Origin of the sequence: Emticicia sp. TH156 (genome assembly GCF_002855535.1) — a bacterium.
GTDB classification, from domain to species: Bacteria; Bacteroidota; Bacteroidia; order Cytophagales; family Spirosomataceae; genus Emticicia; species Emticicia fluvialis.
Map to the genome: position 1 here is coordinate 1 of NZ_PKRS01000011.1, position 57,671 is coordinate 57,671.

The 57,671-nt window shown below is 41.3% G+C and carries 38 protein-coding genes (1 of these 38 running past the window's edge); 13 read left to right on the plus strand and 25 right to left on the minus strand.

The window, feature by feature from the left end:
* Positions 1–182: 182 nt before the first annotated feature.
* Entirely contained in the window at positions 183–2,282 is a 2,100-nt protein-coding gene (locus C0V77_RS19055; RefSeq protein ID WP_101727973.1) for a BatA domain-containing protein, read from the minus strand.
* 249 nt (positions 2,283–2,531) lie between these two features.
* Here C0V77_RS19055 and C0V77_RS19060 point away from each other — a divergent pair, with 249 nt between their 5' ends.
* Positions 2,532–4,883: a prolyl oligopeptidase family serine peptidase gene (locus C0V77_RS19060; RefSeq protein WP_101727974.1), complete on the plus strand. Its 2,352-nt coding sequence runs from the start codon at positions 2,532–2,534 to the stop codon at positions 4,881–4,883.
* A gap of 31 nt (positions 4,884–4,914) precedes the next feature.
* On the opposite strand, the gene pnuC is transcribed toward C0V77_RS19060, so the two are convergent.
* From pnuC to C0V77_RS19075, 3 genes are all read right to left on the minus strand, one after another.
* Positions 4,915–5,568 carry a nicotinamide riboside transporter PnuC gene (gene pnuC, locus C0V77_RS19065; RefSeq protein WP_101727975.1) on the minus strand — a complete coding sequence of 218 codons (654 nt, stop codon included), beginning with the start codon at positions 5,566–5,568 and terminating at the stop codon, positions 4,915–4,917.
* Positions 5,569–5,644: 76 nt separating this feature from the next.
* The gene (locus tag C0V77_RS19070) at positions 5,645–9,346 is read right to left on the minus strand and encodes a HAMP domain-containing sensor histidine kinase (protein WP_101727976.1); all 3,702 of its coding nucleotides are present in this window, start codon (positions 9,344–9,346) and stop codon (positions 5,645–5,647) included.
* 53 nt (positions 9,347–9,399) lie between these two features.
* Complete coding sequence (locus C0V77_RS19075) at positions 9,400–9,678, minus strand: iron-sulfur cluster assembly accessory protein (RefSeq protein ID WP_101728139.1); 279 nt, start codon at positions 9,676–9,678, stop codon at positions 9,400–9,402.
* Positions 9,679–9,787: 109 nt separating this feature from the next.
* Here C0V77_RS19075 and C0V77_RS19080 point away from each other — a divergent pair, with 109 nt between their 5' ends.
* On the plus strand, positions 9,788–10,312 hold the full coding sequence (locus C0V77_RS19080) for a hypothetical protein (protein ID WP_101727977.1): 525 nt from the start codon (positions 9,788–9,790) through the stop codon (positions 10,310–10,312).
* Here the strand turns inward: C0V77_RS19080 and C0V77_RS19085 are convergent.
* Positions 10,305–10,820 (minus strand): DUF421 domain-containing protein, encoded by a 516-nt coding sequence (locus C0V77_RS19085; RefSeq protein ID WP_101727978.1) that lies wholly within the window; start codon positions 10,818–10,820, stop codon positions 10,305–10,307. The genes C0V77_RS19080 and C0V77_RS19085 overlap by 8 nt on opposite strands.
* Before the next feature lie 197 nt (positions 10,821–11,017).
* On the opposite strand from C0V77_RS19085, the gene C0V77_RS19090 reads away from it, so the two are divergent.
* From C0V77_RS19090 to C0V77_RS19100, 3 genes are read left to right on the plus strand one after another with little or no spacing between them, the layout of a single operon-like run.
* Complete coding sequence (locus C0V77_RS19090; RefSeq protein WP_101727979.1) at positions 11,018–11,596, plus strand: RNA polymerase sigma factor; 579 nt, start codon at positions 11,018–11,020, stop codon at positions 11,594–11,596.
* A 34-nt stretch (positions 11,597–11,630) separates the two neighbouring features.
* Complete coding sequence (locus C0V77_RS19095) at positions 11,631–13,127, plus strand: hypothetical protein (protein ID WP_101727980.1); 1,497 nt, start codon at positions 11,631–11,633, stop codon at positions 13,125–13,127.
* A 45-nt stretch (positions 13,128–13,172) separates the two neighbouring features.
* Positions 13,173–13,721, plus strand: a complete 549-nt coding sequence (locus tag C0V77_RS19100; protein WP_101727981.1) for a DUF255 domain-containing protein — start codon at positions 13,173–13,175, stop codon at positions 13,719–13,721.
* Between the two features lie 282 nt (positions 13,722–14,003).
* On the opposite strand, the gene C0V77_RS19105 is transcribed toward C0V77_RS19100, so the two are convergent.
* Together C0V77_RS19105 and C0V77_RS19110 are read right to left on the minus strand one after the other, a co-directional pair.
* Positions 14,004–15,263: an MFS transporter gene (locus tag C0V77_RS19105; protein WP_101727982.1), complete on the minus strand. Its 1,260-nt coding sequence runs from the start codon at positions 15,261–15,263 to the stop codon at positions 14,004–14,006.
* Positions 15,264–15,446: 183 nt separating this feature from the next.
* Positions 15,447–16,055 (minus strand): DUF1080 domain-containing protein, encoded by a 609-nt coding sequence (locus tag C0V77_RS19110; protein ID WP_101727983.1) that lies wholly within the window; start codon positions 16,053–16,055, stop codon positions 15,447–15,449.
* 199 nt (positions 16,056–16,254) lie between these two features.
* Here C0V77_RS19110 and C0V77_RS19115 point away from each other — a divergent pair, with 199 nt between their 5' ends.
* Positions 16,255–16,872: a hypothetical protein gene (locus tag C0V77_RS19115; RefSeq protein ID WP_143706133.1), complete on the plus strand. Its 618-nt coding sequence runs from the start codon at positions 16,255–16,257 to the stop codon at positions 16,870–16,872.
* 177 nt (positions 16,873–17,049) lie between these two features.
* On the opposite strand, the gene C0V77_RS19120 is transcribed toward C0V77_RS19115, so the two are convergent.
* The 3 genes from C0V77_RS19120 to C0V77_RS19130 all read right to left on the minus strand — a co-directional run bounded on the left by C0V77_RS19120 (position 17,050) and on the right by C0V77_RS19130 (position 18,959).
* Positions 17,050–17,703, minus strand: a complete 654-nt coding sequence (locus C0V77_RS19120; protein WP_101727985.1) for a hypothetical protein — start codon at positions 17,701–17,703, stop codon at positions 17,050–17,052.
* A 221-nt stretch (positions 17,704–17,924) separates the two neighbouring features.
* Complete coding sequence (locus C0V77_RS19125; protein ID WP_101727986.1) at positions 17,925–18,398, minus strand: hypothetical protein; 474 nt, start codon at positions 18,396–18,398, stop codon at positions 17,925–17,927.
* 111 nt (positions 18,399–18,509) lie between these two features.
* Positions 18,510–18,959, minus strand: coding sequence for a hypothetical protein (locus C0V77_RS19130; RefSeq protein ID WP_101727987.1), 450 nt, complete (start codon positions 18,957–18,959; stop codon positions 18,510–18,512).
* Between the two features lie 359 nt (positions 18,960–19,318).
* Between C0V77_RS19130 and C0V77_RS19140 the strand changes: the two genes are divergently transcribed.
* Positions 19,319–20,098 (plus strand): response regulator transcription factor, encoded by a 780-nt coding sequence (locus C0V77_RS19140; protein WP_101727989.1) that lies wholly within the window; start codon positions 19,319–19,321, stop codon positions 20,096–20,098.
* 333 nt (positions 20,099–20,431) lie between these two features.
* Entirely contained in the window at positions 20,432–20,884 is a 453-nt protein-coding gene (locus tag C0V77_RS19145) for a nuclear transport factor 2 family protein (RefSeq protein WP_101727990.1), read from the plus strand.
* Positions 20,885–20,972: 88 nt separating this feature from the next.
* On the opposite strand, the gene C0V77_RS19150 is transcribed toward C0V77_RS19145, so the two are convergent.
* Positions 20,973–21,497: an NADPH-dependent FMN reductase gene (locus C0V77_RS19150; RefSeq protein WP_101728140.1), complete on the minus strand. Its 525-nt coding sequence runs from the start codon at positions 21,495–21,497 to the stop codon at positions 20,973–20,975.
* A 102-nt stretch (positions 21,498–21,599) separates the two neighbouring features.
* On the opposite strand from C0V77_RS19150, the gene C0V77_RS19155 reads away from it, so the two are divergent.
* Positions 21,600–22,313, plus strand: coding sequence for a DNA alkylation repair protein (locus C0V77_RS19155; RefSeq protein WP_101727991.1), 714 nt, complete (start codon positions 21,600–21,602; stop codon positions 22,311–22,313).
* A gap of 29 nt (positions 22,314–22,342) precedes the next feature.
* Positions 22,343–23,605: an aminotransferase class V-fold PLP-dependent enzyme gene (locus C0V77_RS19160; RefSeq protein WP_101727992.1), complete on the plus strand. Its 1,263-nt coding sequence runs from the start codon at positions 22,343–22,345 to the stop codon at positions 23,603–23,605.
* A 56-nt stretch (positions 23,606–23,661) separates the two neighbouring features.
* On the opposite strand, the gene C0V77_RS19165 is transcribed toward C0V77_RS19160, so the two are convergent.
* Complete coding sequence (locus C0V77_RS19165; RefSeq protein ID WP_101727993.1) at positions 23,662–24,864, minus strand: DUF937 domain-containing protein; 1,203 nt, start codon at positions 24,862–24,864, stop codon at positions 23,662–23,664.
* 330 nt (positions 24,865–25,194) lie between these two features.
* Here C0V77_RS19165 and C0V77_RS19170 point away from each other — a divergent pair, with 330 nt between their 5' ends.
* Complete coding sequence (locus C0V77_RS19170; protein ID WP_101727994.1) at positions 25,195–25,500, plus strand: isoamylase early set domain-containing protein; 306 nt, start codon at positions 25,195–25,197, stop codon at positions 25,498–25,500.
* A gap of 63 nt (positions 25,501–25,563) precedes the next feature.
* Here C0V77_RS19170 and C0V77_RS19175 read toward each other — a convergent pair whose 3' ends face one another.
* Positions 25,564–25,854 carry a Dabb family protein gene (locus C0V77_RS19175; protein WP_101727995.1) on the minus strand — a complete coding sequence of 97 codons (291 nt, stop codon included), beginning with the start codon at positions 25,852–25,854 and terminating at the stop codon, positions 25,564–25,566.
* Positions 25,855–25,891: 37 nt separating this feature from the next.
* Positions 25,892–29,332, minus strand: coding sequence for a ThuA domain-containing protein (locus C0V77_RS19180; protein ID WP_101727996.1), 3,441 nt, complete (start codon positions 29,330–29,332; stop codon positions 25,892–25,894).
* A gap of 176 nt (positions 29,333–29,508) precedes the next feature.
* On the opposite strand from C0V77_RS19180, the gene C0V77_RS19185 reads away from it, so the two are divergent.
* Positions 29,509–29,874 (plus strand): DUF1801 domain-containing protein, encoded by a 366-nt coding sequence (locus tag C0V77_RS19185; protein WP_101727997.1) that lies wholly within the window; start codon positions 29,509–29,511, stop codon positions 29,872–29,874.
* A 30-nt stretch (positions 29,875–29,904) separates the two neighbouring features.
* Here the strand turns inward: C0V77_RS19185 and C0V77_RS19190 are convergent, their stop codons facing one another.
* From C0V77_RS19190 to C0V77_RS19215, 6 genes are all read right to left on the minus strand, one after another.
* Positions 29,905–32,337, minus strand: coding sequence for an ABC transporter permease (locus C0V77_RS19190; protein WP_101727998.1), 2,433 nt, complete (start codon positions 32,335–32,337; stop codon positions 29,905–29,907).
* Positions 32,338–32,427: 90 nt separating this feature from the next.
* Positions 32,428–34,866 (minus strand): ABC transporter permease, encoded by a 2,439-nt coding sequence (locus C0V77_RS19195; protein WP_101727999.1) that lies wholly within the window; start codon positions 34,864–34,866, stop codon positions 32,428–32,430.
* Positions 34,867–34,975: 109 nt separating this feature from the next.
* The gene (locus tag C0V77_RS19200; RefSeq protein ID WP_310587051.1) at positions 34,976–37,363 is read right to left on the minus strand and encodes an ABC transporter permease; all 2,388 of its coding nucleotides are present in this window, start codon (positions 37,361–37,363) and stop codon (positions 34,976–34,978) included.
* 132 nt (positions 37,364–37,495) lie between these two features.
* The gene (locus tag C0V77_RS19205) at positions 37,496–39,886 is read right to left on the minus strand and encodes an ABC transporter permease (protein WP_101728001.1); all 2,391 of its coding nucleotides are present in this window, start codon (positions 39,884–39,886) and stop codon (positions 37,496–37,498) included.
* Positions 39,887–39,972: 86 nt separating this feature from the next.
* Complete coding sequence (locus C0V77_RS19210; protein ID WP_101728002.1) at positions 39,973–42,402, minus strand: ABC transporter permease; 2,430 nt, start codon at positions 42,400–42,402, stop codon at positions 39,973–39,975.
* Positions 42,403–42,489: 87 nt separating this feature from the next.
* Positions 42,490–44,883: an ABC transporter permease gene (locus C0V77_RS19215; protein ID WP_101728141.1), complete on the minus strand. Its 2,394-nt coding sequence runs from the start codon at positions 44,881–44,883 to the stop codon at positions 42,490–42,492.
* Between the two features lie 354 nt (positions 44,884–45,237).
* Here C0V77_RS19215 and C0V77_RS19220 point away from each other — a divergent pair, with 354 nt between their 5' ends.
* The gene (locus tag C0V77_RS19220) at positions 45,238–45,747 is read left to right on the plus strand and encodes an META domain-containing protein (protein ID WP_101728003.1); all 510 of its coding nucleotides are present in this window, start codon (positions 45,238–45,240) and stop codon (positions 45,745–45,747) included.
* Positions 45,748–45,814: 67 nt separating this feature from the next.
* Here C0V77_RS19220 and C0V77_RS19225 read toward each other — a convergent pair whose 3' ends face one another.
* The 5 genes from C0V77_RS19225 to C0V77_RS19245 form a co-directional block, all read right to left on the minus strand.
* Complete coding sequence (locus C0V77_RS19225) at positions 45,815–48,208, minus strand: ABC transporter permease (protein WP_101728004.1); 2,394 nt, start codon at positions 48,206–48,208, stop codon at positions 45,815–45,817.
* A gap of 81 nt (positions 48,209–48,289) precedes the next feature.
* Positions 48,290–50,713, minus strand: a complete 2,424-nt coding sequence (locus C0V77_RS19230; protein WP_101728005.1) for an ABC transporter permease — start codon at positions 50,711–50,713, stop codon at positions 48,290–48,292.
* A 139-nt stretch (positions 50,714–50,852) separates the two neighbouring features.
* Positions 50,853–53,267 (minus strand): ABC transporter permease, encoded by a 2,415-nt coding sequence (locus C0V77_RS19235; protein ID WP_101728006.1) that lies wholly within the window; start codon positions 53,265–53,267, stop codon positions 50,853–50,855.
* Between the two features lie 84 nt (positions 53,268–53,351).
* A complete protein-coding gene (locus C0V77_RS19240; RefSeq protein ID WP_101728007.1) occupies positions 53,352–55,718 on the minus strand; it encodes an ABC transporter permease in 2,367 nt (788 codons plus the stop codon).
* A gap of 98 nt (positions 55,719–55,816) precedes the next feature.
* Positions 55,817–57,671, minus strand: partial view of an ABC transporter permease gene (locus C0V77_RS19245; protein WP_229236329.1) — the 3' portion only. 512 nt of this gene lie beyond the right edge of the window; the window shows 1,855 of its 2,367 coding nt (coding positions 513–2,367); its start codon lies beyond the right edge, outside the window; its stop codon occupies positions 55,817–55,819.

Below are 57,671 nucleotides of genomic sequence, written 5' to 3' on the forward strand. Positions count from 1 at the left end.
CAAAGACTACGATACCTGAAAATAGAAAATCCAATCTTTTACAGACTGGATTTCCTAAGCATCTCATCTTTTTGATGCAATTATCAAGGATGGCCTATTTAATGCCGTTAAATGACAGACTTTATATAAGAAAAGCCTTTTGGAGTGCGTCTCCAAAAGGCTTTTCTTGTTACTGAAAGGCTTCAACCTTTCATAAAACGTATCAACAGAATCTCGGCCAGTAAAAAAGCCAGGGCAAGCATTATGCAGTATTTCCAGAGTGGTGTACCTACATTATTCTCACGAAAAGTTTTCACAAAATCGCCATCCAGCAGATTATCAAAAACAGTTACATTTCTTTGCCCTGCAAAGAAGTTTTTCAGTTCTTCAGGCGTATAAAACTCCATTTTAGATTCCTCATTGTCATGGTTCAAAGCCAGCATTTTTTCTGTTTTACCATCCAGCTGCAACTCATAATACCCTGACTCCAGCAATTGGTTGTCTGTCAGTTGGCTCGACTTTGGCAATTCAAGCGTTAATTCATTGCCATTAATCCGCTGTACCGGAATAATCTCGATGCTATTGGTTCTCCCTTCGGTGGCTATGCTCTTCAGTTTATAAGTGGCATTTTTCTTTCCATCGGGCACATCAATCGTGATGCTGCCTTCACTAAAATTATACGCTGCCCTTTCACGCCTTACGCTCATAGAGGCTATCTTAAACATAGTAGGCACAAAAAAAGCGTGTTCGGCAAAGTTACCGTAGTTTCTTTCAAGCGGGGATGCAGACAAATATACCCGGCCCGATGCCGCATTAGTAGCCGTAATAAAATTTTGCTGGTTTTTGAAAGTCAATATTTTCTCTCCAATGCCAGACCACCTCAGCACCGGTTGCATTACCGGCGAATTGGTTACACCCTGCAAAGTAGTTCGTTCAAATACGTCAGCAAAAAACGGATTCTGTCTATCCGGCTCTGCCACAGGCAACTGGCTTTGAGTTAACGGCGGCTGCCTGACAACAGTAATGCTGTTGATTCCGAAACCACTCAGCAATTGACCGTACTCCTCAGCATCCGGGTTTGCCGGTGGGAAAATCATCAGACTACCACCGCGGCGCACAAACTCTTCCAGACTTGCCCTGAAACTGCCGTTAATATGCTCTACCCCTTCTACCACAATCAGATTTGCATTTTTAAACTGGCCTACATCAACATTATTAGCACTGTAGGCTTTGTAAGAAAAGAGGCTGTCGTTTTCAAAAACTTTTTCAATGTAATCGGCGGCGCTGCGTTGTTCATACAAATGCAAAACCTGGATAACCGGCGACGCATCCAACACAAAATAGTAATCGTTATCAAAAGTAACAGGCTGGTCATCAAAAGACACCCTACCCTTATGAAAACCCTTGCTTTTTACAGTAAAGTTAAAAGTTGCTGTAGCCGAGCTGTTAGAGGCAATGTCAACCGAGGCCGTTGAGGCCTGCGTATCATCTATAAAGAGCTTCACAGGCAGTTTTTCTACCTCATTATCGCCCGAATTAAATACTTTCACAGACAAAACATTGTTTTGCATTTCTCTGATAAACGGAGAGGCCAGCCAGACTGAATCGACGAACACATTCTGAGATGCCTTACCCCGTACAGGCACCAGAAACAGCTTATCGAGCGAATCGGTTTTAATGTTTTTCAGGTTTCCTGCCGTACTCTTCTGAAAATCAGAAAACCAGAAAAACTGGTTACCAGCGCTGGCATTGTGCTTTTGCGCCAGGCTTCGCTGGCGTTTATACACATTTTCTAAAGTACGCGGGTTAGGCGATAAGCCCACAGACGTGAGCCTGTCTTTTATTTTGGTTGTATTGGTTACGGTCTGGTCGTCGCCGGAGAAATCGTTAGTCACTAATTGCACATTGGGCGACTGACTGAAAAGTGTCAGTAACTCGTCTATTTTTGTAATGGCCAAGTCAAGATACCTTTTGTTTTCTGTCGTATTCTGCATACTCAAAGAGTTATCAAGATACAAACTGGTTACCCCCAAACCAGCTGAGCTATTGGCAGCGGCATTTTTAGCAGGCAGAAAAGGCTGGGCAAAGGCCAGAGCCAGAAAAACCAAAAACAACACCCTTGCAGCCAGTATGAGCCATTGCTTCAATCGCCTGAAAGAGCTTGTCTCAGATTCAACCACTTTCAGAAAAGCCACATTGGTAAAAAACACCTTTTTTGTGCGCCTGAAGTTAAATAGATGAATAATGATTGGTATCGAGATAGCCAATAAACCCCACAAAAAAGACGGAAAGAGAAACTGCATATAATCAAGCCCTGAGGGTATATCTTTTTAATTTTAATTATTAAACGTAAAAGTGCTAAAATCCTTTCAATGTTTTTACTGATATTTTAGTTGCTTTTCAGCTCATGTCTTATTTGCACCGGAATAGGTGCCTCAGGGCAGATTATGCGTTGTTCAATTTAGGTAAATCTGCTTTTCAAATATCCAATCGCATTAGCAAACTTAACAAAATCAACTAATTTTGTCAAAACTTATTACACCCTGATACACATGAAAAAACACTTCATCCTGTTAGTAGTTTTATTTTGTTCTTTAACTACAAAAGCGCAGCTCACTGTCGAAAAAATTATGCAGGAACCCTATAAATGGATAGGTACCTCGCCGGGCAATATCTTCTGGTCAGAAGATTCAAAAACTATCTATTTTTCGTGGAACCCCGATAAAAACAAGAGTGATTCTTTATACAAAATAGTGCTTCCAGACAAAACACCTGTAAAAGTTACCCCAAAAGAAAGAAGAAGCCTGCCGTCTCAACAAGGCACTTATAACAAAGACTATTCATTAAAGGTGTATGAAAAACAGGGAGAACTATACCTTTTGTACGCAAAAACCCAGAAAATAAAACAATTAACCAATACCATTGAGCGTGAGGCAGGCCCCTATTTCAGTGGCGATGAAACCAAAATCATATTCACCAAAAGTGGGAATGTTTTCAGTCTGAATCTGGCCGACGGCATGATTTCTCAACTATCAAATTTTATTGTTGGCAATAAAAAAGCAGAAGCCAGGCTTAACGAAGAAGAAAAATGGTTAAAGAACGACCAGATTGCCTTGTTTGAGATTCTGAAAGAAAGAAAAGAAAAGAAAGACCTAACCGAAAAAAATGCAAAAGCAGATTTGGCCAAAAGACCAAAAGAGATTTATCTGGAGGGTAAAAATCTGGAAACCCCACTGGTAAGTCCAGACTTACGGTTCATAACTTATCGGCTTTCAACTCCGGCAGTTGGTGCCAAAAACACTATTGTGCCAAGCTATGTAACTGAATCCGGCTTTACTGAGGATATCCCTGCCCGCACCAAAGTGGGCAGCCCCATGAGCAGCTATGAAAGCTACATTTATGACACTAAAAAAGATACGGTGTATCAGATAAGCACAAAAGACCTGGCAGGCATAACGCAACAGCCTGAGTTTTTGAAAGATTATCCTAAAAAAGACACAACCAGAAAAAAACAGGCCGACCGCAAGGTGATTGTAGTTGGGCCGAGGTGGTCAGACAACGGAACTCAGGCTGTGGTAGTGGTTCGGTCGTTCGACAACAAAGACCGTTGGATAATGCTTCTGAATGCCGAAACCGGCAAATTGAAGTTACTAGACCGCCAGCACGATGAAGCATGGATTGGCGGCCCCGGCGTCGGATTCACGCTAAGTGTCGGAAATCTGGATTGGATTGACGACCAGACCATCTATTTCCAGTCTGAGGCTGATGGTTACTCGCATCTATATACCATTAATGTAATTACAGGTGAGAAAAAACAACTGACCTCGGGTAAATTTGAGATTCAGCAGGCACAGCTTTCTAAAGATAAACAATGGTTTTACCTTACTACAAATGAGGTGCATCCGGGTGAAACCCACTTTTACAAAATGGCTGTTGCAGGTGGAGAGCGCATCAGAATAACCAGCCTGACTGGTGGTAATGAAGTTACGCTTTCGCCCGATGAAAAAACCATAGCCCTGCGGTATTCTTACATGAATAAGCCCTGGGAATTATATGTGCAGGATAACGCTCCGGCAGCCAAAGCTGAGCAGGTAACGCATTCGCTTACCGATGAGTTTAAAGCTTATGCCTGGAAAGAGCCCCAAATAATTACCTTTAAAGCCCGCGACGGCATTGATATTTATGCCCGTATATATGAGCCTGCCAAAAAGCTGAAAAACAAAAAGGCGGTGATATTTGTACACGGCGCGGGGTATCTGCAAAATGTACATAAATGGTGGAGCCAGTATTTCCGTGAGTATATGTTCCATAACCTTTTGGTTGATAAAGGTTATACTGTATTAGACATTGACTACCGTGCCAGTGCCGGATACGGACGTGACGTACGGACGGGTATTTATCGTTTTATGGGGGGTAAAGACTTGACAGACCATGTTGATGGCGCCAAACTTCTGACAGAAAAATATGGCATTGACCCTAAGAAAATTGGTATCTACGGCGGGTCTTATGGTGGGTTTATTACCCTGATGGCCATGTTTACTACGCCTGATGTTTTTGCCGCAGGTGCCGCCCTGAGACCAGTAACCGACTGGGCCGCGTATAATCATGGCTATACGGCTAACATTCTGAACGAGCCACAGACAGACAGCCTGGCGTATCGTAAAAGCTCGCCTATCTACCATGCCGCAGGCCTGAAAGGCCATTTACTTATTTGCCACGGAATGGTTGACGTGAACGTTCACATACAGGATTCTTACCGGCTTGTACAGAGATTAATAGAACTGAAAAAGGAAAACTGGGAGATGGCAAGCTACCCGATGGAAGACCACGGTTTTGTAGAACCCACCAGCTGGATGGATGAGTACAAAAGAATACTGAAACTGTTTGAAGAACGACTAAAATAATGAGTTTGAGGGTGTCGGAAATGGCACCCTTTTATTTTACCTTTCTGAATTCTTTTGTCCAGCTCATGGCGCCCAAAAGCGCAATCACACAGAAAACAGCATATAACAAAGAATACAACTTTACATCCTTCACAAAATACATATAGGTGCTTATAATATCTACCCCTAACCACACCCACCATGACTCCACTTTTTTACGTATTAAAAGAAATGTGGCAAAAATGCTCATAATGGTTGTAAAGGAGTCCATATATGGAAAAGCGCTGGGCATGCTGAAAACCATCGGTAACCACTCATGCAGTTTGCTGGCAAATGTACCCAGTAACAAGGTTCCTGCAAGGCCTATCATAGATAACAACCCAAATTGCTGAATTGATAACTGGCTGATTCTCAATTCGTTTTTCCGGTTAGCCTCTTCCTGCCTGGGGTATTTCCATTGCCAGAAACCTATCAGGTTGGTAATGAAAAAAAACACCTGCAAAAACATATCGGGGTATAGCTGAATCTGATAAAACATAATAAATGCCAACACCACGTTAGCCAACCCCACCACCCAGCTCCAGACGTTTTCGCGCGCTGATAGAATTACGGCCACCAAACCGGTAACTGTTGCGTAAAACTCAAGATAGCTCATTTTTACGCCCAGAAGCTCAAAGAAGATATTGTTGATATCAAAAAAATCCATTAGTACCTTTTTTTAGGCAAGATAAGCCTCCAACCTGAAAAACGAATCACACCGGGGCTATTTTCTGTAAATTTGGCTACAAAGACGGCGCCAGCGGTAAGTCAATAAAAAATGTAGTGCCACGGTTGTTTTCGGTTTCAAACCAGATATTGCCCCCGGCGTGTTCTACGCCTCTGCGCGCCATGGCCAATCCAAAGCCAGACCCTCCCACTTTGGTTGTAAAATTAGGCCTGAACACCTTTTCGTGGTGTTTTTCGGCTATGCCTGCCCCGTTGTCCTGAATCTCAATTATTACTTTATGGTCTTCAGTTTTATATAATCTCAGATTAATTATCGGCCTTTTACCAAAAGGAACCGACTGAATACCATTAATAATTAAATTGGTGATTACCCTGCTCATAAACTGCCGGTCGCCAATTACCAGAGCTTCGCTTTCTCTTATATAGGCATTGAGCGCTATTTTCTCATCCTCAGCGTATAAATCAGCCGATTTCTGAAGTAGCGAAACGAGGTCGAAAATTTCACTGCGAGGCACAGGCATCTTGGCAAATTCTGAAAAAGAATTAGCAATTTCGCTGATGTTATCAATCTGCTCGGTAAGCGAATCCAGGGTTCTTTCAATACGCTCCCTTGCTCTCGGACTATCAATCACGAGTGTGCGCTGTAGCTGCTGGATGGATAATTTCATGGGTGTCAGCGGATTTTTTATCTCATGTGCCACCTGCTTGGCCATTTCTCGCCAGGCAGTTTGTTTCTGGCTTAAAGAGAGCGCCGTCTTGTTGTCTTCCAGTTTTTTAATTACCTTATTGTATTCTCTTACCACCAGCCCTATTTCGTCATCAGAGCTCCACTCCAGCCGCTTAACAGACTTTCCGGCATTACTTACTTTTAATTTATCAACCACTATTTTGAGCGGCTTCATTAACAGGCCAGAAACCAGGTATGAAATCAATAACAGCAAAAAAAGCAATATGGTTGCTACTATCAGAATAGAACCAACCACCTTTTGTACCTGTTGGCTTAATACAGAATCGGCATCAAAAAAAGGCACGCCAATAATTCCCAGGGTGTGGCCATCCTGCTCTTTTACAATTGCATAGGCAGTTTTGTAATTACGGTTGCTCAAACGCTCGGGCAATACAATACCATTTTCTTTATCATTAAGGATGTTTCTGTAAGCTATGGGATTGATGTAATCAGAAACAAAGCCTTCTTCATAGATTAAAGGCAGGGTGCTGAAACCCAGCCTGCCATCAGGATTATATAGATTAATATCCAGTTGGGCATCATGCGCCAGTTTGCTTATCTCCTGTTTCAGGGTTGCCTTGCTACCGTCTTCCTGTGCCAGACTTTTCAGTCTTGACTCAATGATAGAAGAAATATTGATAGTACTGTCAAGAAAAGCTTTTTCCTGATTAATCTCTGAATTTTCTTCAAGAATAATTACAGTAGTTATAACCAGCAAGGCCAGGGGCAACAGAAATACTACGTTAAGGTATAACTGCATTTTGGCCGAAAACCCAGCCTTGTATTTGCGTATGCTGTATTTTAAGGCATAGATTATCATTACAATAACCGTACACCAGACAGAAAGCAGAAACAAAAAAGAAAAATTAGTAAGCAGGTGATTCCAGACATGGTAGTCTGACGATATAACGACCTTGTAGCCGCTCTTACCACTTTTGCCTACGTGCTTGTAATTATTGATTATAATGCCTTTTTCATAAAGGCGATTCATGTTCAGCAGCGAGCCTGGCAAACTGATGCTGTAATTAAAATCGCCTGAATTATAAATGAGTTTATTCTGTCTGTCAAAAATAGCGTAGCTGTAGTTTTTAGCTTCGGCTATACTGGCAAACCTTTCGTCAACCATCCAATCAGGGTAAGCTCCCTGCTCAAAATCGTCTTTGGGTATCAATTCAAGCACTACCACGCCAGACAAAGAGGCCGTTTTGCCAATAGATATAAAAACTACATAATGCGGCACATCATTGCTTGCGGTCTTATCAATAAAGAAAACATAGGGATTCTGGGTTTTAAACTGCGCTTTGGCAAATTTTTCCTTATAAAAATCAAGGACAGGAGCGGTTTTGTCTGGCCCTAACGGATTCCCCCTGCTATCAAAAATCAAAACATCGGCTTCGTAGCGGTTAAGGTATTCGTTCCAGTAACGGTCTTCTAAAACCTTTTGCACCCCAAATGCCGGATTGGTACTTTTCATTAATTGCTCAATGGCCGAATCCCGGTTCAGAGCCGTAACCAGGTCTGTCAACACATGCGCACCCAACACATTGTTATCAGTAAGATACCGCTGTGCAATTTTCTGCTTTACAAAAAAATCTTTGTCTTGCTCGCAATCAAAAACCACAAACATAGCAATGGCCGCCGATACAAAAGCCCCGGTACCAAAATAAAGGTTTGTTCTGAACGTGAACTTATAAAAAAACCTTGGCAGGCGAACCGCATAAACAAATATGAAATAAACCCCGCCCAATAGATAAACCCAATGGAATTCATCTAAAAAAGAGATTATCAACAAGCCTGTCAGCACACCAAACACCCATTTGATAGCACCTTGCAAGAAATCTTTATTGAGCCTGAGAAAAATACTGATAAGCAAATGATTGATTAAGAAAAAAACAATTGAAGAGGCCAGATACAGTACTAATGCCGCTATTTTAAAAGAAGAAAAGCTGGCTGCAAGCGTTAAATCAATCGTAAACATCGATTTTTCATAGATGCTGCACAGGTTACGGTAAAACAAGAAAGTTGAAAGTACCGATGCACCAGCCACTGCTACTGAAAATACATGCTTAACAAAAGCCGGAGCCTTTGTAAGCCTGTAGTAGTTTTCTGACCTGTAAAAAAACATGGTCAGGTAACCGGCCAATAGAAAACATACAAGGGTATCCAGCAGGGCATTACCCATTGAGGGCACCCAGGCACTGATGGTAAGATATTTAGGATTAAAATACTCTGTTTCATAAACGGCATACAAAACTCCGTTTGAAAGCATGGCCAGCCTTATAAAAATCAAGTAGGCCGCAAGTAATAAAAATGCCCGCCCGTATTGGCGATTACTGTGAAAATCATGAATAAACAAAATTACCAACAAACCCAATAGTGCTAAACTGGCTATAACCATTAAAACAGTATTACCAGATATAAACGGAATACCATCATGACTGGCCAATGCCGGTGCAATAGAAAATAAAAAATGGCCGTTGCCGTCTCGGATGTTCAGATACAATACCGATGAAGGCAAATCAGATAACTTTGCAGGTCTGTTAGCAAAAATCCGGCTGTTGTAATTAATGCTTTGGTTGGGGCTTTTCTGATATAAATTAATGAGCGAGAAAATCTCAATGTTTTTGCCGTTATCATCAAACCTGTAAGTGTTTACTATAAATTTATGATTTCTGCAATTCAGAAGCGAATTAGCCGCGTTTCTGTCTAACCGTTGGTAGTCTGGCACAAAATCCTGGTCTGACCAGTAAACCAGTTTGCCGTTGCTGAAAATATAATACGGATAAGTGGTTTCGCCGGGCGACTGGAACTTACCCATTGGTTTTTGCCGGTAATTGATACTTACCCGCTGCAACTCCTCATCAGATATTTGTATTTGCGCCTTCAGATTTTCTCTTACCCCATTTGCATAGTATTCCTGCGCAAGGCGCGTCGGGTCGGTTTCCACAAACAAAGAATTAAACGCCGCAGCCAAAGCAAATACTATAGAAAGAATAAGTAAAAAAGGTTTCTTAAACAACTTCCAATCCATGATGAAGGTTAAGTTCTGACTTCAAACTCTCTCGAAAACCATGCCAAAAACAATCATTCTTTCATAATTACAAATCCGGCGCCAGCATCTGTTTGGGTGTAATCTATTTTTGTTCCAATTACATACATCAGGTGCCGGCGGTCAATTACTACTACTACACCCTCAATTTCATACACTTCGTCATGAACAGAGGCCTTGTCTAACCCGAGCAGATAACTACCTGAGCAAGCGCCGCCTTTCATTCCTACACGAAGCGCATAACCATCAGGTATACCGGGCGAACTGAACGTTCTCAATATCTCCTTTTTTGCTTCAGGTGTAAATACTATCATTTCTTTTGCCTCGTTATCTACATGCACTGGCAAAAATAATCACTACATTGTGATATTCTCTCAATGAGTAATTTATAATTTTGCATTTTTACAACTCACAAAAGCAATAATGGCTTTAATTACTGAATTACTGAAAATTCTTATCCCGGCAGCGGCTGTTCTTTATGGTATGTACCTTACAGCACAGGCGTTTCTGCAAAAACAATTTGAACAAAAACAAATAGAGATAAAACAAAGAAACACAGAGATTGTAACGCCCCTGCGATTACAGGCCTACGAGCGCATGACGTTGTTTCTGGAGCGAATAACACCCAATAATCTACTGGTAAGGCTTGGCAACAATGGCTTACATGTGCTGGATTTCCAACAGTTACTTTTAAAGGAAATAAGAGAAGAGTTTAACCATAACCTGGCTCAACAGGTTTATATATCTCATGAAGCCTGGGAGAAAATCAGACAGGCCATGAACGATGTAATTGCTCTGATTAATACTTCGGCGTCTGGCCTGGCAACAGATGCCCCTGCCATTGATTTATCGAAGAAGATTTTTGAGCGGGTCATTACAGAAAATAAACAGCCCACTACCGACGCCCTCAGATTTCTGAAAGAAGAAATCCAATCGGTCTTTATGTAGTGGCATTGGGGTTTTGTAAAGTTTTGTGGATACGCTTTCTGCGAGACCTCGTTTTGAAATCATCAGTCAGCACACTTACGTTGCCGTCTACCTCCAATACCGCCAGGTCAACCTGTTCAATTTCCTCAATGCCATGTTCTCTGATAGCGGCCTCGAGCTCAGCCATTGTAAACCCTGCTTTGGCCAGATTCTTTTCTTTAACCTTGCCATTATAAATAAGCATTATCGGTTCTCCCTGTATCAGTTTTCCTACTTTTTGGTATCTGCCAATTAATTTCTTGAGCGCAAAATTGGTAACAAATAATACGCCAGCCGCTACCAGACCACCAGCAAGAGAGTTATCAGGCCCAACCATGGCGTTCTGCACGGCATTACTGATAAGCAATATAAAAACCAGGTCGATAACAGACAACTGTGCCAGTTCTCTTTTGCCAAAGAGCCTGATGGCCAAAATCATGAAAAGATAAACCGATAGTGCCCTTAGCCCTATGTCGAGATATGAGGTCATAAAAAGAAAAAATTAGAAATCCCGATAGCCTGAGCCAAAAGTAATGAAACTTTTAATGATAAAAACGCCCCCATACAGGTAAAATTTACTCCTGTGGTCGTGAAGTAGTTGCTTTTTGTCGCTTTTTTTATTAATGTTGATGAGCAGTTGCCTACGCACGCAACCAAGAACCAAATTATAGCGTACTGGTATTAACTATGGTGAACCAATTGCCTGAAAGACCTGAAGAATTACTTATTGCAAGCTTGAAAGGCGACCGGCAGAGTCAGGAGAAACTCTACAGGCAGTTTTATGGCTTTGCCATGAGTGTGTGTTTGCGGTATAACCATAACCGGGAAGAAGCCTTGGAAATTGTAAATGACAGTTTTCTGAAAGTATTTACCAAAGGCGAACAGTACGACGCCTCCGGAAGACATTCGTCGTTTCCGTTTAAGGCGTGGTTCAGACGTATCATAGTTAACACTGCATTAGATTACTACAGAAGCCAGCAAAAACACTACTTCCACGAAAATCTCGACGAGGCATACGATGTTTCTTCAACCGAAAGCAATGCAATAAGCCAGCTAAACCATGAAGCGTTAATGGAACTTGTTCAGAAACTGCCTTCAGGCTACAAGGTGGTTTTTAACCTGTATGTGATAGACGGATATTCGCATGAAGAAATAGCACAAAAATTACAGATTTCTGTAGGCACATCGAAATCTAATCTATCAAGAGCCAGAGAGACCCTGCGCAAAATGATAATGAAAATAGATGGAGCGCTAACCGACAACTAAAACACAGGCTTTTATAATAAGTCTAATAAATAAAATGAGCAAAAAGATACATGATTTATCAGATGATGAGTTCGATGAACTTTTCAGGCAGTCAGCCGAAAAGACCGACATCGACTTTGACCCTGAGGCATGGAACCAAATGAGCCTTAAACTTGACGCAGCCGGTACGGGTGCGCCGGTTAAACCTAAAGGTGGCAAAACCCTCGGCAAATGGGGGCTTCCACTTGCCATTCTGCTGTTGCTTATACTTACGGGGGTGTACTTTTTTATTAACCCAAGTACCCGAGATAAGGTAAATCAAGTAACAACGGGGTCAATTAAAACACTGAATAAAGAAGCTGAGCCAAGCGCCAGCAAACCTAATACATCAGAAACTGAACCCCAAAACGCAGTTGACGAGAACACGAAAGAAAACAATGAAAGCTTGAAGCCGAAGACAACAGCCCAAGCAGCGGCGGAAAAACCACCCAAACTTAACAACACAGCAATTAAAGACCCCAAACAGCCTGATGCATCAGCAGATAAGCTGCCAAAAAAAACAAAAGTATCAAAAACCCCAACTCATGACCTGCCCGTAACAGTGGCGGAAAGTATTGGAACGAGGCAAACGCCAACCAAAACAGAAAAAACGGATGCCATTCGCCGCGGTTATTCTGCAAGCCACCGAGGGGTAATGAAAAAATCATTGTTTTCTACAAAAAACAAACCTTTCACTGCGAACATAAAAACAGAAAACTATGGTAGTGAAAACATTAAGGCTGCCAACGAAAATTACAAGGCAAACAATGCCATTGCCACTCCGGCCGAACGCCTTCAGTGGGCTGCACTGCATTCTTTAACGCCTCATAAACGTACGAAATCGGTAAAATATGCACTCCCTGAAATTGACTATTTGCCAATTGCTTCATTTAAATTTGCCGTATCGAACCCCAATACCGCTTTCAGACGCGGTTTAAATATCAGGCTGGCGTTATCGCCAGACCTTAGCTTTGTTGCCTCTAACCATATTGGTAAAATTGGCACCAACTGGGCTGCATTGCTTGAATATCGATTTAATCAACGGCTGAGCGTGCAGACAGGCGTAATCCGTTCTATGAAGCGTTATCATGCGTATCCGTATCAGTACGAGTGGGCCAGTTATCTTTCGTTGCAATCACCGCTAAAAGATATTGATGCCACTTGCAAAATGCTTGATGTACCAATTAATTTGAGATACGACATAACCACCCAGCCCAATAGCCGTTGGTTTGCAAGTGCCGGATTTACAAGCTACATTATGCTGAATGAAACATATAAATATAATTATGAAAACCCCGCCGACCCGAATATTAAACGCCGTGGATGGCAGGGAGAAACTGGCACTTACCCTTTCAGCGTACTTAATTTATCGGCTGGTTATGAACACAGGCTTTTCAGAGGTCTTACAATTCAGGCTGAACCCATCTTTAAAGCACCTTTAGGTAAAGTAGGCTATGGTAAAGTCAGGCTGGCTACTGCCGGTATATTTTTCTCGGTTAAATACCCATTATGAACCGGTATGGCAAAAAAAAGCGTTTTCAAGTAAAAATACTTTTGTATGCTCAAGATACTTTCAATGCTGGTGTTTCTGATGGTGGCTTTCGGCACCAATGCACAGCCCAATACAGGCACAAAAAAACAGATAGAGTGGATAAGCCTGCAGGAGGCCTACAATCGCACGCAAAAAGAACCCCGTAAAACAATTATTGATGTATATACTGACTGGTGCGGCTGGTGCAAGGTAATGGATAAAAAAACGTATGGTAATCCTGTAATTATTGATTACCTGAACAAAAATTTTTATATGGTAAAACTGGATGCCGAAAGCAGGAATGACATATCAGTTGGTGGAATAAAATACAGTTTTGATGCGCAGAAAAATGCTAATCAGGCGGCTATTATGCTTTTACAGGGCAATCTGAGCTACCCAACCACTGTTTTTCTTGACTCAGACTTTAACATGATACAGCCCATACCGGGTTATTTGGAAGCACAGGAGTTTCATCAGATAATAACCTTTATAGGCGGAGACAATCACAAAAAAGAACCCTTTACCCAATACAAAGAAAACACCTACAAAGAGGTGTTTCGGGATCTTAAATTTTAGCAGCAGCAAGTGTTCCGGGTTAATCAGGGTGGCCAAAGTGAGCAAGCTCATTTTTATTGGTCTCTTAATTATATATGCAAAGGTAGCCCGTTGCTGTACATACTCATAGCGTAAAAATACGCAATCCGTAAAGGGTTTTTACGCGTTTTTCAGCTTTCATTGCATACATTTGATACCGCACAATAACATTATTTAGCAAATCGGAGCATTTATTAGCCAAAAATCCCGGAAAATCGCCTATTATGGTATTCTCCGGGATTTTTGAATTTTAACTCCAGATGTCTATTCTTCCAGAAAATCCAGGTCTTTTCCGTGTGTTTCCTGGATGGTAAGTGTAGAATAAAACCCGATAGCAAAACAAAGTGCACCTACTATGGCACCGGCTATAATTACCCCCTGGTCGGGTTTAAAAAACTTGTATATGATGGTCATAATTACCACTGTACCACGCACCATATTGGGTATGGTTGTGGCAGCAGTTGCCCTCAGATTAGTTCCAAACTGCTCGGCTCCTACGGTTACAAACATGGCCCAATAGCCGGTTCCCAAGCCCAGCCAGCAACACATGGCGTATAATAAATCGGGGCTTTTAATACTTCCTGAAAACAAGAATACCAGCACACCAACAAAAGCAAAGGCCATCATGGCTGCAATGGCCTTTTTACGCGAATGAAACAAATGGCTGATAAACCCACTGAAAAAATCACCGACTGAAATACCCACATACGCCCACATAATAGCCAACCCCGGATCTACTTTTTCTGTTATGCCCATGGCCTCACCAAACTCGTTACTGAAATAGGTTAAAATACCTATACAAAACCAGGTTGGCAGACCAATGCCTATACATTTCAGATATTTTATAAGCCGCTCGGCATCAGTAAAAAAGGCGAAAAAATTACCTTTCTGTACGTGCGACTTCTTCTCTATGTCTTTATAAATACCAGATTCTATTACCCCTACCCTAAGCAGCAGAAGGGCAATACCCAGGCCACCACCTATCAGATAGGCGATGGTCCAGTCGCCAGATAATTTTACCGTAAACGTTGCTACAACCGCTCCACAAAGCCCGATACCCGCTACCAGCGATGTACCTATGGCACGCAAATTTTTAGGTAAAACCTCTGAAACCAGCGTAATACCAGCACCCAGCTCGCCCGCAAGCCCTATACCGGCAATAAATCGCAGCCATTTGTAAGCCTCTACCTTATCTATAAAATTGATATGCGGTATAAATCCACAGGCAATATTGGCCAGCGAATAAGTAATAATTGAACCAAACAATACAGACAACCGGCCCTTTTTATCACCTAAAACACCCCATAAGATACCCCCAATCAATAAACCTATCATCTGAAAATTGATGATGGTTGTACCCACTGACGATATTTCTTCTTTGGATGTCAGGCCGAGGCTTTCAAGGCTCTGAACACGCACAATGCCAAACAACTGGAGGTCGTATATATCAACAAAATAACCAAGGGCAGCAACAATTACAGGCAGGCTAAACAAATGCTGTAATGTGGTTTTTTCTTGCTTCATAAAGTTTAGGTTTTTAATATTTCTGGGGTTGGGTGTCTGTTTTAACCAATGCTTCTAAGGTAAATCGGGCCTTGTTTTTTGTCTTTCAGATTAAAACACATCGCATCAGGCTAAAAAAGACCCTCTCCTTAGAATAAAGAGAGGGGAAGTCCATAATTTCGTTTCAAAGTACCAGGCTTGCAATTACAATTCCTTTACAACAATGTTTTTCCATCTTACCTTTATGCCTCCGCCGCTATGAATCTGCAAGGCGAGTATGCCCTCTCTTTCGCCTATTTTCGGGTCATCAAGTTTAATCATTTCTGTGCCATTCAGGATAGTGGTAACCACGTTGTCAACCACTCTCACGGTCATTGTATTCCATTCGCCCATTTTCAATGCCTTGTCTTTAGCTGGGTCAGGTTTAATTAACCATCCACGGCCATGAGATTCATAAATACCGCCGGTTGAATGACCCGGAGGCGCTACCTCTGCCTGCCAGCCTGTTATGGTAGTGCCGGTAATAGACGAATGAAAAAACACGCCACTATTACCGTCAGCCTCTTGTTTAAAATCAAGTGTCAGTTCAAAATTTTTGAATTTCTTTTCTGTGCCCAGGTATCCATATTGCTTGTCGGGCCCGCTTTCACATACCAGAATACCGTCTTCTACATACCATTTTTCAGTACCGTAAACCACCCATCCCTTCAGGTCTTTACCATTAAAAAGTTTTTGTCCTTTGCTCTTTTGTGCAAAGCTTAAAGCAGAAATCAACAGAAATGTAAAAGTTAGGAAACTTAGTTTTGTCTTCATTTTGAATAGAGTTTATTTACTGTTACAAAGAAAAGATAAATTTCTTATCTTGCATCACCAAGCAAAAACTATTTCTATGCCAAAGCGGATAATCTGTAGTTTTCTTTTGTCATTTTCCTTTTTGGGTACATTTTGTTTTGCTCAAAACTCATTATCGAAAGAAACTTTTGATGGGCAAATCAATAAAGCCCCAGTGCTGATGACCCTCACTTTTGACGACAACCTCATCTACGGCACACTGGTTTATAAACGCGTGGGGCAGGCCATTAAGGTAATAGGCTCGCTTGAAAACGGACAGGTTTTATTATATGAATTTGACCCAAAAGCAGAGGTTACCGGCGTATTTTTCGGCACTAAAAAAGGTAATGAAATAACCGGTACGTGGTCTAAACCAAGTATCAATAAAGAGCTGTTGTTTACATTAAAGAAAACCTCTGAAATAAAAACGCAAACATACCCCGTAAGTGTTACTGGCACTTATGCTTATAATTTTGGCAAAGAGGGTGGTGCGGGTATGTTTTCGGTAAGCCAGACTGGCCGAGAACGCATAGTGGTTGAAATGCAGGCATACAGAGGCGCCCCCAGCTACAATCAGGCTACTATTGAAAAAACCACTTTGAAACTTGCAGGGAATCAGGCCATCTATGAAAGTAACGAGTTTGGCAAATGCAAACTGAAACTCTTGTTCTTTGAAGGCGGTGCAGCCATTATTTATCAGGACGAAGCCTTTGAATGCGGTTTCGGCAATGGAGCTACCGTTACGGGCAACTATCTGAAAACCGACAACAAACCCACAAAATTTGAAAAACAGGATTAAGTAAATCACCAGGATTTCTCATCTACTCTCTGCCTTTCTGAATATTCATACAATGGAGCCAAACTGAGCCTCAAATACAGACCAATTTAAAATTAGCATCAAGAAAGCTACATAAAATTACTAACACCGATTCCAGAACTTCTCCGCATATAACTATTCGAATACTTAAGTATTCTATTAATCTCCAAATAAATCCTTCCCTTTTGATATTTTCTTTAAATGCTCTAAAGCTTTTTTTATTCTGTTGAAATTATCGGGATCTGATTGAAGGAATGGGAATTCTACATAGCTTTCTGAGGTAGTTACATCGTTTTCGTCCGAATAAACAGAACACTCACCATCTTTATCTAACTTTACTGTACTTCTAGTGTACGTGAAAGTAGCCACTTTATCAATTAGATAAATTTTGATTACACCAACAGGATCGCCAGGTTTCGAAGAAAATTCAATACTCTTTATAAGAGCAGGATTAAATTTATAATTTCTTAAAACTCTCAAATAATCACAGTCAAATATCTCTTTCCAATACTTGAATCGCCCTTGCGCATCACGAACCTCTTCATTTGTATATAGTCGCACCGGATAATTACTAAAAGCATATTGTATCGTAAAAGATTTCGCGTCATAACCACTAATTGAAAGGTAGCCTGGATAATACATTTTAAAAGGGCTACCATCACTATATACATCGTTCCTAAAGTGAGATTTTACTTCTTCTATTTTCTCATTCAAATACGATATTGTTTCGGAAAAACTTGGACCTTCCTTTTCTTGAGCAAATGAACTTAAATAATAAATTGTCGACAGGGAAGTCAATAATATCTTCTTCATTTGTAAGGCATTTATTTCGTTTAAACTGAGAATTTTAAGACATTAAAAAAAATAGCTTCTTAGATATGAAAAACGTAGTTTTTTTTAATTGTTCGCTGCTTTATATTCCTTTTAGATAAAATACATTTCCGTACTCTTTTGAATTACTATTGACAGAAACGTACATCAATCAATTTATGTGCTTATCAGAGTCATATACATCTTTTAGACAATGTTATTGGTTACCGACTGCATCCGTCAATATCATAGCTTATACCTGTTTCAAACTCCTCGCTCAAACTCATTACAGATTTAAGCGAAGTTTCCAACCTCCTTTTCGCCCCAGATATGCTAGCATTTTGGCAGCTTTCAGTGGCATTGATAAACCGGGTTCTGCCACTTTTAAGGTCTTTTACTTTTACTGAGGCCGCACCACCATACATTTTACCATCACCATCAACACAACGGTCAACGGTGTAATATATCTGACTGCTAAACTCCTCGCGAGAACCCATGATGTATCTGAGTGAGGTTTCCAACTTGCTTTGGACTTGAGAATAACTACTATTATTGCAGGTTTCAGTAGCATTAAGAACACGTGTTATACCTTTGTCGTTCTTTACAAAAACAAAAGCACTACCTCCATACATCTGTTGTGCTTGTGTCTTGCTTGCTATTATCCCTAATAAAAACAACGTTATTAACATTTTTTTCATTTTGGTTTGGTTTTAAGTTATTTAATCAAATTTTAAAAGTTCCTATTCTACGGCACTGGTAGTATATAGAATCAGAAATTACTATTACCCCTATGATTAGCAGATAATATGCTAATGCACCCAGGTTTCTTGCCAATACTCATTACCGGAGTAATATAAACGCATTTCTTTTTTTGCAGCATTCAGGGCTTCTCCGACAGTGTTTCCAAACCCTACAGCATAAGCCGATTTTAAACAATTATAGCCACTTATTGGCTTTTTATAACGAAGAATCACCGCACCCTTTTTTGAAGTAGATGAAAATATCATAACATTAGATGAGGAAACATTATACTGACTAGATAATAGGTCAGAAACTACTTTTGTTATATCTTTAAGTTTTCCGCCATTAATTTTGGAAGCATAGCCCACAGCTTCATTAAATTGCTTGCAACTGCCTGACATAGGCTTATAAGCAATACCTATTGCAATTTGAGCTTGTGAAACCGGAATTCCAAATGAAGTAAAAAACAGTAAAGTTAGTTGTATTACTATTATTGATTGTTTTCTTAATGGATTCATAAGATTTAAAATTTAAAGTCACGATGTTACAGACTTGAAAATACAATACCGTACTCTAAACAACAGGACACAACAAATAACCTAAGAGAAAAGCTATAAATGCGGAAAAACCATTCCATTCAATATTGTTTAATAGGATCTTGTCCCAAAAGCCAATCAACTTAGGACCCTGCACTGCTGAATCTCTTATTGGGAGCAATACTGCCTGAAAATTCACACTTTTTTCTCTTGGCATGGATGTTTATTTGTTCTGCAAAATTGTATATTTGATGATTCATGCACAATACCTCTTTTGGGGTATTTTTATTGAATGTCTATCACGTATTTACCTATTTATTTAGCAATGGCTGTTGTAAAGCATGCAAAAGAAAAGTAGTATTACCTATCTTCAGTACCTTGAAAAAATCAAGAGCCGGGACACAGGAAATCATGATTTTATTCAGCATATTGATGAAGTTGTTTCAGTCAGTAGGTTTTTAAAAAACTTTTCAGCGACTGTGTTTGTGGCCGATTTTCAAAATGGCACTTATCCTTATATAGGCGAAGGTATTGAAGATATTGTAGGCCACTCAACAGAGTCCATTATGGAAGGGGGGTTAATGTTTATTGCCCATATGATGCGTGTACCGGACTATATTGATAAGAAATGTATGATGGAGCAAGCGAAATTATACAATAATCTGAACGATAAAAAACTATCTGACCTTCGTTTTAAAAGTATCTTCCCCATACTTGATAAACAAAAGAAAAAGAGATTTTATTACCAGCAATATAAACTCATTTTACAGGGTTATGAAGAGATACCGATTGGTTTCTATGGTTTTCTTTCTAAAGTACCGCTTGCAGGGGAAGAAAAAATAATCCAGCAGATAGAGGTATTAAATACTGAAAAAAATGAGTGGGAAGATTGCAGTAGTCTGGAGTTTTACCTTAATGTAGATGAGAATAAACTACTGAGCAAAAGAGAAATTGAGATATTGAAGTGGATTTCAGAAGGATTAAATAGTGTAGAGATTGCGGCTAAACTTTATATAAGCGTACATACAGTAAAGACCCATAGAAAAAATATGCTCAAAAGAACCAACTCTGCAAATGCTTCTGATTTAGTTTGTTATGGAGTGGAGCATCATTTATTATAACAGCAGTTAAAATCATGGTAATCCAACTGATTCTATTTGTATAAATACTTAAAAGAATCAATCCTTTATTGTGCTAGATTATAAATATAAAGATAAAACCCAATACTTTAGATAAAGTTAATTTATAATAATCAAATATTGGCAAAGGTGAACTAATGGTATTTTCTTTGCCCTCATACTAACAAACTTTGCCGCATACTTTACTCTATCGATGGATATTTTTCACATAGTTATTCATTTAATGGCTGTATGTACGAAAGTTATATTAGAAGTGTAAAATACATTATATCAGCATAGAAATAATTAAGAGCTTGTTTAAAAAACTTATATCAAATGAAAAAACTATTTACAATCCTATTCCTTTCTATCACCACCATTGCCCTTGCCCAAACCGACCACGAGCAAATCAAAACTACCATCAATCAGGTGTTTGATGGCATGAGAAAAAACGACACAACGCTTATTCGTCAGGTACTTTACCCTTCCTGCTTTCTCAAATCAATAATTAAAGATAAAAACGGAGAAGTAAAGCTTCAGGAAGACCCGATCAGCGGCTGGCTGAAGTCTGTAGGAACCAAACGCGAGGGAGTAGTTTTAGACGAAAGACTGACAGCCTACGATATTAAAATTGATGGAGAAATGGCCATAGCCTGGACCCCCTATGAGTTTTATATCAACGATAAGTTCAACCATTGCGGTGTTGATGTATTTACTTTGATAAAAACCGACAAGGGCTGGAAAATTGCAGGCATTGTAGACACCCGTAGAAAAGAAAATTGTAAATAGATAAAGCCCGCGCACCAATGAAGATTGGTGCCGCATGAGAATAAGTATTTAAAGAACAGACCGCCGTCGCCGATGGATAGTCTGTTCTTTAAAATGCAATGAGTTGCTTAGCCTGGCGTTCCAGAAAATTACGATATACTTCAAACGTAAAATCATCGCCATCAAAATGGCTTCTGATACTGCCCAGTTTCATTCTCAGCCCCAGCACATCGGTACCCATATAGCTCAGTATATCATTCAGATGCCCTAAACCTACTGAATTGCCCTGCACGCCTGACGATATACCCACCAAAGCGGCCTTTTTATGATTGAAACTGTCAGGATACCGTAGCCCGTCCAGAAAAGTCTTTAATACACCCGGAAAAGAGCCGTTATATTCAGGAACAATGAAAACAAATTTCGGGGTTGTATCTACAATAGTCTGAAATTCATTGAAAGAATCGTTACGACCGGAGTTATGATAAAGCGCCGAAAACGCAAAATCCTCAGGCAAATCGGCCAGGTCCACTAACCGGGTTTCTGCCCCTAACGAACCTAGTAACTTCTGATAATATACGCCAACTTTACGGGAAACAGAATTTTTTCGATTAGTACCAATGATTATAGCTATCATTCTTAGGGGGATATTTTCATAACTGGCACGGGAATTTGTAACCCTGCCTTGCATGCCATCATATTTTATTATCTTTAACAAAAAAAATGTCAAATCGTTTCAATGAACGAACTCATTTCAGAATTACAGGCCATAGCTACGCCCGAGCGGGCAAAAACATCGGCATGGTTCTTTAAAACCGGTAAGGGTCAATACGGAGAGGGTGATATTTTTATAGGCATAACCACGCCTCAGTTACGGGGCATCTGCAAAAAGTACCAGGCACTTCCATTAAATGAAATACAGGTTTTGCTAGATGACCCTATTCACGAATACCGAATGGCCGCGTTGATGATTCTGGTTAACCAGATGAAAAAAGCCAAAGGCGATACAAAACGGGTAATTTATGAATTCTATATCAAGAATCTGCACAACATAAATAACTGGGACCTGGTTGATTGTTCAGCACGCGACATTGCGGGCAATTATCTGTTCGATAAAGACCGGAGCATTCTATATGATATGGCGCATTCTGACCACCTCTGGACCCAGCGCGTTGCCATTATAGCCAGCTGGTATTTTATAAACAAGCAACAGTATGATGATACCCTGCAGATAGCTGAAATACTGCTGCCGCACAAGCATGACCTTATACATAAGGCAGTTGGCTGGATGCTGCGGGAAATATGGAAAAAAGAGTCGGCCGCCGGAAGCAAACAAAACAAGGTAGAACAATTTCTTGAAAAGAATATCAGAAATATACCAAGAACCGCACTGAGATACTGTATAGAAAAAATGGACGACGAACGCCGGAGATATTTTATGCAACTAAAGTAAATTGACCATATCAATAATACTCCACTTACATGAACAAACGCCAGTTTATCAAGACTTTTGCCGCAACAGGTATGTCTCTTCCTGCTTTTGGGAAAAACCTGGACACCGCCCTGAATCGGATAACCTCACAAACACCTGTAGAGGTAGCTGCCAATGAGGATTTCTGGGCAGAGGTAAGAAAAGACTATAAATTAAAACCAGACTATATAAACCTGGAGAACGGCTATTATTCTATAGCCCCCCAACCTACCTTGCAGCACTTTTTGGGTCATGTGCAGGATGTTAACCTTGAAGGCTCCTATTATATGCGTACACGCCAGTTTGATGATAAGCTTGAACTAAGAAAGAAACTGGCAGCCATTGCCGGATGCGCTCATGAAGAACTGGTTATTACCCGTAATACCACTGAGTCGCTGGATACTGTTATTGCCGGAATAGACTGGAAAGCCGGCGATGAAGCCATCATGGCCGAACAAGATTACGGCGCGATGCTGGATATGTTTAAATTGCAGGCCCGCCGATACGGCATAATCAATAAAGTAGTTTCGGTGCCTAATAATCCGGGTTCAGATGAAGAAATAGTATCACTCTACGAAAAAGCCATCACTCCTAAAACCAGGCTGCTGATGATTTGCCACATGATTAATATTACCGGGCATATACTGCCTGTAAAAAAAATATGCGACATGGCACATAGCAAAGGCGTAGAAGTAATGGTTGACGGAGCCCATGCTTTAGCCCACATTAATTATAAAATAAGCGACCTGGGATGCGACTACTACGGCAGCAGCCTGCATAAGTGGCTCAGCGTACCCCTTGGTACAGGCTTACTTTACGTAAAAAAAGAAAAAATTGCCGGGCTTTGGCAAATGTTTGGAGACATGGGCTATAAAGATGACGACATCAGGAAGCTGAACCATACGGGTACGAATCCGGTACATACTGATTTAACCATTGCTGATGCCATTACTTATTATGAAAAAATTGGACGCGACCGCAAAGAGGCACGGTTAAGGTATCTGCAAGAATACTGGACCAGACAGGTAAGACATCTGCCTAACATAGTAATGAACACCCCGGCAGAGAGCCATAGAGCCTGTGGTATAGCCAATGTGGGCATTGCTACCATGAAACCTGCCGATATGGCTAAAACCCTGCTTACAAAATATAAAATCTGGACGGTGGCTATTGACTCGCCCACTGTAAAAGGCTGCCGGATAACCCCTAATATTTATACAAGCACTAAGGAGCTGGACACCTTCGTAAAAGCTTTGAAAGAATTAGCAGCATAACAAGGAATGCCCGCAGGTTATACATCTGCGGGCATTCACTTTAATAGTTTTTCTGCCTAACGGCTTATCTTGATTGTTACTTTTGAATCAACAGAATTTTCTATTTTAGCCTGAATGATAATTCTTCTTTGCGGTATGCCCCTTTCAATTAATAATTCTCTGAGGGCATAGGCTCGGTACTCGCCCATATTGTCGTCGGCACTCTGCCCGCCACCGGCAATAGTAATGGTAGCAGACGGAGTATTTCTGAGGTACCTGACAATATCGCTTAGCCCCCCGGCGTACCTTACTTCAGCGCTTCCCCTATCAAAACTCAACTTCGGAAGCATAATCCAGTTATTACTTGTGTTGAGTTCTTCGCCTAACACGGTGGCTGACTCTTCTGACGATATAGATGCTCCGGTTGAAGGCCCAGGTTTGGGTGCTTGCTGTAATGAATCACTCTTCTGCAACAACTGGTTTGGTGGTACCAGAACAGAATCTTTTACAGGCTGGCTTAGTGTTGAATCTGGCTTTTCAAATACGGTTGTGTCTTTTAAAGGTAATTGTTCAGCAGGCAGTGCAGGTGCCCCCTTTTCTCTGAACTTAAACATATAAACCACGCCTGCCCCTAATGCTAAAACCAATAAAAGTAAGAAAATCCAGACCATAGGGCTACCGGATTTAGTTTCTCTGCTTTCAGTTTTTACTTTTTCTTTACTTTTAGAAGGCTTTTTGCTACCTGTTTCCTCTTTAGAGACCAGTTTATTAACCAGAATAGGCGGTATAGCTATTAAAACGCTTTCTTTTTGTTCTTGTAAAAGTTTTTTCAGACCAGATATCCCCAGGCCTTCCGATTCCACCACCTTACCCAATGCACCTAGCACTATAGGTGAAACAAGCCCAAGTAAAGAAGAGGCTGAGGTTTTACGGATATCGCTCAAAGAAGCAATGGTGTCTGAAACAATCTGGCTTTTTCCGCCGTAAAAATGATTAAAAATATTAGTGCCTACTGAAATCAACAATTGAATTTTCTCCGGGCTGGCAAATAAATCTCCCAAATCATCCAGAATCTCACCAGTATGCCCGCCATCTTTCAGCACATCCATTACCTTTCCTGCGTTCTGATCAGTTGTCGTCAGAATAACAACCCCAAAAACGGTTGGCAGCACTTTATCTAAAGCCACACTTATGTTCTCGGGGCGCTCTCCCAAAAAAACACTAATCTCTTCAATCTCTGAGCCGGTTAGTTTCTCTTTAATTAATTCGAGTAAATTCATATATCAAATCACGTGGCTATTGAACAAAATTAGGGACGGGTACAAATTACATTAAAAATCGCAAAAACTATGCCCAAAATAAAATGCCTCTTAAAAATGGGCATTTATACCTGTCAAATACGGCTTCATGGGTTTAAGCCTATTTTTAGCCGACAAGAACTAAAAAAACTTGGTCGGTTATCAAAAAATAAGGCTTATATACCGCCAAATATTATCATTCAAAAATAAAACATAACTATTCAAAGAATTTTAAGCTTCAATTGACTGATAATCATGCAATTATAATTTATATAATATAATTTTGCTACGAAAATCAAACTTATGCATATCATGTCAATTGTAAAACAATTTTCAAAAACCAAATCAGTTTGCAAAGTAACGTTCACGCTGCCTTCTGAAGTTGTAAATAACGCAAAGAAAGTAGCACTGGTAGGTGAGTTTAACGATTGGAACTCAACCGCCAATTTGTTAAAGAAACAGAAAGACGGACAATATAAAACTTCACTTGAGTTACCTTTAGGCGCAGAATTTCAGTTCCGTTATTTATTAGATGGCTCTGAATGGTTAAACGACGAGGCCGCTGACAAGTATGTCAGCAACGAATTTACAACTCAAAATTGTGTAGTGGTATTGTAATGCCAACCTGGTAACATAAAAATAGCCCTGGCTTTCGTCCGGGCTATTTTTATGCGTTTCTGTTCAAAGCGACTCATAGTCTAACTCCAGAAACTCTTCAACATTACTATGCCAGTGCTGGTCTACAAAAGCTATATGAGCAGGGTGAGTGGTGTACTGCTCATAAACCTGTGTATCGGCAAAATCCATAAACAAACCGTACTGATAATTGCTGTGCTTTCCGGTTTGTTTGTAGCAAACAAAGTTCTGCACACCTTCAATAGCCGTCAGTTTCCTGACCTCATCAAAAAACAACTGTTCTTCCTCTGAACCCACCGGGTGCTTTAACTTAAAAACAACTGAATGTCTTATCATTATGTTAATCTCTTAAATTGTGTATTTACATATAACCTCAATTGAATCTGAGTGTTTTAAATTTAATCAGATTATCACTTGGTTTATCTGACTTCACTGCTATAATATACAGGTCTCTGAAGCCGTCTACCGGCTTATCAAGCTTACTTTCTACCCATTTCATTTTACCCCAGCCTTCTGTTGGCGTAAAGGTAGTGCGGGCTATAACAGGCCCCGCCACTGAGTTTTCTCTGACCTCTATTATACCTGACTTATCTTGCGAGGCATACTCAAAAGCAATGGTATTAATATTGGTAAGGTCAATATTTTTAAAAACCAGATAAGCCTTAGATGCCCCCTGGCGTAACTCTCCCCAGTCAAACACAAAACCCGGGTGTCGGTCTGCATCCATGGCACGTAGTTCATGGTAGCGCAGGCGCACCACCTCTTCTGCTTTTTCTGGTTTGCTGCCGGCTGCGCCGTTATCTACATAAGAGGCCTTAATAGTATAGTAACCAGTGGTTCTGTTTTCCAGATGCTCTTTTAAGGCTATGCTACCTGTTGTTGCTATCGGCTTAAAGTTTTTGTTCGGGTCATTAATGGCCAGAATGTACTTTACCATTTCGTCGGCGTCCTGTGCTGATAACTGTGGGTGTGCACTCATTACGTGTGTGCTACCCCAGCTGCCACCGCCACCATCAATAATTTTCTTCGACAAGGTTTTGATAGTCTTGTTGTCGCCATTGCCATATTTTTTAGAAATAGCCAGAAACGACGGCCCAACCGAGGTCTTATCAAGCGTATGGCAGGCTTTACAGTCGCTGGCATCAACCAGGGTTTTGCCCAGAGAGCCAAGTTCAACTTTAGAATCTGCCTTGCTAACATCCACTGGCTGGTACGGATTCGGATAGTAGTTGTACTCTACTTTACGTTTTTTGGCATTAATTACTTTATCTTCTGCATCATTGACTGATACGGTATATTCAAACGGCTGATTGTTCCAATAAAATGTCTTGTTCTTTTTTGCATTGATTTTTACAACCGGCACACCATTGCCTACCCTTACGGCAAGCGTATCGGTTGCTGTTTTTCCGGCATGGTCTTTTACCAGAAATACAACCTTGTAATTACCATTTTTAGTAAAGGTATGCGCAAACATAGGTTTATCGCTCTCTTGTTTTGCTCCGTTTATGTACCACTCATAAGACATTTTATCATCAAAATCCAAATCAGCACCTCTGCCCGAAAAGCGCAGTTTTAAAGGTGCTTTCCCTGCCCACTCTTTATATTGTGGCACTTCTCTTATCTCAGATGTAATAAACGACTCCCTTTGTTTTTTGGCCATCATTAAAGTATCAACAATTGAGGCAGAGGCCAGAGGCGCGCGGTTATCGTAGTTGTATTCAATTTTTACCAATCGGGCATCTTTGTTATCAGCGCCATAAACTGAGCCGTACTCCAGCACATACATAATGCCGTCTTTGCTGAAAGCCAAATCGATAGGCCTTCTGAAATCGCCCTTGGTAGGCATAAAAGCTTCCGTTTTTACATAGTTTTCGTCTTTGTCTAATCTGGCAGCCAGCATCCAGTTACGCATCCAGTCAAAAATAAACAGGGCGCCGTCGTAATACCTGGGTATTTTGTTTTTGTTGGTTGATGCTTCATTATAGGTATAAAACTCTCCTGCCATGGCACTGCGTCCACCGGTTCCTAATTCCGGGAATTCCGGAGAAAGGGCATACGGGTACCAAATCATGGGTGGTGTGGCGGGCGGCAGCTCTTTCAAGCCTGTATTGTTGGGCGAATTATTAATCGGTTTTGCAGGATTATAATCAGGGCCGGGTTTATTGGCGGTAAAATCCCATTCAGAATAGGCGTAATTGTTACCGACAAAGTAAGGCCAGCCGAAATTACCTGGTTTTTTAGCCTGATTAAACTCATCATAGCCTCTTGGGCCTCTCGGGCTGTCTTCTCCTGCATCAGGGCCAATCTCACCCCAGTAAATAGTGCCTGTTTTGGGATTAATGGCTATGCGGTAAGGATTCCGGCAACCCATGGCATAAATCTCGGGCAGTGTGTTGGGTTCACCCGGTTTAAACAAATTACCAGCAGGAATAGTGTAGGTGCCATCCGGCTGTGGATGAATACGCAGGATTTTCCCCTTATAATCGTTGGTGTTTGCCGCTGACCGCTGCGCATCCATCGGGTAATATTCAGTGCCACTGCGCTCATCTAAAGGGGCATAGCCATTAGATGGGAAAGGCGTGGTGCCATCGCCGGTAGAAAGAATCAGATTTTTATCTTTATCAAATGCCAGAGAACCCCCATGATGCGAACCGCTGTTAATTTGAACCGGCACGCGTAACAATATTTTTTCAGAGGTTAAATCGATTTCATCTTTTGCTGAAAGCTTGAATCTCGACAGATTAAAATAGATGGGTTCTCCCTCAATTGGCGGAGAGTAATACAGATACATCCAGCGGTTGGTATCAAAATCGGGGTCAAGGGTAATACCAATTACGCCCGTGCCTCCTTTCATCACGACCGGGAAACGGTGTATAAGTTTAAACTGATTGGTATGGGTATTAAACACCGACAGATTACCGGCCAATTCAGTAAAATATACCTTACCATCGTTCGATACCGCCAGTTCCATCGGGTTGTTCAGGTCATTTACCAGAACAGTTTTCTCAAACCGGTTTTCTTCAGGCATGGTTACCGAATAGGCCTTTGCGTAGTCTAGTGGCTTGCTGCCACCCATAGCAAAAGTTATACCCCCCAAAAGATGTTTCAGAAACAATGGTTCAGAGAAACTCTCGTCGGTATGCCCTCCACCTGTATAGAACGAGCGGCCGCCGTCAAACTCATGATACCAGGCTATCGGGTGGTTGCCCCCGTTAGTACCGCCATCATAGGTGCTTTCGTCCAGATACGCCAGGGGTTTAATACCTCTGAATATTGACTTATAATTATACCATTCGTCGGTTCTATCCCATTTATCTGGCAAATGCGTTGTTGAAATATGTGTTTTATCAGTTACCAGAACGGTGGCTTTGCGTACATTAGAATTGTTGGGGTGGCTCTCAAAATAAGCGCCTACCAGTTGCCCGTACCACGGCCATTCGTATTCGGTATCAGCAGCGGCGTGGATACCCACAAACCCACCACCCGACTGAATATACCTTTCAAAGGCAGCTTGTTGCTCGTTATTTAATACATTACCTGTGGTAGAATTAAAAACAACGGCACTGTATTTTTTCAAATTGGCATCGTTGAAATCCTCCGAGTTTTCAGATATATCAACACTGAAGTTATTCTCAACACCCAGTTTTTTGATTGCTTCTTTACCAAAAGGAATGCTTGAATGACGCCAGCCTTTAGTTTTTGAATAAACTAAAACTCTTTTTTGCTGAGCAGTTACATCCTGACTAACCATTACCGAAAACAGGACAACAACTGCCCACAGACAGAAACAAAAGCTTTTTACAGGTTTTTTCATAGTTTGGAGGTTAAATAGATAGAAACCAAATATAATTATTTACCACTAAAACTAAATTATTTTAAGATAACATAGAATAATGTGGCGATAAAACCGTAAAAACAAACTATAAATAAAACCCGGGCATTATTTTTCTTTACATTGGCTGAAACAAAAACAAAAATTTACTGGCCTACATGCAATTACGCCCAATAGATGACTTTTTTGAACAGCAGACTGAACCTAACAAAAGTTGCCTGTTATCATTGCGGGCACTTCTATTAAAACAAGACCCGTTTATTACAGAAGAATGGAAGTATAAACTGCCCAGCTACTACTTCAAAGGCAAAATGCTTTGCTATTTGTGGATACATAAAAAATTTAACATTAATGGGGTGCCTCAGCCCTACATAGGCATTGTTGATGGCAATAAACTGGAAGATGCCGATTTGGTTACAGAAAAAAGAGTAAGAATGAAGATTTTATTGATTGACCCAACCGATGACATTCCGGTAGAACGAATTGAAATGCTCATCAAAAATCTGGTACTACTAAGGGGCTGAAAAAGCCCCTTAGTAGTTGTAGTGTTTGGGTTATTCTGCTTTCAGAGATTTTACCGGATTCATCAAAGCTGCTTTAATAGATTGAAGGCTGATTGTGACAAAGGCAATAAGCACGGCCATTACCCCTGCCAGTACAAATATCCACCAGGCAATGTTTGTCCGGTAGGCAAAGTCCTGCAGCCAGGCGCTCATGAGATAATAGGCAAGTGGCGAAGCCACAATTAATGCTATCAACACCAGTTTTAATAAATCTTTAGAAACCAAAACTATGATACCCGGCACACTGGCCCCCAATACTTTACGAATACCAATTTCTTTGGTTCTTTGTTGCACTATGTAGCTCACCAGCCCAAGTAAGCCCATGCAGGCTATCAGAATACCAAGGCATGAGAATATCCAGAACACCTGTTGCGATACACGCTCGTTTCGGTATAGGTCGGCCAGATTGGCGTCCAGAAATGCGTAATTAAACGGCTGTTCAGGTAAAAATTTCTTCCAGGTTTGCTCTAGTTTAGCTGTTACTTCTTTAAAGTTACTGGTGTTCACCCTTACCCCCATCAGGTTGCTCGTTCTCCCAAAAAAACGGTTATTGATAATGAATAAAGGAGTAATTTTCTGATGCAATGATGAAAAATGGAAGTCTTTCACTACTCCCACAATAGTATAAGCCATTTCACCACCATCCTCACGCACCATGTTATCAGGACTGAATATCTTCTGCCCTACAGGGTTCTTTAATCCCAATGCTTTTACGGCCTCCTGATTCAGAATCACTGAAAGCGAATCATTAAAATCCTTATTAAAAAACCGGCCTTCGGCCACGCTCATATTCAGTGTTTGTAAATAACCCTCGTCAGCAACCATGGTTTTGCCAGTTACGCTCTCTTTTTCTCCGCCCTTCCGGAAGGTTATACCAAAAAACTGCTCCTGGCCGGGTTCAGCGTTTGTGCCGCCTACTTTTTCAATGCCTGCAATTTTCTTTATTTGTTCTTTAAACACTTCTGTTTGCTCTGCCAAAAATCCTGCCCCACGCAGGTGTATCACGAAGTCTTTAGAATACCCCAGCTCTTTATTCTGTATATATGTTAACTGACGATATACAACCAAAGTGCCGATTATCAACACAATTGAGATTGAGAACTGAAAAACAACCAGACCATTACGCAACAGGTGACCTTGTTTTTTAGATATAAATTTACCCTTAAGTACCTGAACAGGCTGGAACGACGCCAACACACCCGCAGGATATATGCCGGCCATTAAGCCCACTAAAACTGATAAGAACAACATAAGTGGGATAGTCTGCCATGTATAAAATGTATCAAGCTGCAATTGTTTGCCTGTCAGATTGTTGAAAAATGGCAAGGCCAATACCACGATCACAGAAGCTACAAAAAAACTGGAAACACTCAGCAAAACCGACTCAGTCAGGAACTGAACAGCCAGCTGCGACTTGGTGGAACCCAGCGCTTTTCGGATACCCACCTCTTTTGCTCTTTCAGTAGAGCGTGCGGTAGCCAGATTCATGAAGTTGATACAAGCAATAAGTAACACAAAAATGGCAATAACGATAAAGATATACACCAGATTACTGCTTCCATTATTACCCAGCTCACCTTCCAGATGCGACTCCAGGTGAATACCTTTCAGTGGCTGCAGAAAATAAAAATAACCGTTGCCGGCTTTTACGTAGTCCTGGTAAGAAACGCCGAAAGTACGTTGTATTTCACCAGAGGCATATTTCTCAACAATGGCAGGAAACTTCGCCTGTGCTTGTTGTGACAATGTATGTGGTTTCAGCAGCAGATAAGTAGCAGCTGCAAAACTGACATGGTTGGCAGCCTCGGCGAAGCGATTGCCTTTTACAGCAGCCAGAAAATCGAACTTAAAATGGGCATTAGAAGGTACATCGGCACAAACACCCGTTACCTGCAATTTTGGCCCCTGCACCTGTTCCAGATACATGCCCATGGCATTGGCAGTGCCAAAAAAACGTTTGGCGGTGCTTTCAGTTAGCACTACCGTATTGGGCGCCATTAAAGCCTTTTCAGGATTACCCTGCAACAGAGGTAACTTAAACACTTTAAAGAAGTTAGAGTCAGCCCATAGCATATTTTTCTCTGCATATACCTCATTATTATGCCTGAAAAGCGTAGTGCCACCGGCGCCAAAAATTCTGGTAGACTCTTCTACTTCCGGTAATTCTTTCTTAACCGATTGCGCATAAGACGGCGGAATAATGGCATAGCCTGTTGCTCTGCCCGGGTATCTGCGCTCTAATGCCATTCTATAAATGCGGTCTCCGTTGGCCCAGAATTTATCAAAGCTCAGCTCATCGAAGACATACATCAGAATCAGCAGGCAGGCAGCCATACCAATAGACAAACCCGTGATGTTTATCAGAGTCTGCATTTTGTTTTTCAACAAACTCCTCCTGGCAATTTTGAAATAGTTACGTATCATGATGCCCTCCGATTCGTCGGACCGTCCCCTAAAGGGGAACTTGTTTTATGGTTATAGAAAATGTTTCCCTCAACTCCCCTTTAGGGGTGGTTATTCACTTTTTAATGACTTCACCGGATTCATCAAAGCAGCTTTGATGGTATGGTAACTGATGGTAATGAGTGCTATGCCTATGGCCAATATGCCCGCCAATGCAAACACCCACCATTTTATTTCTATGTGATAAGCAAAATTCTGCAGCCAAGTGTGCATAGCCCACCATGAAACCGGAAAGGCAATCATAGCTGCTATCAGCACCAAATTCACAAAATCGCGTGTCAATATCATAACAATGCCAGGTATGCTGGCACCAAGTACCTTACGGACACCTATTTCTTTAATACGTTGTTCGGCTGCGTAAGTAGCCAGGCCAAACAGACCGAGACAAGCTATTAAAATTGTGAGAATGGCCACAACCATAAAAATGGTTTGCTGTATTTGGTCTTGCTGATAAAACAACTCCCACTGCTTGTCTAGGAAATGATACTCAAACAGATGGTCCGGGTCTATGCTCTTCAGTACATTATCCATCTGTTTGATAGTCTCTTTTATATTTTCAGCCGAAATTCTGATACTGAAATAATCAGTATTCTGAATAGGATTTTTATGAAAACCTATCACCATTGGTGAAACCGCCTGGTGGAGAGACTGAAAATTGAAATCTTTTACAATACCTACTACTCTGGCATAAAAAGGGTTTTCAAGTTTTTCGATTGTTCCGCTATAATCAACGCTTGGTATCTCAATTACCTGATTTGACGCCGTAGTTACACCCAGTTGTCTGGCAGCTGTTTCGTTGATAATCACAGCTGTAGAATCTCCTGCACCCACATTGGTAAAGTTTCTGCCATTCAGCAATTGAATGTCATAAGTTTTCAGAAACTGGTCGTCAACTCCAAGAAAATACATATTTTTACCTTCTGTAGAGCCGATGTTTTCATTTTTTACACCTACCTGCAAAAGGTTTTTCCATTCGCCGGGCACGCGTGAGCTAAGGGCTACCTGCTTCACCTGCGACAATTTGTTGAATTCACGTTTAATGGTCTCAGCGCCTTTTCTTACTTTACCACTATTAATGTCCACTATCAGCAATTGCTCTTTGTTAAAACCCATGTCTTTTGTTTCAACATATTTCATTTGCTGATACACAATGGTTGTAGCCACTATCATGATGATAGAGAGTGAAAACTGAAACACCACTAGTAAGCGGCGGACAGAAATATTGCCCTTGCCAACATTAATTTTACTTTTCAGCAGCACAATAGGTTTAATACCCGACTGTATTAGAGCGGGATACATACCAGACATGAGGCTTGCCAATACTACAATAAGCCCAACACCTATCCAGATTCTAAAATCAGTACCTAACCCAAGCGAAAGCTCTTTTTGGGTAAAAGGATTGAAATAAGGCAGTAAAATCTGAACGAAAAATATAGAAAGACATAAAGCTATTAAAGTAACGATAAGGGCCTCGGTGATAAACTGACTGATAAGGTTCTTTTTTGTCGCCCCTGCTGTTTTGCGCACGCCTATTTCTCTGGCCCTGTTTGCGAATCTGGCCGTTGTCAGGTTCATATAATTTATACAGGCTATAATCAGCACAAAGGCAGCCAGAACTGCAAATATGTAAATGTGAGTGAGGTTCCCTTGACTAGTTTGTCCCTCAATATCAGCGGAGTAAAAGTGAATATCTTTCAATGGCTGTAATGAATACGTATATTTATCTTTTACTGTTTTGTCGCGTTTGGTTGCCACCAGCTGATTCAGCTTTGCCTGCAAGTTACCTGCATCAGCTTTCGGATCTAATAAGAGGTAAGTATTGAAGCTGTCAGAACTCCAATCAGAACTCACAAAATCTTTAAACCGCTGATTATTAATACTCGACTCCGAAAAAAGCAAATTAAACGATAGATGCGAATTGACCGGAATATTTTTCAACACGGCCGTTATAGTGTAAGGAATAGTATCTCTGTCGACTTTAATGAACTTGCCAATTACGTTGGTTGAATGAAAGTATTTCTGAGCCGACTCTTCTGTTAAAACAACCGAGAACGGAGCATTTAAAGCTGTTTTAGGGTCACCTGATAAAACCTCAAAGTCTAGCACTTGCAGAAAATCATTGCTGGCAAATATTAAATCTTCATAGAAAACATTAGTATTCTCCTGCGTGCCTATATTACTTCTTCCTGCCCCTGTGTATCGGGCTACTTTCTTTATTTCAGGGAAATCTGATTTGCTTCCTTCTGAAATTTGAAAGGCTACACTTGAAACCTTCGATTCTTTACCATCCGCAGAAGTTTTTTGGTTCACGACCCTGTAAATATGATTTGCCTGAGAGTGAAACCCGTCGAAAGTCAGCTCGTCGAAAATATAGAGCGCTATCAGCAGAAAGCTGGTTAAACCAATAGTAAGGCCGAAGATATTAATGAATGAGAAAACTTTATTTCTCAACAAATTCCGCCACGCGATTTTGAAGTAATTACGTATCATGATGCCCTCCGATTCGTCGGACCGTCCCCTAGAGGGGAACTTGTTTTATGGTTATAGAAAATATTTCCCTCAACTCCCCTTTAGGCGCTGGGCGGACGTCGCGCGGGGCTTACTCTGATTTTAACGACTTCACCGGATTCATCAAAGCAGCTTTGATAGCCTGATAACTCACCGTTAGCATTGCAACCGCCAGTGTTACCAGACCTGCCAATGCAAAAAACCACCATTCCAGATTTATGCGATAGGTGAAGTCCTGCAACCAGCTGTTCATTAAAAAATAAGCTATCGGGCTTGCAATTAACAAGGCCAGTACAATGAGCCTGATAAAGTCTATGGTAAGTAGCGAAACTATACCCAAAACCGATGCCCCCAATACTTTTCTGATACCCACCTCTTTGGTTCTTTGCTCGGCCATGTAGGTTACCAGCCCAAACAAACCCAGGCAGGCAATAACAATTGTAAGTATAGCAAAAGTAACTGCCACTTTGCCCACCCGCTGTTCGGCACGATACATTTCATCAAATCGTTCATCAAGAAAGCTATAATTAAATGGCATTTCAGGCGCAATGGCTTTCCATTTGTTTTTTATCTGGCTAACTAAACCTGGCATATCTGAGGTTTTTACTTTAAAGGCCATCGCCCAGTTACTCACACCCAGACGCATACATAAAGGCCCTACATTCTGCCGCATGGATTCGAAATGGAAATTCTTCACCACGCCAACTATATGATAAAAACTTCTCTCATCTTCTATAGAGTACACTCTCTTACCGATAGGGTCATCAAAACCCAACACTTTTGCGGCGGTTTCATTGATGATAATCCCGCTTGAATCAGTGCCAAACTGTTTAGAGAAATTCCGGCCTTTTAGCAGCTCCATTCCTAATGTAGGCACATAATCGTAATCTACATTCCACATCTGCATCTGAAAACCGTCATTTGAACTGATGGTTGATTCTTTGGAGAAACTATGGTCGGTACGTGATGAGTTGGCAACCGGTAAGAAACCTGCCGACGCACCGCTTTGCACGCCCGAGAGTTTAAGTATTTCTTTTTTAAACGCCTCTTTATTTTCACGCAAGGCACCTGTTCCGTTTATAACCAGTACCTGGTCTTTATTAAAACCCAGGTTTTTTGTCTGTATAAAATTTAACTGGCGGTAAACCACAATAGTACCTATTACCAGTAGAATTGAAGTAAAAAACTGAAAGGTAACCAGCACATTTCGAAAACTACTTCGTTGCACACCTGTGTTTAATTTGCTTTTAAGCACTACAATAGGCCTGAAAGACGACAGGAAAAATGCAGGGTAATAGCCTGCCAGCATACCCACAACCAATGGTAAAAGCAGCAATACTGGAAGTGTTTTAGGCGCAATCAGGTCTCTGTAGGTGAATGCCTTGGCAGCAATATCATTAAAATAAGGCATTACAAGCCAGGTTATTACTAATGCAACACCAAAAGCAAGGTAACTCATAAAGGCAGATTCGGCCATAAACTGGCTCATTAAAGTGCCTTTGGGTGTGCCCAGTACTTTACGTATACCAACTTCCTTAGCTCTGTTGGCAGAACGCGCAGTAGACAGGTTCATGAAATTGATACACGCCAGCAGCAATACAAACAAAGCCACTGCCGAGAAGATGTACACATACTGTATGCTACCGTTTACCCCAAGTTCGGGTGCGCGGTCTGATTTCAGGTGTATGTCTGTCAATGGCATCAGGTGATACTCTAATTTATTGCCTGCCTTCCTGAACTCCTCAAGACTATTGATATTCATTAACTGTTTTGCCTGTGGCATCACATACTTAATAATCATACCCTCAAGTTTGTTTTCAAAGGCATGGTAATCAGTACCTTTTTTCAAGACCACATAGGTATGAAAATTATTACTCAGAAAATTGCCAAACTGATATTCCAGGTTATCCATTGATAGCAGAATATCAAAGTGGAAGTGAGAACTCGCCGGCATGTCTTTCATTACGGCTGTAATGTTGTAGCGTGTTTTTTCTTCCAGCCCTACTTCAAGCGTTTTGCCTAGTACATCCGTAGTGCCAAAATACTTTTTAGCAGTGGTTTCACTTACTACGGCAGTGTTGGGTTGGTCTAAAGCAGTTTTCGGGTTACCAGCTATAACCGGAAAGGTAAACACATCAAAAATGGTAGAATCGGCGTAAGTAATATCGGCTTCTCTGATATACTCGCTACCTTTGCGTATAAACTTGGGGCCCTCATTGGCATATAATCTGGCATATTGCTCTACCTCGGGATAGTCTTTTTTCATATATTCACCAACGGGGTCTGCGCTGGTAGCCAGTTTTAAATCAGTCCCGCCGAATCTGACATCCACATCCAGGCGATAAATACGGTCTGCTTTTTCATGAAACTCATCAAAGCTCAGCTCGTCTATCACATAAAGACCAATAAGAATAAAACTGCTGAACCCAATGGCCAGCCCAAATATATTAATAAATGAGAAGGTCTTATTTTTTAGCAAGTTCCTCCACGCAATTTTTAAATAGTTACTCAGCATAATACACCTCCGACAGGTAGGCTCGCCCTTAAAAGGGGACCTCATTTTATGGTTGTAGATACATTTCTTTTCGCTCCCGTTCAGGGGCAAAGGTGGTTATTCTGTTTTCAAACTCTTTACCGGATTGGCCAGCGCAGCCTTAATGGCCTGATAACTTACCGTGAGCAGGGTAACCAATATGGCAACAAACAATACCAATAAGAATACCCCCACGCCAATATCTATTTTATAAGTATAATCACTGAGCCATTCAGACATACCGTACCAGGCAATAGGTGAGGCAATAACGCAGGATATAATAATGAGTTTCACGAAGTCTTTTGATAAAAGCCCCCACAGATTAGCTACACTTGCGCCTAAAACCTTACGAACCCCGATTTCTTTTTTGCGTTGCTCGGCCATGAAAGACGCCAGACCAAATAAGCCCAGACAAGAAATAAATATGGCAAGCACAGATATAATAGCCGCCAGATTACCAATCAGTTCTTCATAATTAAACTTAGATGCATATTCAAGGTCAGCAAACTTGTAGTCGAACGGGAAACCCGGATTATACTTATCAAATATCGGTTGAATCTGTTTGATAGCCTGCGCACTTGAAACAGTAGGGTTTAACCTGATATTGATGTAACTCACCCAGTCTTTCTCAAACACAATAGTTAAAGGCGATATGTTTCTGAAGGGAGACTCCATCATTACATTGGCAACCACACCCACTACGCGTCTTTCGCGCCCATTCCATTTCAAGATTTCTCCAACAGGATTCTTAAGCCCCATGCGTTTTACTGCGGCTTCATTGAGTAATACGCCAACAGAATCGGTTGAATATTCTCTTGAAAAATCCCGACCCTCTTTCAACCTAACCCCTATGGTTTTTACGTAATCAAAACTGGTGGCAATTGTACTGAAAATAGCCGATTTATCTTCAGGTGTAGAGCCTTTCCACTCCCACCCGTTATTGTTACTAAATATTTGTGTTGGCGGCGTATTAGATTTACAAATAGATAAGACAGCACCTGTGGCCAGCAATTCATTGTTCAGTGCATCATAATTTCTTAAAAGGTCGCTTGAACTTTCAACAGAAATCAATCCTTTGCTGTTAAAGCCGATAGGCCTGTTTTTAGCATATTGTATCTGCTGGTAAATAATTACTGTACCAATCATAAGCACAATAGAAAAAGTAAACTGCATAACAACCAGGATTTTTCGAGGCAGAGAAGCGTTTTTACCTACATGAATACCCCCTTTAAGTATCTTTACAGGATTGAATGAAGATAGGTAAAGCGCAGGGTAACTACCCGCCAGCAAACCGGTAATAAGTGTAAAAGCAAGCATGATTGCCCAGAAAACCGGATTGGCAAGCTCCATTGACATTTGTTTTTCGGTCATTCTATTGAAATAAGGTAATGACACCCCTACCAAAACAATAGCCAGTACAAGAGAAATAAAAGCAATGAGAATGGATTCGCTCAGAAACTGACCGATTAACTGATTACGTGCTGAACCTACAGCTTTACGGACACCAACTTCTTTGGCGCGTTTTTCAGAGCGGGCGGTGCTCAGGTTCATGAAGTTGATACAGGCAATAACCAGAACAAAAATGCCAAAAATACCAAACAGCTTTACGTAACGAATAAACCCGCCGGTGTTTTTACCTTCGGTAAAATCTGAATACAAACGCCATTTGGCCATTGGATGTACAAATACTTCAGGTTTGATGCTCTTCTGCATCAGCTGGTCTTCTTTAAAATGGTCAAGCACTACGTTTTTTATTCTGGCATTGGTTTTTTCGGGGTCTACGCCATCTTTCAACTGCACAAAGGTTTGCCAAGAATTATTACCCCAGTTAGTTTTATGAAATTTGGCCACCCAGTCATATATTTTCTCTTGTAATTGCCATGGTATCAGGTAGTCATATTGCAAGGAGGCATTTTTGGGCTGTTTTTTTACAACGGCCGTTACCTTCAAATCCATGGTATTATCAACTTTCACTATCTTTCCTACCGGGTCTTGCTTGCCAAAAAGGGCTTCTGCTGTTTCTTCTGTCAATACGATTGAGTATGGTTCTTTCAGCGGTTGCTTATCGCCGTTGGTTACCTGAATACTAAACATTTCCATGGCATCTGGCCCAATAAAGTGGCCGAATTTCAGAAACTTCTGGTTGCCCACCAGCAAAGACCGCGTACTGCCCCAGTCGCACATGGCCACACCTTTAAAATCCGGGTATTTTGATTTCAGTTCCTCTCCCATCGGAAACGGCAAGGCATCCTGAGTTCCTCTGCGGCCATCAAACGTCTGGTGCATTTTTACCTGATAGAGCGTGGCATAATTGGCATGGTGCTTATTGGCCGACATCTCGTCGTTTATCCAAAGCCCAATCAATATGGCAACCGCCATACCAACAGCTAGGCCAAAAACATTAATAAAAGAGTACACCTTACTTTTTACAAGGTTTCTCCAGGCGATTTTTAAGTAATTGCGTATCATATTGACTTCTGCCCCTAAAGGGGAATTTTTTTATTTATATAATATACTTTCCTCAACTACCCATTAGGGGTTGGTGGTGTGTGTTTTTACTCTGACTTTAAGGACTTAACCGGATTGGTTAATGCCGCTCTTACTGCCTGATACCCTACGGTTATTAATGCAATCAGAATAGCGCCTGCACCTGATACGGCAAATATCCACCATGAAATATCTACTTTGTAGGCAAAATTTTCCAGCCATTGGCTCATAAGGTAATAAGCAACCGGGCTGGCAATTACAATTGAAATAACTACCAGTTTTATAAAGTCTTTGCTAAGTAAGGCTGTAATACCTAAAACGCCTGCACCTAACACCTTACGAATGCCCACCTCTTTAGTGCGGCTTTCGGTAGTAAATGTGGCCAGCCCAAACAACCCAAGACAAGCTATGATAATTGCCCAGCCAGAAGCCGTGGTAAATATTTTACTATACTGTTGCTCTGCCTGATACTGTTTATTGAAGTTTTCGTCAATAAAAAAATATTCGTAAGGATTACCCGGAAAATTTGCTTTATAGAGTTTTTCAAGACTTGCAACTTTGGCATTCATGTTATCTGGCGTAATACGAAGCGTGTAATAGGCTGATGAATTTTGCGGGTAGAAAATAATCGGATCTATGGTTCTTTGTACACCTGTATGATGGTAGTTTTTTACAACTCCAATAATTTCCAATGGGCGCTCGTCCCACTGAATACGCTTCTGAACAGCCTCTTCTGCCGAAGCAAAGCCTAAAGACTCTACCGCTTTTTCGTTGAGCAATATTTTGCTGTTATCGTTCCAGTCCAGATTACATTCGGCAGGAGTAAAATTTCTTCCTGCTTTTAGTTTAATCTGATACGTTTTCAGAAATCTGTCTCCTATTATGGCAAATGAATAGGCTTTCAGTTCATCGCCGGGTTTAGATTTAGGCTGTGTAAAGCCGGAAGTTGTAAAATTATACCAACCACTGGGTATTGTGCCTGAAGCACAATAATCTTTAACAAAGCTTTGCTGGGCAAGGCCATCAATAAATGCGGTTTTGCGGGTACCATAAGTACTGTCTTTACCTACCTCGGGGCCTTTTACTACCAGAAGCTGGTGGCTGTTCATGCCTAAATCTTTGTTTTGCATATAATGCAACTGCCGATAGATAAGCACTGTGCCTAAAATAAGCATAATTGATATACTGAACTGAGAAACCACTAATGCTTTGCGAAGAAATATACCTTTTGACTGCCTGCCCAGTTTTCCTTTCAGGGTTTCAATAGGGTTGAAATTAGACAAAACAAAAGCCGTAAGAGCCCCGGCCAGAACAGAACCAACCAACAACAAACCAAGCCCGGCAACTGAAACCAGCGAGAAATCAATAGTTGTAAACGATAGTTCTTTCCCTATTAAATCGTTAAAAAATGGCTGAAGAGAATAAACAAATGCGGCTGCCAAAGTAAATCCTAACAGATTAACCAACAATGCCTCTCCCAGAAACTGGCTGATAAGGTTAAACTGTGTAGCGCCAATTACTTTTCTTACACCTACTTCGTTGGCTCTTTTTAAAGAATTAGCCGTTGAAAGATTAATATAATTAAACCAGGCAATTAATAAAATAAGAAAGGCTATTCCGCCCAGCATGTACACATACTTCAGGTTACCTGTGGTTTGAAGGTTATCAGTTAATGAGGCAGCCAGATGAACATTGGCCAACGGCTGCAAACGAAAGCGTACACCATCGTTTTCTTTGCCTAGTTTCTTCCTTAAGGCAGATAGTTTATTTTCAAAGGCCTTAACATTTACGCCGTCGTTCAACTGAAAAAATGTATTGATATACTGCGAGTCCAGATTAGTTAAAGTAGCCCAGTTGTTGCCTTTCAGATTGGCCGGATTCTTTAGCGTTTCTAAAGAGAAAACCATATCTAATCTGATGTCAGAATTGTCTTTCATATCCGCAAAAACCCCCTCTATGGTATGAGATGAAGAGCCAAACTGATTATCAAGCACAAGTACCTGCCCCAATGGATTGAGGGTTCCGAAATACTTTCTGGCGGTTGATTCTGAAATAAAGACGGTATTGGGCTTTTGAAGCGCCTTTTTACTACCTGCCACCAACGGAAAGGTAAAAAAATCGAAGAAGTTACTTTCAGCAAAACTGATGTTGGCTTCGCGGAATGCCTCGGCATTTGCAGCTGACCTCCTGACCACGCCCTTGGTTATACCCTGTTCGAATCGACAAAAATCTTTTACCTCCGGGAAATTCTCTTTGGCTTTCAAAGCCCAGCCCGGTTCTATTTCGGCCCAGGTTACACCATGGATATCTTCATTAAGCAAACGGTAAGTACTTGACAGATTTTTATGAAAGTTATTGACGCTTTTCTCCAGACTGATATATTCAAGAATGAATAAAAAGGCCGTAATACCCATAGCCAGGCCCACAATGTTTACAAAGCTGTAAATCTTGTTCCGAACCAGGTTCCGAAATGCTATTTTGAAATAATTCTGTATCATGATACCCGCAACCCCTAAAGGGGGATTTGTTTGTTAGTAATACAATAAAATTTATACCCTTTAGTGGTTTTGTAATCCGGGGTTTGTTTATTCACTTTTCAGCGACTTAACCGGATTCATCAACGCGGCTTTTAACACCTGATACCCCACTGTTAAAGCAGCTACTACAAATGTGGAAACAATGGCTACTATAAAAACTTCAGCGCCTATATCTATATGAAACTTAAATTCTTGGAGCCAGTTATTCATTAACCACCAGGCAAATGGTGAGGCAATGATGAAAGCTACAGAAATAAGACCTGAAAACTCTTTTCCGAATATCCAGATAATCTGCGGTATTGTGCCACCCAAAACTTTTCTGATGCCAATTTCTTTGGTTTTCTGCGTAACCATAAACGCCACCATACCATATAAACCCAGGCACCCAATAAAAATGGCGATTCCTGAAAACGCCTGAATCAATTTCAGCATCACATTTTCTGTTTCATAAAACTCAGCTATTACTTTATCATAAAACTGATATTCGTAAATCTGGTCAGGGTGGTGTTTGGCCCATATCTTTTCAATTTCCGGCATTATTTGCTGAGCATTGGCTATATTCAGTTTCAGGCCATAGCTATCGTAGTTTTCTTGCAAGGTAGTAATAAGTATAGGATTGATATCTTCATGGAACGTTCTGTCATGAAAATCTTTTATCACACCTACTATGGGGCCGCTGCTCCGGCCGTCATTCAGCTTAACAATTTTACCTATTACTTCCTGTGGCGATTTAAAATTCAGCTTTTTCACAAATGTTTCATTGACCAGGCACTCTTTCATGCTATCCGCCGGAAAAACATTTCTGCCAGCTACCAATTCTAACCCGAACGTAGGCACGTATTGGTCGTCAGCCGATTTTACGTTTACTCTGAAAACCTCGTCTTCTGTGCGGTTATCAAACTTAACAGATGTGTTCCAGTTTGAGCTGGAAGCCGGAGGGCGAAAAAACAATGAAACGTTTTCTACGCCGTTTAGCGCAGCCAGCTGATTCCTGATTGTTTTTTGTTTATTTGCCTCTGTACCAGAGGCAATGGGAACAAATACCAGTGCATCTTTTTTAAAGCCAAGGTCAGAGTGCTGGGCATATTTCATTTGGTTGGCAATAACTACCATACCAATAATTAAAACCTGTGAGATAGCAAACTGAGTAATAATAAGGGTGCGTCGTGTGTTAAAACCACCAATGTTTTGTTGAGATAGTTTTCCTTTAAGAGCGAGAACAGGCTGGAAGCCGGCAAGAATAAGGCCGGGATATGAACCCGAAAAAAATGTAACTACTAGTACCAGCAATGAGGTAAAGAGTATCAGATAAACATCTGAGAAGAAATTGATACTGATTTGAGAATTAAACCACAGGTTAACATAAGGCAAAGCCAGAAAAGCCAGGCTGATGGCCACAACTGCGCCAATGATGGTTATTATACCCGTTTCGGCAATAAACTGCCAGAAAAGTTGATATCTTAAGCTGCCCAGTACTTTTCTTACGCCTACTTCTTTTGAACGTTTTAAAGCCTGTGCCGTTGCCAGGTTAATGAAGTTTACACAGGCCGTTATTATCAGAAACAAGCCTATGAACGATAACACCCATAGATTTTTCTTGTCCATCGGGCCACCGTAGCGCGCATCAAAGTGCATTTCGGCCAATGGCTGAAATTTGTAATGATGCACGTTTTTAGACGTCGGGCGGTACTTTTTCACGTATGCCGGCATTACTTTTTCTACCTCTGCAATAGAAACACCAGGGCGCATCAAAACAAAACATTGCATTGAACTGGCAATACCCCCCCAGGAGTCATCACTGGCAAACCATTCATTGTATGCTTTAAGGGTTGGGTAAGATGCATAAATCTCGGTTTTTCTGTCGCTATTAGCTGGCAAATCTTTAAGCACCCCGGTAACCTTAAACTCAATGCGGTTATCGAGCTTAAAGGTTCTGTTGATAGGGCTTTCATTGCCAAAATACTTTTTGGCGGCCCTTTCGGTAAGAATCGCCGTATTGGGTTCACTTAAAACCGTCTTTCTATCGCCCTGCAAAAGCGGATAATTAAATATCTCAAAAAACTCAGGTTCGGTAAAGGCTACACCTTGTTTATCTTTAAATTTTTTAATTTCTCCACCTTGTTTCAAGGTAATCAGTTGTTCATCAAAGGTGCAGATGCGTGCTACTTTTTCACCAAATGTGTAATCATTTCTGAATGCCTTTCCAAGCGGATTGGGTACGCTGTTGGCATAGCTGATGTTGTCGCGGTGTTGTTCAGTAACAATCCGGTAAATGCGGTCAGAGTTGTGATGGAAATTGTCAAAACTAAGATGGTGTTTCACCAAAGCAAAAATAAGGATTCCGCAACTCATACTTAACGCCAACCCCAGGATATTGATGATGGCATAAATCTTGTTTCGTTGCAGATTCCTTATTGCTATTTTAAGATAGTTTTTAAACATAGTTTTTTCATAATTTTGTATTGTGTTTATTAAATAACCAAAGCCATGCCAAAAACTTAAACGGCTTATTGTAAGCATATTACAGAAAATTGAACACCAATAATCTGTCCGTTTTCGGACGAATTTAGTACGCTGTCGGACAAGCCCTTTTCATTGTTTCCGCTCTTCGTTTGGGCATTAACTACCACTCATATACCCGCAAGGCTCACTTCAAAGATTTAAGCTTTTATCTGAACACAAATAACGTTATACAATTTTACGCAACTGCCTCACTATAAAGAAATTTCAGAAAGATTTTCCAACCATTTCGGGGGCAGAAGAGTCTGTATCATCGAAACGTTAATCTATTTATTTATGAAAAAATTAATGCTACTATTGGGATTTCTGACCGTGGCGATGGCTTGCAAAAATGAAGCAGAAGATATGGCGGGTGGTGATTTATCAGGGAAGCCCGGTGCCGGCATGCTCAACCCGAATGCGCCAAAGTCTGGCAAAGACCCTGTGAATCCACGCTCAGAGACCTTTTATTATTTTGCCGGATACCAGGTAAGCAAAACTGCCGGTTCTGATAAAATGGGTATGGATATCGGTAAAGCCCCTGACAACCCCACACAATTGTATGTGAGCGGCTATAGTTTTGTAAATATGTATGGTGCCGGTTATACCTGCGATGAAAAAACAGGCGCTCTGAAAATTAAGGAACTGATAGCTACCGAAATGGCAGGTAGCGAAGACGCCAATAAAGCTGAGGCTGAGTTTTTCAAAAATCTGCAGGAAGCCACCAGAATAATTTTTGAAATACAACAAGTACAGATACTGGTGGGTAATCCGGTAAAAGAAGTTATGTTTTTTAAGAAAAGATAAGGTCTGAAACAAATTAAAAAAGGCAGTGGGGTTTCCATTGCCTTTTTTTTGATCGTTTTGCCGGCTGTTATTCTGTTTTCAGCGACTTCACCGGGTTCATCAACGCCGCTCTGATGGCCTGCCCACCTACTGTTAAAAGTGCCACAGCAATGGTTACCATCGCTGTTATAACAAATATATATGCATTAATAGAAATGCGATACGGGTAGTTTTCGAGCCATTTTTGTGCGGCAAAAAATGCTATCGGGAATGCAAAAATAAACGATAGCCCCACCAGTTTCAGGAAGTCAGAAGATAGTAATTGCACAATACTACTTACCGAAGCACCTAACACTTTACGGATGCCAATTTCTTTAGTGCGTTTCTCTGCCGACAAAGTGGCCAGGCCGAACAAACCAATACAGGAAATACAAATGGTAAGCGCAGCGCCAAAAAGCATAATTTGTTTCCATTTTGCTTCTGATTCATAGTTTTTCAGGTTTTCGGCTTCCTGAAACTTAAAATCATAAGAGTTAACCGGAAATAGCTTTTTGAAAGTCTTCTCTATATGTTTCAGGCTGGTTACTTCAGACCCCGGCTTAATTTTGATAAATACTCTACCGTATACATTACCGGGTTTCATGGTAAATAATTGTGGCCCAATTTCCTGGCTCAGTGAATTAAAATGGTGGTTTTTTACAACTCCTATTACCGTGTACTTATCGTTGCTGTTATAGAAATTAACTTCCTGCCCTAGTGGATTCTTCCAGCCTGCTTTTTTCACAAAGGCTTCATTCACAATGACCGATTTTGTTGAATCAGATGGAAAATCAGGAGAAAAATTTCGCCCCATCAGAACGGGTATCTTCATTAAAGGCAAGAAAACATGATTAACTGTTTCATAGGCAAAATCAATCTGGGTATCGCCGTTCACTTTCGCTATTGTACCCCACGAACCTGCATTTTTGGGCGCTACCTCTACTATATCCGGGTCTTTTTTTAATTCATTTATAAACAAAGCCGACTGGCTGTGCGTTAAAAGCCACTTGTCAACCAATACCAGATTTTTATCGTCATAACCCAACTCTTTGGTTGTGAGGTAATCGAACTGCGAGTAGATGGTCATGGTAGCAATAATCAGAAACGACGCCAAACTAAACTGCACCACCACCAGTGTTTTTTGCAGATAGCTTTTCCCTTTCAGGTTAAATCGGCTGTATAAGGTTCTCACGGGATCATATCCTGACAGCACAAGCGCCGGATAAAACCCAGCCAGCAGACTTGTAATGGCAAATAGTATGACATAGGCTGATATCAGCCTGATGTCGAATAAATAGGCGAAAGCCAAAGACTTATTTGCTAATTGATTGAAGGTAGGCAGCACCATCTGCACAATAAATACTGCCAGAACAAAGGCTATCAGGCAAAGTATGGAAGACTCGCCCAAAAACTGAAAAATGAGTTGTTTTCTGTCGCCTCCAACTACTTTTCTTATGCCAATTTCTTTGGCGCGTTTCAACGAACGGGCTACTGTCATGTTAATAAAGTTGATGCAGGCAATTAACAATATAAAAATAGCAATGCCGGTAAGGATATAAGAAAAAACAGGGTTGCTGGCGTCAGACAAACCATTCCGGGCAGCAAATGTAGTACTCAGGTGCATGTCGGCCAATGGTTGCAGGGCGTATCTGGCATTTTCTTTTACATCAAACTCTCTGGCCATTTTCTGAATACTCTCTTTTGCATCTGCCTCATAAACCCGTTTCATTTTAGTCTCTGCAGATACCACATTGGCATGCGGCTTAAGTACCACAAATGTATTAAGAAAGAAATTGAACCAGTTATCGCTATTCTGGTATTCTTCATTTCCTACAACTAAAGGCAGCAGAAAATCAAACTTAATAGAAGAGTTTTGGGGCGCTTTTTTTGCCACACCCGTAATCTGATAAGGCACCAGTTTGTTATCCTCTACAAAATCAATGGTTTTTCCCATCACATCCTTAGTTTTGAACAGTCTTTCTGCCATTTGCTCTGAAATAACTAAAGTGTTAGGCTGCATCAATGCTGTTTTGGGATTTCCACTTAGCAAAGGGAAAGAAAACACAGAAAAGAAGTTAGCGTCGGCCGCCAATAATTCATACCCTTTTATTTCATTACCCTGACGGATATTCCGGAAATCACTGCGTAAACGCATAAATGACTGAATCTCAGGCACACCCGCTTTAAACTTAGGGCCCTGAAAATACCCCGTTACACCGTCTGCCTGTTTCACGCTGCCATCCGGATTAATCCATTCGGTAGTAACCCGGTAGATACTGGCTTGGTTGGCATGAAAACGGTCGTAGCTTACTTCATCTTTGGTATAAAGCATAATAAGCATAGCCGCAGCAAGCCCGATGCTGAGCCCGGCAATGTTAATAAAACTGTAAACCTTATTGCGAAAAAGGTTACGTATGGCGATTTTAAAGTAGTTCTTTATCATATTGCCCCTAACCCCTAAAGGGGAACTTGTTTTATGGTTATAGATTATGCTTCCCTCAACTCCCCTTTAGGGGCTGGGGGTTTACTCTGACTTTAAAGATTTCACAGGATTCATCAACGCCGCCGATACAGCCTGATAACATACCGTAATCATAGCGATGACGATTGCCAGAGCCCCCGCGGCAGGAAATATCCACCATTCAATCACCACTTTGTAGGCAAAGTCTGTCAGCCAGTTTGTCATGGCATACCAGGCAATAGGCGAGGCTATAAAAATGGATACCATTACAGGTTTGATAAAATCTTTAGATAACAAAGAAGTAATACTACCTACAGAAGCACCTAATACCTTACGAACGCCAATCTCTTTCCGGCGCTGTTCAGCCATAAAAGCAGCCAATGCAAACAAACCTAGGCAGGAAATAAAAATTGAAAGACCTGCAAAAATTACAAATAAGGTGCGTTGCTTTTGTTCTGCCTTATACTGATTATTGAATCGTTCGTCTAAGAACTGGTAACTAAAAGGGATATCGGGCACGTAGGCTTTCCAGATTTTTTCTATGCCTGCTATGGTAGACTGAAAATCTCCGGCCGATAACTTTGCAGAGAGCCAGTTTCGCCTGTCACTATTAATGAACATCACCATCGGAACTATTTTCTGATGCAATGACTCAAAATGATAGTCTTTTACCACACCAATGACCCGCCCTTTTTTGCCTCCATAAACAAATATTTCGTTAATGGCATCGCTGTTACTTTTCCATCCGATTGATTTCACGGCCGCTTCATTCAGAATATAAGCCGTTGAGTCGTCAGACTTAAATGCTCTTGAAAAATCCCTTCCTGCCGTCAGAGGTATCTGGTATGTCTGCAAATAATCATGGTCAACTGCCAGCGCTTTTATTTCAGTGCTTGTAGGCGCCAGCGAATCTCCTTTGGTTACTCTTGCCCCTTGCGAATCAAGCAGGCGGCCCGTAGGCGTCCTTGATGATTGGCTTACATTCATTACCCCGGCCTGGCGTTTCAGTTCCTGCTTAAAGCTCTCAAAGTCAATAGCGTTGCTGTTACCCACTCGCATCAACAGCACCTTGTCTTTTTTGTAGCCGGTGTCCTGGTTTAGCATAAAGCTCAGTTGTTTGTACACCACACCTGTGCTGATAATCAGAATACAGGCTATTGAAAATTGTATCACCACCAGCGCCTCACGCAGGCGACCATTCCGCATGGCATTTTTTATTTTCCCCTTCAATACTTCAACCGGCTGGAAGGCCGTAAGAAAAAATGCAGGGTAGCTTCCGGCCAGAACGCCAGTGAAAAAGATAATTCCGATTATTAAGGTTAAAAACTCAAAATCGAATAGCCCATTAAAAGTCAGGTTCTTTTCTGTAAAGTCGTTCAGAACCGGAATCAATGTTACTGTTGATACAAGTGCTATGGTTAAGGCAAACAGCGTTACCAACAAAGATTCACTTAAAAACTGGGCTATCAGCTGAGCCCTTACCGCACCTACTACTTTACGCAAACCCACCTCCTTGGCTCTGCTGGCCGAACGCGCAGTGGCCAGGTTCATATAGTTTATACAGGCAATGAGTAGAATAAAGAATGCAATAGCCGAAAACGTATATACGTATTTAATATTGCCGTTGGCTTCATGCTCCGAATCAAGGTGAGAATACAAATGTATGTCTGTCAGTTTCTGAAACTTCAGGTCTGAATACTCAGACCCTTTTCTGCCATCATACACAGGCAGATGCTGGTCAAGAAAAGACTTGGTTCTTTTCTCGAAACTGGCAATATCATAGCCTTTGGGCAACAGAAAATAGGTAGCAAAATTGTTTCCTCCCCAGTCATTATTCATATCCTCCTTACCATACAGGCGCTTATCATTCAGCGTACTCATTGCCATCAGGAAGTCGGCATGAAAGTGCGATTGTGTTGGCAGTGGTTCAAATACCCCCGAGACAGTGAAATCATATTTTCCTTCTATTTTTAATAGTTTGCCTATAGGGTCTTCTTTACCAAAATACTTTTCGGCTATTGGTTTAGCAATGGCAACGGTAAACGGATTAGCCAGCACCTTGTCGGCATTACCCGATAACAGATTAATTGAAAATACTTTTAATAAATTGGCATCAGCAAAATACATTCGCTGCTCCTGATATTTCTTCTCTATATTCTCAGGTCTGTAAATTACCGAATTTAAACCATACAACCGTGTGATTTGCTCAGCCTCTGTGAAGTCGGTTTGAAAGTGCTGCATAAAAGCCGGAGCCACATGCCCCAGGTGCAGGCTCACAGTGCCGTCGTTCGACTTAAAAATGCGAGAAACCCTGTAAATCCTGTCAGCATTTTTGTTGAATCGATCATAACTAAATTCATCTTTTACATACAAACCAATCAACAAAAAGCAGGTTAGTCCTATGGCTAAACCGGCGATGTTGATAAAAGTGAAACCTTTTTGTTTAATCAGATTTCTAAAAGCGATTTTCAAGTAATTGCGTATCATAATCCCTCCGATTCGTCGGACCGTCCCCTAAAGGAGAACTTTTTTAGATGAATAATAAAATCTGAATCCCAACCCCTAAATGGGAGTGCTGTAATAGCTATTTGCCTATTTTAAAGCTCCCCTTCAGGGGTTGGGGGCTTTATTCAATTTTCAAACTCTTCACCGGATTCAGCCTGGCAGCTTTGAGGGTCTGTATACCCACCAGCGCCGCTATCAGCACCCCGAAAACAGCACCAATAACCACAAACGTAAACCAGCTTAAGTTAATACGATACGCATAATTCTGCAACCAGTTATTCATGCCCAGAATGGCCAGCGGAAAAGCAATGAATGCTGCTACCGCCATTACCACTATAAATTCTTTCAGAAACAAATAGGTAATACTAATGCCAGAGGCACCTAACACCTTGCGGATACCTATTTCTTTGGTTCGTCTGACAATGTTTAACGACACCATGCCAAGTACACCCAGCAAAACAATAACTATTGCCAAAATGGTCGCTACCTGTGCAGCCTGCTGCATCTGCAACTCAGACCTGTACATCTTCTGTACCGTTTCATCCATAAAAGTGTATTCAAATGGTGCATCTGGCATCAGCTGCTTCCATTTATTTTCTATGTTTGCCATGGCTTCTTTCAGATTACCGGGGTTAAGCCTGAACGACAAATACCTGTAAATTGGGTTGTCTCTAACCTGCATAAAAGCTACCGGCCCAATAGTGCTGTGCATTGACTGAAAATGAAAATCTTTTACCACCCCGGCAATGATATAGACACCCGGAAAATAGTGCATCTTTACCTGCTTACCAATGGCCTCTGCAGGTGTTTTAAATCCCAAAGCCTTTACGGCAGCCATGCTAAGCACCATTCTGTTGGCCTGAAAGGCTTCGTTCTCTGCCTGAAAAAACTTCCCTTCTTTAACAGCAATGCCGTATGTGGAGGCATATTTTTCATCTGCTACTAAAGTAGGCGCATAAACCGCCTGTGTGGAGTCTTGCCCTATTCTGTAGATTGCACCACTAAAGCCGGATGCCCCGTCGGGTATCTCATAAGACAAACTTACCTCTTTAATTTCTTTAACCCTGGCCAGCTCATTACGCATGGTTTCCATTTTATTTACTCCTTCTGCCGACCAGTCTCGTGGTACTTTTACCGAAAAAACTGATTCTTTAATATAACCCAGGTCTTTATTGAAAAAGTAGCTGACCTGTTGCGAAACAACCACTGCCCCACCAAAAACAAACAAAGCCACCGTAAATTGCGACGCCAGAAGCACACGCCTGAAAAAGATATTTTCTTTAACCGACTTCAATTTTCCTTTCATTGAATCAACCGATGGCAGATTGGCCAAAACAACAGCGGGGTAAAGGCCGCTTAACAAACCAATCAGCAAGCTTAAAACTAGCGCTGCCAGGTAAAAATAGGGTGATGCCTGAAAGAGCGACACCATTGGTTTGTTAAGCAATTCAGAAAAATAAGGCCGGAACAACCCATAAAGCGCTAACGAAACGATAAGGCTGAACAAACTGATAAGGACAGATTCAGTTAAAAACTGACGAAGCACCTGTTGTTTATCTCCGCCTAATACTTTGCGAACGCCAATCTCTTTTAATCTTGACGACGAGTTACCAATTGATATATTCACAAAATTGACAACCGCCATCAACAAAATAAACACGGCAACCAGGCTTAATGTGAGTATGGTCTTTTTCACAAGACCATTGCTTGCATCAAGATAAGCCATTCTGATCGGTTTGAGGTAAGCGTGCAGGTTCTCACTGATTTGCTTCGGTGCATTGGTTGCAATCAGCTGTGCCATTGCCTTTTCAACATCTGCTTTTTTAACTCCCTTTTTCAGTTCTATAAAACTGCCAATGTAGGGGTTGTTCCAGAACTCAAAGCCATTGCGCCCGAAAAATGAAGCACTGCTAAACGAAATAAGAACGGGCAATTTGTTATTGATATTCACCAGATTAGTTACCGAGTTAGCGGGTGTTTCTTTCAAAACCCCTGTTATCATAAACTCGCGCTTTTGGCCTGAAAAAGACTCCAATCTCAGAGTCTGGCCCAGAACATCAGTTTTACCGAAATATTTGAGGGCGTGATCGGTAGAAATAACCATAGTATTGGGCTGATTCAGCGCAGCACCTGCACTGCCATGCAAAAGCTCAAAGCCATACATATTCAGAATGGTTGAATCGCCCATTTGAATATCTTCTCTGAAAACCTTGTCAGCCCTGGCAACAACGGTAGTTACACCATCAAACCTGTAATAGTTTTCTACAAGTGCGGGGTAATTATCTTTTAATGCTTTAGCCAGCGGCCCTAAAGACGTAAACTCAAGGCCCATGTTCGCTTTGTCCCACCTGCTCTGAATCACAAACTGGTTTTCAACATTCCTGAGGTTATTATTTACCATCCATTCATTCGAAACATAGCTGCCTGTTAGCAAAGCAAAGGTGATTCCGACCGAAAGACCGAAAATAGTAACCGATGTATAAAACCTGCGTTTTATAAGATTACGCCAGGAAGTTTTCAGATAGTTCTTTAACATAATTTTGAAATTTTGATGATTAAGGCTGAAAGTTAAAACTGCATTTAATCATTCTCATTTCGTTTAAGTTATTTTAACATTCTGCTATTCAGCCTTTAAACTCTTTACCGGATTCATTAATGCAGCCTGATAGGTCTTAATGCCTATGGTTAACAGGGCAAACAGAAAAACAAGAGCAAAACTGCCTAACAATAAACCCAAACGCACACCCGGATTAAACACGAAAATATTTAAAACCATCGCATTGCATACGTATCCTAACGGTAGGGCAATTAACCCGGCAATCATGAGTAATTTCAGAAAACCCCATGACAACAAACGCACTACCTCGGTCTCTGACGCACCCATTACTTTTCTGATTCCAATTTCCTTCCACCGCTTTTCAGTATTGTATGTAACCATACCCAGCAAGCCCATTATGGCAACCGCAAAGCCAGCTATTGTGGTAAGGCCGAAGAGTTTCATATCTTCACCCGGGAAATAGCGGTCATACATTTCCTGCTCGTACCAGTTATAAACCATGGCATCATAAGGCTGATAGTGTTTCCAGATTTTACCAATTGATGCTTCCAGCGAAGCCTTATCAGCACCCCGGGTAGTTTTTACAGACATGAGGCGAAACTGCTTTGGGTTATACTGAAATACTGCAGGCGTTACCTCAAACTGATAATTATTAAAGCAAAAGTCTTTTACTACACCACTCACCAGCGCTTCGGTCTGGTTATTCAGAAAAACCATCTTGCCGATAGCCTCATTCGGGCTGCCCAGATGAAGCAGTTTCACTGCTTTTTCATTTATTAAAATAAAGTTGCCTGATGAGTCGACAGATTCATCCGGAAGGTTCTCACCAGCCACTAAGGTAAGTTTCATGTTATCGATGAAACGGTTGTCAACCGCAAAGTAAGATGCTTGCATATTTTCATCAGTTCGTCTGGCTTTAAGGGCATACTGGCCTGCCCCGTTTCCGAACGCGTCAGAGCTCATACCTACGCCCTCAATACCTGATAACCTTGAAACCTCATTCTTCAGTAGTTTATAATCTGTATCAGCCAGGGTAATATTCAGAATATCCTTGCGATTAAAATTCCCGTTTTCGGTAGCCATGTATTCAAACTGACTATACATACCCAGATTTAACGCCATATACACAAGCGTTACCACCAACTGAATCACAATCAAGGTTTTACGGAAATTGATTTTACCGAACGAAGCAGGCATGAGTTCGCCTTTCAAAACCTGAGCGGGCTGAAACCGTGAGAGGATCTGCGCCGGGAATACCCCGGCCATTACACCCGTAACAATCGTGAAGCCTGTGAAAGCGAGCCACATTACCCATTTGTTTTCTACTTCCCATACAATCCACGGAACACGAACGTATTCTTTAACGGCTATAAAACCGAAATAAGCAACCACTAGAGAAAAGAAAGCCAATACCACGGCTTCAACCAGAAACTGACTTACCAGTTGCCGACGCAAAGCTCCGGAAACCTTTCTGACGCCAACCTCACGGGCCCTGCTTAACGAGCGCGCCAGCGTAAGGTTGGTGTAATTAAACCCGGCCAGCAACACTACAACCAATGCCATTATTATATTAACCAACTGGTCAGAAATTTTTTCAACGTATGCATTTCTTTCCAGCTGCTCAAAAGCTGGAGAAATATCTCTGAGCGCTTGAACTCTGTAAGCATGGCTGCTTCTGCCGAAATCCGAATCTTTTCTGTTATCCTTTGCCACCGATACCAACGCACGGTTCAAGGCGCCCACACTGGCATTTTTGTTCAAGAGAACAAAAGTAAAAGTTTCGAATTTTGTCCAGCTTTTAAGGTCGGGCTTATCGGCGTTCAAGTGCTCAAAAGTAGCCATTGACACCATCAAATCGCTTCTGAAATGTGTTCCCCTGTATTTATAAGGTTTCAACACGCCGGTAATGGTAAGTACACCGTAGTCGGGGTGAGTAATGGTTTTGCCTATGGGGCTGGTATCGCCAAAAAACTTCACTGCGGTTTCTTTGTTCAATACTACTGTGTTGGCTGCCACCGGATAGGCTCCGCTTTCAAGCGGAAAGCCGAAAACATCAAAGAACGAACGGTCTACATAAATGCCATTTACACGGATAGTCTTCAGGCGGTTGTTCATATCACCCGAAAAATAGCGCACCACTCTTGCCGATTTCTCAACAAAACCGTATTCATTCTTTAATTTGTCGGCCAGCAGAAAAGGAGAAGAAGCATAAGCCGTTTGCCTACCGCCAGCATCTTTAAAATCGGTAAGAATACGATAAGTCCGGTCTGGATACGGGTGGAAATTATCGTACTCAAAAACATTCTGCACCTGCATCAGGGCTATAAGCCCGAATGTCATGGCCAGGCCCAGCCCAACAATATTGATGAACGAAAAAAGCTTGTTTTTCCAGAGGCTTCTAAACGTTATTTTGAAATAGTTACGGATCATATACCTCTCCGATGCGTCGGACCGCCCCCTAAAAGAGAAATTGTTTAATGGTTATAGAAAATACTCGTCCCGGCTTCCCATTAGGGGCAGGGGGCGTTTTACTCAGACTTTAAACTCTTCACCGGATTAACTAATGCCGCCTTAATAGCCTGATAACTTATGGTCATGATGGCGATCAGAATGGCAACTGCTCCCGTGGCTGCAAATATCCACCATTCAATAGAGACACGGTAGGCGAAGTCCTGTAGCCATTGCGCCATGAAATAATAGGCAACTGGCACTGCTACCAACAAAGCAACTAAAACCAGTTTCAGAAAATCAAGAGAAAGCAAAGTGGTGATACCCAATACAGAAGCGCCAAGTACCTTTCTGATACCAATCTCTTTGGTACACTGTCTGATAGAAAAAGTAGCCAGACCAAACAAACCCAAACAAGAAATGAAAACTGCCAGTGTTGCAAAAGTCTTTGTCAGGTTACTGATTAGCTCTTCGCGCTCATAAAAACTTGCCACATCTTCATTAAAAAACGTATACTCAAAAACATTGTCAAGGTATAGCTTCTCCCACAATCCGGCTATTTTCTTAATGGTTGATTGGTCAAAAGATTTTAACTGAATAGCCACCTTACGATAATGTGCTCTCGAAGAGAATATAACCGTAGGGTCAATGCCTGAATAGAGGTCAGTATTATTAAAATCAGCTACAACGCCCACTATGGTTCCGGTTTTGTTGTGGTCGCCTACCAATAGTTTTCTGTTCAGAATTTCATCGGCTGATTTCAATCCTAAATCTTTTACCATTTTCTGATTAACCAGTAACTCTCGCAGGGTGTCAGAAGCAACAGGCTTACGGTCGCTGATTAGCTTGATGCCATAGGTATCAATATAGGCTTCATCAGCTATTTTAGACCTTGCCACAAATTTCTCCCAGTCTCTGTTTTCAAACCTGATACTACCACCACTACCGGTCTGGGAAGTTGGGGCAGTGCGAAAGAAAGACACAGAGCTTACATTTGCCTGTTGAAGCAATTGGTTTTTAAGCGTTTGCAATTTACCGGCTTCAGTATCCGGAACGTGTACTTGCAAAATCAGGTCTTTTCTTAGGCCCAGGTCTTTGCTTTTCAGGTAATCAAGCTGTAAAACAACCAGTATAGAAACCGCTATTAGTATACAGGCAATGCTGAATTGTGTTACCACTAACCCTTTGCGAAGTGTGAACTTCTTAGGCAGCTCAGCAATATTTTTCAATGCCTTTAAAGGCTGGAAATTGGCGATAATGAGAGCAGGGTAAAACCCTGCCAGAAAAACAACAGCTATCAGTAAAAGAGCCATGAAACCCATCAGCATTACATCAGACAAAAGACTGATGCTGATTGGAGTAGCAAGCCATTGGGCAAGCAAAGGAGCAGCCAAATAAGCAATGACCACTGCCAGCATACCCGAAAGCAAAGCTACCATTGTGGTTTCACTGATAAACTGCCAGAATATTTGTGTCTGTGAGCTACCCAGGGTTTTTCTTACACCCACTTCTTTGTAGCGTTTGAAAGATTGCGCCGTTGACAAATTAATGAAGTTAATACAAGCAATAATTACCATCAACACACCTATGCCCATCAGCAGGTTAATGGTCGATTTCTTGATTTTTCCGCCATAATCTATGTTAAAGTGTATATCAGATAAATCTTGCAAATGATACTTGAATATATCGCTATCTGCACCGTAATACTTTTTAGAGAAAGCAGGCATCTGGCTTTCAAATTGGGTTTTCAAATCTTTAGAGCGAAGCATCACAAACGTTTCCCGGCTGCTGTCAATCCATCCCCAGTCTTCGTAACCATATTCAGGTACAAGGGCTTTTAATGTTGGCAATGAAACAAAAATATCGGTTTTCAAATCTGTATTGGCCAAGCAGTCTTTAAGTATACCCGCCACAACTACCTCCTGCTGGTTTTCC

What these genes read in the sequence shown, in the direction of transcription:
- C0V77_RS19055 (WP_101727973.1), bottom strand. Translation starts at nt 2,282, where the DNA reads ATGCAGTTTCTCTTTCCGTCTTTTTTGTGGGGTTTATTGGCTATCTCG.
- C0V77_RS19060 (WP_101727974.1), top strand. Translation starts at nt 2,532, where the DNA reads ATGAAAAAACACTTCATCCTGTTAGTAGTTTTATTTTGTTCTTTAACT.
- pnuC (WP_101727975.1), bottom strand. Translation starts at nt 5,568, where the DNA reads ATGGATTTTTTTGATATCAACAATATCTTCTTTGAGCTTCTGGGCGTA.
- C0V77_RS19070 (WP_101727976.1), bottom strand. Translation starts at nt 9,346, where the DNA reads ATGGATTGGAAGTTGTTTAAGAAACCTTTTTTACTTATTCTTTCTATA.
- C0V77_RS19075 (WP_101728139.1), bottom strand. Translation starts at nt 9,678, where the DNA reads ATGATAGTATTTACACCTGAAGCAAAAAAGGAGATATTGAGAACGTTC.
- C0V77_RS19080 (WP_101727977.1), top strand. Translation starts at nt 9,788, where the DNA reads ATGGCTTTAATTACTGAATTACTGAAAATTCTTATCCCGGCAGCGGCT.
- C0V77_RS19085 (WP_101727978.1), bottom strand. Translation starts at nt 10,820, where the DNA reads ATGACCTCATATCTCGACATAGGGCTAAGGGCACTATCGGTTTATCTT.
- C0V77_RS19090 (WP_101727979.1), top strand. Translation starts at nt 11,018, where the DNA reads ATGGTGAACCAATTGCCTGAAAGACCTGAAGAATTACTTATTGCAAGC.
- C0V77_RS19095 (WP_101727980.1), top strand. Translation starts at nt 11,631, where the DNA reads ATGAGCAAAAAGATACATGATTTATCAGATGATGAGTTCGATGAACTT.
- C0V77_RS19100 (WP_101727981.1), top strand. Translation starts at nt 13,173, where the DNA reads ATGCTCAAGATACTTTCAATGCTGGTGTTTCTGATGGTGGCTTTCGGC.
- C0V77_RS19105 (WP_101727982.1), bottom strand. Translation starts at nt 15,263, where the DNA reads ATGAAGCAAGAAAAAACCACATTACAGCATTTGTTTAGCCTGCCTGTA.
- C0V77_RS19110 (WP_101727983.1), bottom strand. Translation starts at nt 16,055, where the DNA reads ATGAAGACAAAACTAAGTTTCCTAACTTTTACATTTCTGTTGATTTCT.
- C0V77_RS19115 (WP_143706133.1), top strand. Translation starts at nt 16,255, where the DNA reads ATGACCCTCACTTTTGACGACAACCTCATCTACGGCACACTGGTTTAT.
- C0V77_RS19120 (WP_101727985.1), bottom strand. Translation starts at nt 17,703, where the DNA reads ATGAAGAAGATATTATTGACTTCCCTGTCGACAATTTATTATTTAAGT.
- C0V77_RS19125 (WP_101727986.1), bottom strand. Translation starts at nt 18,398, where the DNA reads ATGAAAAAAATGTTAATAACGTTGTTTTTATTAGGGATAATAGCAAGC.
- C0V77_RS19130 (WP_101727987.1), bottom strand. Translation starts at nt 18,959, where the DNA reads ATGAATCCATTAAGAAAACAATCAATAATAGTAATACAACTAACTTTA.
- C0V77_RS19140 (WP_101727989.1), top strand. Translation starts at nt 19,319, where the DNA reads ATGCAAAAGAAAAGTAGTATTACCTATCTTCAGTACCTTGAAAAAATC.
- C0V77_RS19145 (WP_101727990.1), top strand. Translation starts at nt 20,432, where the DNA reads ATGAAAAAACTATTTACAATCCTATTCCTTTCTATCACCACCATTGCC.
- C0V77_RS19150 (WP_101728140.1), bottom strand. Translation starts at nt 21,497, where the DNA reads ATGATAGCTATAATCATTGGTACTAATCGAAAAAATTCTGTTTCCCGT.
- C0V77_RS19155 (WP_101727991.1), top strand. Translation starts at nt 21,600, where the DNA reads ATGAACGAACTCATTTCAGAATTACAGGCCATAGCTACGCCCGAGCGG.
- C0V77_RS19160 (WP_101727992.1), top strand. Translation starts at nt 22,343, where the DNA reads ATGAACAAACGCCAGTTTATCAAGACTTTTGCCGCAACAGGTATGTCT.
- C0V77_RS19165 (WP_101727993.1), bottom strand. Translation starts at nt 24,864, where the DNA reads ATGAATTTACTCGAATTAATTAAAGAGAAACTAACCGGCTCAGAGATT.
- C0V77_RS19170 (WP_101727994.1), top strand. Translation starts at nt 25,195, where the DNA reads ATGTCAATTGTAAAACAATTTTCAAAAACCAAATCAGTTTGCAAAGTA.
- C0V77_RS19175 (WP_101727995.1), bottom strand. Translation starts at nt 25,854, where the DNA reads ATGATAAGACATTCAGTTGTTTTTAAGTTAAAGCACCCGGTGGGTTCA.
- C0V77_RS19180 (WP_101727996.1), bottom strand. Translation starts at nt 29,332, where the DNA reads ATGAAAAAACCTGTAAAAAGCTTTTGTTTCTGTCTGTGGGCAGTTGTT.
- C0V77_RS19185 (WP_101727997.1), top strand. Translation starts at nt 29,509, where the DNA reads ATGCAATTACGCCCAATAGATGACTTTTTTGAACAGCAGACTGAACCT.
- C0V77_RS19190 (WP_101727998.1), bottom strand. Translation starts at nt 32,337, where the DNA reads ATGATACGTAACTATTTCAAAATTGCCAGGAGGAGTTTGTTGAAAAAC.
- C0V77_RS19195 (WP_101727999.1), bottom strand. Translation starts at nt 34,866, where the DNA reads ATGATACGTAATTACTTCAAAATCGCGTGGCGGAATTTGTTGAGAAAT.
- C0V77_RS19205 (WP_101728001.1), bottom strand. Translation starts at nt 39,886, where the DNA reads ATGATACGCAATTACTTAAAAATCGCCTGGAGAAACCTTGTAAAAAGT.
- C0V77_RS19210 (WP_101728002.1), bottom strand. Translation starts at nt 42,402, where the DNA reads ATGATACAGAATTATTTCAAAATAGCATTTCGGAACCTGGTTCGGAAC.
- C0V77_RS19215 (WP_101728141.1), bottom strand. Translation starts at nt 44,883, where the DNA reads ATGTTTAAAAACTATCTTAAAATAGCAATAAGGAATCTGCAACGAAAC.
- C0V77_RS19220 (WP_101728003.1), top strand. Translation starts at nt 45,238, where the DNA reads ATGAAAAAATTAATGCTACTATTGGGATTTCTGACCGTGGCGATGGCT.
- C0V77_RS19225 (WP_101728004.1), bottom strand. Translation starts at nt 48,208, where the DNA reads ATGATAAAGAACTACTTTAAAATCGCCATACGTAACCTTTTTCGCAAT.
- C0V77_RS19230 (WP_101728005.1), bottom strand. Translation starts at nt 50,713, where the DNA reads ATGATACGCAATTACTTGAAAATCGCTTTTAGAAATCTGATTAAACAA.
- C0V77_RS19235 (WP_101728006.1), bottom strand. Translation starts at nt 53,267, where the DNA reads ATGTTAAAGAACTATCTGAAAACTTCCTGGCGTAATCTTATAAAACGC.
- C0V77_RS19240 (WP_101728007.1), bottom strand. Translation starts at nt 55,718, where the DNA reads ATGATCCGTAACTATTTCAAAATAACGTTTAGAAGCCTCTGGAAAAAC.